Genomic DNA, 55667 nt, shown 5'->3' with positions numbered 1-55667 from the left:
CCGTCTCGACCGGCAGATTCGCGACAATGCCCTGAGCCGCTTGCATGAAGCACCCGCCGACTGGTTCCTGAGCCTGAACATCTCGCCGCGCTGGATCAACCGCCTGCGTCCGGGCCAAGCCCTGCCGAGCCTGAAACAGATTCACAGCCATGGTGTCGACCCGCGACGGATCGTGTTCGAGATCACCGAACTGGGTGGCGACATCCAGCGCCTGGCTGACGTGGTCGCGCGTTACCGCGAGGCCGGTGCGCGTATCGCCATCGATGACTTCGGCGCCGGCTATTCTCAGCTCGACCGGGTGCTGGCATTGCAACCAGACATTCTCAAGCTGGACATGCGCCTGTTCCAGGAAGCCGCCCGCGGCGGGCCGAGCAGCGAAGTGGTGCGGGCGCTGGCGCAGATGGCCGAGAAAACCGGCTGCTGGATCATTGCCGAAGGCGTGGAAACCGAAGCACAGTTGAGCTTCGCCCTGGAGTGCGGCTCGCGTTATGTGCAGGGCTATCTGTTTGCCCAGGCACAGTTGGACTGGTTTGCCGCCGACGCCTTCGTGCCGCGTTTTGCAGAGTTGCGCACCGTCTACGTTCAGCAAAAACTGGCGGAACGCGGGCGCATCATGCAATTGCGCCAGCAATTGGCCGAGCTGATGAAAATCCTGCAAACCTGGGCCCAGGCACAGGCGCCGCTGAGCCAATTACCCCAACTGCCGGCGTTCCCCTGGTTGCTGCGCTTCTACCAATGCGACCGACACGGCACTCAGCTGACGCCCAATTTCGAATGGCGCCAGGACGCCTGGCAGGCCGACAGCCTTTATCTGGGCCATAACTGGTCGTGGCGCCCGTATTTCTATCACCTGTTGGCCGAAGGGTGGGACGAGCGTCGTCTGACCCTCTCCTCGACCTACCGCGACGCGACCACCAACCAGTATTGCCTCACCGCCGGACAGTTCTTTGATAACGGTCAGCGTTTGCTGTTAATCGATATCGACGCGGCCGGGCTGTAGATTTTCGCTTGCCCAGCCCGCGCTGAACCGGGAAGCTGGGAGGGTCATTCACCGCACGGAGAGTACCCGCCTTGGATTGGCCCACCCTGCTGACTCGCGAACGTCTAGGCAAACCGCTGCACAGCCCGGAAGAACTGGGCCGTAGCCCGTTCCACAAAGACCATGACCGTATTATCTTCTCTGGCGCATTTCGCCGCCTGGGCCGCAAGACCCAAGTGCACCCGGTCTCCAGCAACGACCACATTCACACCCGCCTGACCCATTCCCTGGAGGTGAGCTGCGTAGGCCGCTCCCTCGGCATGCGCGTCGGCGAAACGTTGCGCAGCGCCCTGCCCGACTGGTGCGACCCGAGCGACCTGGGCATGGTGGTGCAATCGGCCTGCCTGGCCCATGACATCGGCAACCCCCCGTTCGGGCACTCCGGCGAAGACGCCATCCGCCATTGGTTCCAGCAGGCCGCAGGCCGCGGTTGGCTGGATGACATGAGCAGCGCCGAGCGTAATGACTTCCTCAATTTCGAAGGCAACGCCCAAGGCTTCCGCGTGCTCACCCAGCTTGAATATCACCAGTTCGACGGTGGCACGCGGTTGACCTACGCCACCCTGGGCACTTACCTGAAATACCCTTGGACCGCCCGCCACGCCGACTCCCTGGGCTACAAGAAACACAAGTTCGGTTGTTACCAGAGCGAACTGCCGATCCTCGAGCAGATCGCCCACAAGCTCGGCCTGCCGCAACTCGAAGAACAGCGCTGGGCCCGGCATCCGCTGGTGTATCTGATGGAGGCAGCAGATGACATCTGCTACGCCCTGATCGACCTGGAAGACGGCCTGGAAATGGAGTTGCTGGAGTACACCGAGGTCGAGTCGCTGCTGCTGGACCTGGTAGGCGATGACCTGCCGCAGACCTATCGCCAACTCGGCGCGCAGGACTCCCGGCGGCGCAAGCTGGCGATCCTGCGGGGCAAGGCTATCGAACACCTGACCAACGCGGCCGCGCGGGCCTTTGTCGAACAACAGGATGCCTTGCTCGCCGGTACCCTGCCCGGCGACCTGGTGGAGCACATGCACGGCCCGGCCAAGCGTTGCGTGCTGGACGCCAAGGACATGGCGCGCAAGAAGATCTTCCAGGACAAGCGCAAGACATTGCATGAAATCGGCGCCTACACCACCTTGGAAATTCTGCTGAACGCCTTTTGCGGCGCAGCCCTGGAGCAGCATGGCGGGCGTACGCCGTCGTTCAAGAATCGGCGCATTCTCGACCTGCTGGGTAACAACGCGCCAAATCCCCAATGGCCTTTGCACGCCTCGTTCCTGCGCATGATCGACTTCATCGCCGGCATGACCGACAGCTATGCCACCGAAATGGCCCGTGAAATGACCGGGCGCTCCAGCCCCCAATGACGAGTACGATCAAGCCGCCTGTTATCCGAGAGGAATCGACCTACGAAGGGAACAGAGCGGCCTGATCGAATTCGCACAGGCACCTGCTGAATAATCACGCACGCTCCGGGCGACCCAGGCGAACAGTTCCTACGCGCCCTCCATCGACGCTTGACTCACCGTGTGCCCCCAATGCCCAGTTATCCGCTTCGTATCCTGCTGGTGGAGGATCATCCCTTTCAACTCCTCGCCACCCAGTGCCTGCTCAGAAGCTTCGGCTTCGCACGAGTAACCCCGGCCGAGAACGCCGAACAGGCTATCTGTTTGATGTCGCGGGCCGAGATACCCTTCGACATCATCCTGTGCGATCAATGCCTGCCCGACCTGCCGGGACTCGAGCTGATTGAAATCGCCAGTCGCCGACGCTTTACCACAACTGCCATCCTCCTGAGCGGACTGCCCGCGACAGAACTCGCCGCCCTGATCGCCCAAGCGGTGGACCGTGGCCTGCCATTGCTCGGCTATTTGTCAAAGCCGCTGAACAAAGATGAGCTGGCACGTTTGATCTGCCCATTACTCAGATCGCACATGTAGGATTTTAAACGTCAGGTCCCGAAGAAAAAGCTCTGTACCGAGCCAGCTAATTCTATAGCGGCAACATTTAATTCATTCCCCTCACAAGCGCTGGCATATCACTTCGCACAGCCTGAGCAACGTGTAGGTATTTACCTTTTTTAATGTAGGAACTTTCCTGTTTTATATCTACTCCCCCCTGAGCTCATGCTCCTGCCTCCCCTTCTGAGCTAATGTGCCCGCTTTATTTGCACTTGCACGGAATGTGATCATGAACTCAGTTTTTATTATCGATGACCACCCGGTTATACGGCTTGCCATCCGAATGTTGTTGGAACACGAAGGTTACAAAGTGGTGGGAGAAACAGACAACGGATGCGATGCCATACAAATGGTCCGCGAATGCTTGCCTGACCTCATCATCCTCGATATCAGCATCCCCAAGCTCGACGGGCTCGAGGTGCTCTGCCGGTTCAATGCCATGAACACGCAGATGAAAACCCTGATCCTGACGGCCCAATCCCCCACCTTGTTCGCCACACGCTGCATGCGCTCGGGCGCCGACGGCTACGTGTGCAAGGAAGGCGACCTGAGCGAATTGCTGAGTGCCATCCGCGCGGTGTTGTCCGGCTACAACTACTTCCCCAGCCAGGCGCTGAACAGCAGCGGTGCAGACGGCGTCGAGTCCCAGGAACTTGAACTGTTCAAGAACGTCAACGACCGCGAACTTATGGTTTTGCAACTTTTTGCACAAGGCCGCACCAACAAGGAAATTGCAAAAGGTATGTTTCTGAGCAACAAAACAGTAAGCACTTACAAAAAGAGGCTGATGCAAAAACTTCAAGCCAAATCCTTGGTAGAACTTATCGAGATGGCAAAACGAAACGCGCTAGTGTGAGAAAGCGGATGCCCAGGCGTATAAAGGACTATCTGATTATATTGAGTGCCGGTTTGTGCTTCAGCACCGCCGTGCTCGCGAACCATCAAACGGGCCCGGAACACTTCACCTTGTTGAGCCGTGCAGGCTCCGTTCAACTGGAAACAAACCTTAACAAGACCCAGCGCCAATGGCTGCAAAACAAGCGCGAACTGGTGTTGGGCACTGCGGCCCCTGACTATCCTCCATTCGACCTCACGTCCAGCGGTCGCGACTACGAAGGACTTACCGCTGATTACGCCGGCCTGTTGGCCAAGGCGCTGGCCTTGCCAGTGAAGGTACTGCGCTACCCTTCCCGTGAAGCGGCCATCCGTGCGCTCGAAATCGGGGATATCGATTTACTGGGCTCCTCCAACGGCTTCGAGGCGGCGAACCCGAATCTCACGCTGTCCGAACCCTATGCCGTCGACCAACCGGTGCTGGTCACCCGCGAAGGTGAAACCCGCAGCCTGAACGATGGCCTGGCCGGCATGCGCCTGGCCCTGGTCTACCACTACCTGCCCTTGGCGGAAGTGGAAAAGCTGTACCCCAAGGCAATCATCCGTGCCTACCCCTCTTATCAAAATGCCCTGAATGCGGTGGCGTTCGACCAGGCAGACGTCTTCCTTGGCGATACCATTTCCACCCATTACATGATCAACAAGGGTTACCTGAAGAACATCCGCATGGCCAACTTCGGTAAACACGAAGCCTACGGGTTCAGCTTCGCCATGTCCCAACATCAACGCACCCTCTTGAGTATTGTCGACGCGGTTCTGACCACCGTGCCCATGAACGAACGGGAAATGATCGCCAAGCGCTGGAGTGCCGGCAGCGACATCTTGCTGTCCGACCAGAAGCTGCAACTGACCCAACGTGAAGAGCGCTGGTTGAAAGACCATCCGGTAGTCAAGGTGGTCGTGAATGAAACCTTCGCACCACTGACCTTTTTCGATGCCGATGGCAACTTCCGCGGCATCACCGCCGACCTGCTGGAATTGGTCCGCCTGCGCACCGGGCTGCGCTTCGAGATCCAGCGCGAACGCGACGTCAACGCAATGATCGAGCAGGTGGACACCGGCAAGGCCGACATCATCGGTGCCATCGTGCCCAGCGCCGAGCGGGAGGCGCAACTGAACTTCAGCCGCCCCTACCTGGAAAACTCCTATGTCCTGCTGACACGCAAAGAACCCAATGCACCCTCGAACCTGGAGCAGATGGCCGGCAAACGCCTGGCAATCACGCCAGGCAATCCTCTGGAGGCTATTCTTCGTCGCGATTTTCCCCAGGTCCAACTGGTCAAAGCCAGCGACACCTTCAAGGCTTCGGAACTGTTGGCCCAGGGACACGTGGAAGGCGCGGTGAACTCCCTGGTAGTCGCCAACTACTTCCTGTCGTCCCAGGTGTTCCAGGACAAGCTGCAGATGAGCACGAGCATCGGCACCTTCCCGGCCACGTTTGCCCTGGCCACATCCCGTAGCGCCACCGAACTCAGCTCGATTCTCGACAAGGCCTTGTTGAGCATCGCTCCGGATGAACTGGGGGTGATCAACAGCCGCTGGCGGGGCTACACCGCCGCCTCCGACAGTTATTGGCGCAACTACCACCAACTGATAGCCCGTATCATCATCGGCACCGGGCTGCTACTGCTGATCTCCCTGGCCTGGAACGCCTACATGCGCCGTCAGATCAAGCACCGCAAGATGGCCGAGCGTGCCCTCAACGATCAGTTCGAATTCATGCGCGCGCTGGTCAATGAAACCCCGCACCCCATCTATGTGCGCGATCGTAAAGGCCTGCTGCAGACATGCAATGACAGCTACCTGCAAGTGTTCGAAGTCAAACGGGAGGACGTGATCGGCAAAAGTGCCCTGCAGATGAGCGAAGCCCTCGAGACGGACGCGGAGCAGTACCATGCCGACTACCAGCGGGTAATGGCCGAAGGTAACCCGCTGATCCTGGACCGCACCCTGCATATTCGCGGGAAGAAACTGACGATCTATCATTGGATTCTGCCCTACCGCGACTCTACCGGGGAGGTGCAGGGAATCATCGGTGGCTGGATTGACATCAGCGAGCGCCGCCAATTGTTCGATGAGATCCGCGCGGCCAAAGAGCGCGCCGACGAAGCCAATCGGGCCAAGAGCACGTTCCTCGCTACCATGAGCCATGAAATACGCACGCCGATGAACGCGGTGATCGGCATGCTGGAGCTGACCCTCAAACGCGCCGACCATGGCCACCTGGATCGCCCGGCCATCGAAGTTGCCTACAACTCGGCCAAGGATCTGCTGGAGCTGATCGGCGATATCCTGGACATCGCACGTATCGAATCCGGCCGCCTGAGCCTGGCGCCGGAACGGGTCAACCTGCGCGAGGTGATCGAGTCGGTGGTGCGTGTCTTCGACGGCCTGGCGCGCCAGAAAACCCTCAGCCTGTCCCTAGAGTTCAAGCCCGACCAGGACGACACCGAAGTCCTGATCGACCCGCTGCGCTTCAAGCAGGTGCTGTCGAACCTGATCAGCAATGCCATCAAGTTCACCGAACGTGGCCAGGTAAAAATCCGCGTCGAAGTATTGCGCACCGAACTGGCGCAACAGGTCGAGATGAAGCTGGTGGTGGAGGATACCGGGATAGGTATCAGCCGCGACGATCAGAAACGCCTGTTCGAACCCTTTGCCCAGGCCGACAATTCCGGGCAGCTCGCCAGGAGCGGCGCGGGCCTGGGGCTAGTGATCTGCCGCAGCCTGTGCGCAATGATGGGGGGAGAACTGAGCCTGAGCAGCGTGCCCATGGTGGGCACCCAGGTGCATGTCAACCTGCGAATGCCGCGACTGCTGCCGGAACAGGCAGCCGATGAACAGAAACCCGAGAAGCCCGCAACCACGCCGGTGCTCAATGTGCTGGTGGTGGACGACCATCCCGCCAACCGCTTGCTGATGTGCCAGCAACTGGGCTACCTGGGCCACCAGTTCACGGCAGCCCAGAATGGCGCAGCCGGTTTCCAGGCCTGGCGCCAGGAACGCTTCGACCTGGTCATCGCCGACTGCAACATGCCTATCATGAATGGCTACGAGTTGAGTCGTTCGATCCGCGAATACGAACAGCGCGAGCAACTGCCACCGTGCGTGGTGCTTGGGTTTACCGCCAATGCACAGCCTGAAGAGAAACAACGCTGTGCTCAGGCCGGTATGAACGATTGCCTGTTCAAACCCATCAGCCTCACGACTCTGGAGCGACAACTGGCGCAGATCGCCCCTCAAACAGTGGAGTTGCACCTGGACCTTGGCAACTTCGAGGCCTTGACCGGCGGCGACCCACAGCTGAATAGGCGACTGCTGGAGGAGCTGTTGAGCAGCAGCCGGAACGATCGCCAGGCACTGACCGCACTGATAACCGCACACGCCCCGCTTCAGGAGATCATTGAGCAGGCCCACAAGATCAAGGGTGCCGCCCGTATTGTTCAGGCGGCCTCATTGGCCGGGCAGTGTGAAGCCCTCGAACAGGCGTGTGCCCGTGGCGATGACTGGACGTTAATCGAGGCGGGTGCGAAAACCCTGGAAAAGTTCATGTTGGAACTGGAAAGGTTGCTGCAAGTGCAGCTCCACAGCCTAGAGGGTCAGTAAGGGGCATTGCTGCCCCTTGCGTGATCAGCAGTCGGTCAGACGCAGGAAAATCGCCGCCAGCTGTTCAATGCCCGCCTGGTCCTGGAGCGTAAAGCGTGCAAGCGACGGGCTGTCGAGGTCAAGAACGCCAACCAGCTTGCCGTCCTTGACCAAAGGCACCACCAGCTCACTGTTCGATGCGCTGTCGCAGGCAATGTGCCCGGGAAACGCATGCACATCCTCCACCCGCTGGGTTTGCCGCGTTACGGCCGCCGCCCCGCAGACCCCGCGACCGAAGGGAATGCGCACACAGGCGATCTGGCCCTGGAACGGTCCGAGCACCAGTTCTTCGTTGCGGTTGAGATAGAAGCCGGCCCAGTTCAAGTCGCCCAGCTGATTGAACAGAAACGCAGAAAACTGCGCACTGTTGGCGATGAAGTCGCGCTCATCGGCCAGCAGCGACTCCAGTTGCGCGCAGAGCATCGGATAGCCATCCAGGTCGGTGCCAGCGCTGTGTAGATTGATCATGGTTGAAGCTCCAACAATTTAAGGCCTACCCAGTAACGGGCAAATTGGTACGCGCAACGGCCGTTGCGGTTACCGCGTCCGGTCGCCCAGCGCACGGCGAGGATGTCGAGGGCTTCATCGCGCTGCCATTGCAAACCAGCCTTGCTCGCCAGCTCGCCGATCCAGTGCTCCACCACATCCAGGAAATGCTCCTGGGTAAACGGATAGAACGACAGCCACAGGCCAAAACGGTCGGACAAGGCAATTTTGTCTTCCACCGCTTCGCTGGGGTGCAGCTCGCCATCCACGCGTTTCCAGTTGTCATTGTCGCTTTGGTTCTCCGGGACCAGGTGACGGCGGTTGGAAGTCGCGTACAGCAGTACGTTTTCCGGAGCCTGTTCGAGGGAGCCGTCCAGCACGCTTTTCAGCACGCGGTAATCGCCTTCGCCGGCCTCGAACGACAGGTCATCACAGAACAGGATAAAGCGCTGCGGCAACTTGATCAGTTGCTCGACCACACGCGGCAGATCAGCGAGATGATCACGCTCGATTTCGATCAGGCGCAGGCCCGCCTTGGCGTGCTGGGCCAGCAACGCGCGCACCATGGACGATTTACCCGTGCCGCGCGAACCCCACAGCAGTGCATGGTTGGCGGGCAGGCCATCGATAAATTGCTGGGTATTGCGCGCCAGTGTTTCACGTTGCTTGTCCACGCCAATCAGGTCGGACAGGCGCATGTCCAGGCTCACGTCCAGCGGCAACAGGAAACCACTGCGGCCTTCGCGCTGCCAGCGCGCCGCCAGGCACTGGTTCCAATCGATGGCCTGGCGCGGCGCGGGCAACAATGGCTCCAGGCGGGCGAGCACGGTTTCAGCCCGTTCAAGAAAGGCATTCAATCGAGAGTCCACGATTATTCCTCTGGCAAGTTCTTGCAAAAGATGGCGTATTGGCAACCCTGCGGCAGACCGCACGAGGCTGCGTAAAAAACGATTCATGCCGGGTAAGCCAGAGCTTGTGGATGTTCAGCTATGCTTGCCGGGCGAAGGGAAACGTGAAGTGGTTCAACACTCGATGGATATCAAGTTCGCCCACCGCTTGTCTTATAAACAAGCCAGATTGACTGTGCTGGTCGGTTTCGTCTTGGGAACCTTGCTCAGCCTGATCCAGATCGGTATTGATTATGCCAGCGAAGACGCATCCATCAACCGTGAAATTCGCTCGCTGATCGAAATCAGCCACAACCCCGCGTCACGCATCGCCTACAACATCGACGCCGAACTGGCCCAGGAACTGACCCTGGGCCTTTTGCACTCCCCCGCCATCGTTCACGCCCAGTTGATCGACAACAACGGCGTGGTGCTGGCCGATGTCGACCGACCGCGCAAAGAAAGCACCTACCGCCATATCAGCGACTTCCTGTTCGGTGCCAACCGTCAGTTTGAGGACCGCCTGTTCCTCAGCCACATGCCCAACGAATCCCTTGGCGTGCTGCGCCTGGATGTGGATACCTACGCCTTTGGCAGCCGCTTTCTGCGCCGTGCCGAGATCACGCTACTCAACGGCTTCGCCCGCAGCCTGTTGCTGACCGGCATCCTGCTGGGCTTGTTCTACGTGATGTTGACCCAGCCTCTGGTGCGCATTATCCGCGAGCTGAGCAATCGCCGGCAGGCCCGCCTGGACTGCCCACCGGGCCACGAGCACGACGAAATCGGCGTGCTCGTGAACGTCGCCAACCAGCAGTTCGAAAACATGGAGACAGAGATCCAGCAACGCCGTCACGCTGAAGATCGGCTGACCGAATACCTGGGGCAACTGGAAGATATCGTCTCTGCCCGCACCCTGGAGCTCAAGGCCAGCAACCAGCGACTGAGCCAGTCCAACGACGAACTGGAAGCCGCAAAGATGCATGCACTGGGCATGGCCCAGGCGCGGGCGGCCTTCCTGGCCAACATGAGCCATGAGATTCGCACCCCGCTCAATGGCCTGCTGGGGATGATCGCGCTGTCGCTGGACAGCCCACTCAACGCCGAGCAACGCCAGCAACTGTCCATTGCCCATGACTCTGGCAAAGTGCTGGTGGAGCTGCTCAACGATATCCTCGACCTCTCCAAGTTCGACGCCGGCCAGTTGGAGCTGGAGCGCATCCCGTTCGATTTGGGCTCACTGGTGGAAGACACCGCCAACCTGTTGTCGCAGAACGCGGCGCCGAGCGTCGAACTGACCTGCCTGATCGACCCGCAGTTTCCCGCCCAGGTCTTGGGCGACCCGACCCGCGTGCGGCAAATCGTTAGTAACCTGCTGTCCAACGCCTTGAAATTCACCCGCTTCGGCCGTGTGGATGTTCGCCTCAGCGCGCAGGAGGGCCGGGTACGCATCGAGGTGTGTGATACCGGCATCGGCATTGCGCAGGAAGCTCAGGTGAAGATCTTCCAACCCTTCACCCAGGCCGGCGCCGGCATCACCCGCCAGTTTGGCGGCACGGGCCTGGGCCTGGCGTTGACGCACAACCTGTGTGAAGCGATGCAGGGCCGCTTGAGCATCAGCTCGGAGGTGGGCTTCGGCAGCCAGTTCTGCGCCGACCTGCCATTGCCGACCCATTTGCCTGCGGTGCAACCGACACCGCTCAAGGGGGAAGTCATCGCCATTACCAGTGCCGGCAGTGGCCTCACAGAGCTGCTCACCACCCTGCTGCCCCACTGGGGGCTGACACCGCACTGCTACACGCAAGACGATGACTTGAGCGGACAAGCCCCGGACCTGCTGATCACCGACTGCCCCGAATGCCTGTTCCGCCTGCGCCCCGCCATTAGCGCGCCGATCCTGCTGGTGACCGCCTATGGCAATTTCATGCCCAGCGAAGAAGTCGCGGCACTGGCGCCGTTGCAGCAACAGGCGCGCCCATTGAGCCGCAACGCGCTGTATCAGATCCTGCAACGCAACCTGCGCAGCGAAGCGCAACTGATCCTCGACCCGATCCAGATGGACGCCGCGCCCCTGATGCACCGGGCGCGCATCCTGCTGGTGGAGGACAACCCGGTCAACCAACTGGTGGCCAAGGGCATGCTCAGCAAACTGGGGTGTGAGGTGATCGTGGCCGCCCACGGTGGCGAAGCACTCAGGTTTCTTGAGGAACAACCCTTCGACATGGTGCTGATGGACTGCAATATGCCAGTGATGGATGGTTACGAGGCCAGCCGACAGATCCGTCGCAGCGGGCGCTGGCCGGACCTGCCGATTGTCGCACTGACCGCCAACGCCCTGTCGGAAGAACGCGAGCGTTGCCGGGCTGCAGGCATGAATGACTACCTGGCCAAGCCATTTCGCCGCGAGGAGCTCAGCGGCTTGCTGGATCTATGGGTGCCGAAGGCGACAAGTCTTTGATCTGCCGGAGCAACTGGTCCAGGCCATCGCGCAACATGTCGGCCTGGTTCAGGTCGATGCCGCTGTCGCACAGCAGCCGGGTTTTCAGGCCATGGGCCTGGTCGCGCAATTGCACACCGCTTTCGCTCAGGCTCAGGTGCACTTCGCGTTCATCCCTGGCGCTGCGTTGACGCCTGACCCAGCCGAGCTGCTCGAGGCGCTTGAGCAGCGGCGTGAGCGTGCCAGAGTCGAGCATCAGGCGCTCCCCCAAGGCCTTGACCGTGGGTAGCGCCGGCGTCGTGGCATGCCACTCCCATAGCACCAGCATCACCAGGTACTGCGGGTAGGTCAGGCCCAGTTGATCGAGCATCGGCTTGTAGGCTCGGGTCACCGCCCGGGAAGCTGCGTAGAGCTTGAAACACAGTTGATGGTCGAGCGCCAGGGAGACAGTCATTTGAGCAGGGCTTCGATCTCTTGGGTGAGGTCCTGGGGCTTGGTGGTCGGGGCAAAACGCTTGACCACCTGGCCGTCACGACCGATCAGGAACTTGGTGAAGTTCCACTTGATCCCCTTGGAACCCAGCAGACCCGGTGCCTGCTTTTTCAGCTGTACGAACAAAGGGTGGGCGTCGCTGCCATTCACGTCGATCTTTTTGAACAGCGGGAAGCTGACACCAAAATTCAGCTCGCAGAATTCGGAAATCGCGCCTTCGTTACCGGGCTCTTGCTTGCCGAACTGGTTGCAAGGAAAACCCAATACCACCAAACCCTGGTCCTTGTACTGCTGCCAGAGTTGCTCCAGGCCTTTGTACTGCGGGGTGAAGCCGCACTTGCTGGCGGTGTTGACCACGAGGATGGCCTTGCCGGCGAAATCGGCCAAGGTCTTTTGCTCACCCTTGATGGTGGTGCAAGGAATACTCAGCAGGTTGTTGCTCATGGCAGTGCCTCGGATAGCGGGGAAAGAAGGAAAAAGATAGTCGCCAATTAAATTGCGTGCAATTTAATTGGCGAAATTGATACCTCGCTATTACCCCTCCCTTGCAGGAGCCCGTCTTGCCGGGCTCCTGCAGGGTGCAGCGCGGTTCAATTCAACGCGGAACGAGGTCCAGGCACACCGAGTTGATGCAGTAACGCAAGCCGGTCGGCGGCGGGCCGTCCGGGAACACATGCCCCAGGTGCGCATCGCATTTGGCGCAGGTAACTTCGGTGCGGATCATGCCGTGGCTGACGTCGCGGATCTCGATCATCGCGCTCTCGGCAATCGGCTCGTAGAAGCTAGGCCAGCCACAGCCCGCATCGAACTTGGTGCTGGAATCGAACAGCGGTTCGTTGCAGCAAATGCAGTGGTACACGCCATCCGTGGTGGTGGCGTTGTACTTGCCGGAGAACGGGCGCTCAGTGCCCTTCAGTCGACAGACCTGATATTGCGCGGGGTCGAGCATCTCCCGCCATTCCTCCAGCGTTTTATCCAACTTTTCCATCGGTACACCTCGGCAACTGAAAAAGCCTGATCTGTGTCTTTTCCATGGATCAGGCGGCACGTATGATTGCGCCTCTTCAAAACGCCAGTCTGGCACCCGCGCTACCGGCATTCAAACGTATTTATGGGTGCGGCCTTCGCAGGATTCACAGTACGGTAGTGCCCACACCGTCTGGATCGTTCATTTTCAGGATCACATCGCCATGCAGGTCAGCAAATCGAACAAGCTCGCCAACGTCTGCTACGACATTCGCGGCCCAGTGCTCAAGCACGCCAAACGCCTGGAAGAGGAAGGCCATCGCATCCTCAAGCTGAACATTGGCAACCCGGCGCCCTTTGGTTTCGAAGCGCCGGACGAAATCCTCCAGGACGTGATCCGCAACCTGCCCACCGCCCAGGGCTACAGCGACTCCAAAGGCCTGTTCAGTGCGCGCAAGGCCGTGATGCAGTACTACCAGCAGAAGCAGGTCGAAGGTGTCGGCATCGAAGACATCTACCTGGGCAATGGCGTGTCCGAGCTGATCGTGATGTCCATGCAGGCCCTGCTCAACAATGGCGACGAAGTACTGGTACCGGCGCCGGACTACCCATTGTGGACCGCCGCCGTGACCCTGGCCGGTGGCCACCCGGTGCACTACCTGTGTGACGAAGGCGCCGACTGGTTCCCGGACCTGGCCGACATCAAGGCCAAGATCACCCCGAATACCAAGGCCCTGGTGATCATCAACCCGAACAACCCGACCGGCGCCGTGTATTCCAAGGAAGTGCTGCTGGGCATGCTCGAACTGGCACGCCAGCACAACCTGGTGGTGTTCTCCGACGAGATCTACGACAAGATCCTCTACGATGACGCCGTACACGTGTGCACCGCCTCCCTGGCGCCAGACCTGCTGTGCCTGACCTTCAACGGCCTGTCCAAGTCTTACCGCGTGGCGGGTTTCCGTTCCGGCTGGATCGCCATCTCTGGTCCCAAGCACAACGCCCAGAGTTATATCGAAGGCATCGACATGCTGGCCAACATGCGCCTGTGTGCCAACGTGCCGAGCCAGCACGCCATCCAGACCGCCCTGGGCGGCTACCAGAGCATCAATGATCTGGTATTGCCCCAAGGCCGCCTGCTGGAGCAGCGCAACCGTACTTGGGAACTGCTCAATGCAATCCCGGGCGTCAGTTGCGTGAAACCCATGGGGGCGTTGTACGCGTTCCCGCGGATCGACCCAAAGGTATGCCCGATCCTCAACGACGAAAAGTTCGTGCTCGACCTGTTGCTGTCGGAAAAACTGCTGGTGGTGCAAGGCACCGCGTTCAACTGGCCGTGGCCGGATCACTTCCGTGTGGTGACGTTGCCGCGCGTGGATGACCTGGACATGGCCATCGGTCGTATCGGCAACTTCCTCAAGTCCTATCGCCAGTAAGAGAAACGGCGCCGTACGACCGACAATCGGTCGTACGGCGAGTATCTGGCAACACTTCTCTTCCTCTCCCCTGCCCTGCCACTTCACCGACGCCGCAAAAACCACTCGCCCCCTAAATCAAAGGGCTTCAAGGCAACGATGAACCAATCGAACGATCTTTTCCCCGTCGGAAATTCCCTTCAAGCCTCTACATTCCGGCTGTAGGACACAGTTTGAAATAGTCGCTCGGTTGAATCACCCTATGCGGCACCTTATATACCCCGCAGTACGCGACATATTAAGCATGAGGAGAACTCTACAACCATGATGCGCATCCTGCTGTTCTTGGCCACTAACCTTGCGGTCGTGCTGATTGCCAGCATCACCTTGAGCCTTTTCGGCTTCAACGGGTTCATGGCGGCCAACGGGGTTGACCTGAACCTCAATCAGCTGCTGGTTTTCTGTGCGGTCTTTGGTTTCGCCGGCTCGCTGTTCTCGCTGTTCATCTCCAAGTGGATGGCGAAGATGAGCACCAGCACCCAGGTCATCACCCAGCCACGTACCCGGCATGAGCAATGGTTGCTGCAGACCGTCGAGGAGTTGTCCCGCGAGGCCGGCATCAAGATGCCTGAAGTCGGGATCTTCCCGGCCTATGAAGCCAACGCCTTTGCCACCGGCTGGAACAAGAACGACGCACTCGTTGCAGTCAGCCAGGGCATGCTGGAACGCTTCTCCTACGACGAAGTGAAAGCCGTGCTGGCCCACGAAATCGGCCACGTAGCCAATGGCGACATGGTCACCCTGGCGCTGGTCCAGGGTGTGGTGAACACCTTCGTGATGTTCTTCGCGCGGATCATCGGCAACTTTGTCGACAAGGTGATCTTCAAGAACGAAGGCGGCCGCGGCATTGCCTACTTCGTGGCGACCATCTTTGCCGAGCTGGTGCTGGGTTTCCTGGCCAGCGCAATCACCATGTGGTTTTCGCGCAAACGGGAGTTCCGTGCAGACGAAGCCGGTGCACGCCTGGCCGGTACAGGGGCAATGATCGCAGCGCTGCAACACCTGCGTTCCGAACAAGGCCTGCCGGTGCATATGCCGGACAGCCTGACCGCCTTCGGCATCAACGGCGGTATCAAGCAAGGCATGGCTCGCCTGTTCATGAGCCACCCGCCGCTGGAAGAGCGGATCGACGCGTTGCGTCGTCGGGGCTGACAGGCAACACAAAAAAGGGCGATCTGATCGCCCTTTTTTGCAGGTCTGAAGGCCTCATCGGGGGCAAGCCCCCTCCCACACTTAAAGGTTTTCACAGATCAAAATGTGGGAGGGGGCTTGCCCCCGATAGCGATGGAAAATTCAGCGCCTGGTCAACTGATACACCCGTTCATCCAGCCGCGTGACGCCGTCCTGCACGAACTTCCAGCTCTCGCCCAGGATGTCTTGTTCTTCCAGCACCTCCAAGGCCCAGTGCGCACCCAGCAACACCTTCACCTCGTCATCCGTTACTGCAAACGGTGGTCCGGCTTTTTGCGTCTGGTCGTAATCGAGGGTGATCAACAGCCCCTCGCAACCTGGACGCAACAGACTGTTCAGATGCTCGGCATACCGCACACGCATCAGCGGCGGCAAGGCGATGAGGGCGGCGCGGTCATAAAGCGCAGCGCAATCGGCCAGCGCCTCAGCATCAAGGGTGAAGAAGTCGCCACACCACACCTCGATCAAGCCCGCCTGATACACCGCAAAGGTGCCCCGTTGCGTGATACGGGGCACAAGGTCCTGTTCGTCGAAAAACGCCTCGACCGCCTGCTCCGACAGCTCCACACCCAATACTCGCAGCCCCTGGCTGGCCAGCCACATCAAGTCCAGGCTTTTGCCACACAAGGGCACCAACACCTGCGCGCCCTCGGCCAGGCCCAGTTGCGGCCAATGTCGTTGTAGATACGGATTGACCTTGGGTTGGTGAAAGCCGATCTGGTTGCTTGCCCAGCGGTCCTGCCAAAATTTAGGCTCCATAGATCACCCCGAAAATTCGATCAAAAGGCACTAAAACTTATATTAGATTTAGATCAATGATCTGATTGAAGATGGGCCCATGTTAACGCTCAGGACCCTCCTTATGTTGCCCAGCCTGTTTATCTCCCACGGGTCGCCCATGCTCGCCCTGCAACCCGGCGCCAGCGGCCCGGCGCTGCAACAGCTAGCGGCCGAGCTGCCCCGACCGAAGGCCATCGTGGTGGTGTCGGCGCACTGGGAAAGCCCTGAACTTCTGGTCAGCGGCAGCGCAGCGCCCGAAACCTGGCACGACTTCGGCGGCTTCCCCCGCGAGCTGTTTGCCGTGCAGTACCCGGCACCGGGTGACCCGCAACTGGCCGGCAAGATTGTCGAGCTGCTGCACGCCGATGGCCTGAATGCGCGCATCGATGACCGTCGCCCCTTCGACCATGGCACCTGGGTCCCGCTGTCGCTGATGTACCCGGCGGCGGATATCCCGGTGGTGCAGGTGTCTTTGCCGAGCCGCATGGGCCCAGCCCTGCAGACCCGTGTCGGACATGCCCTTGCGGGCCTGCGTGAGCAAGGCGTGTTGTTGATCGGCTCCGGCAGCATCACCCACAACCTGGGCGAGTTGGACTGGCATGCAGGCCCGGAGAGCATCGAGCCATGGGCGCGGAATTTCCGGGACTGGGTGGTGGACAAGCTGGCAGCCAACGATGAAACCGCGCTGCACGACTATCGCCGCCAGGCACCGAATGCCGTGCGTAGCCACCCCAGTGATGAACACTTGCTGCCCCTGTACTTTGCCCGTGGCGCCGGTGGCGAATTCAGCGTGGCGCACCAGGGATTCACCATGGGCGCGCTGGGGATGGACATCTACCGCTTCGGCTAAAGTAAATTTCAGGCAAAAAAATCCCCGAACCAGTCGGGGATTTTTTTTGTGCGATCAATCAGCCCAAGGGCGGATCAATCTTCGCGGTAGCGACGCAGTTTGAGCTGCTTACCGGCAACGCGAGTGTCTTTGAGCTTGGTCAGCAGTTTTTCCAGACCGTCTTCCGGCAGTTCCACCAGGGAGAAGCTGTCACGGACCTGGATGCGACCGATGGCTTCACGTGCCAGACCACCCTCATTGAGGATAGCGCCCAGCAGGTTCTTGGCAGCGATGCCATCACGCGCGCCCAGCGCGGTACGGCAACGCGCACGGCCTTCAGCCAATGGAACCGGAGCGCGACGCTCACGATCACCACGGTCTGGACGGTCGCCGGAACGCTCCGGACGATCACCGCGCGGTGCGCTGTTCGGCACCAGTGGACGTTCTTTCTCGATGGCCGCCAGGGTCAGGGCTTGACCGTTGGTTGCCTTGCGCAGCAGGGCTGCAGCCAGGGCACGCGGGGTGCAACCGATGTCGGCGGTCAGGCGGTCCAGCAGGTCGCCGTGGGTCGATTCAGCGTCAGCCACCAGTGGTGCCAGGCTGTTGGTCAGTTTCTTGATGCGGGCATCGAGGACTGCCTGGGCATCCGGCAGGCGCACTTCAGCGACTTTCTGACCGGTCACACGCTCGATCACTTGCAGCATGCGGCGCTCACGCGGCGTCACCAGCAGCAGTGCACGACCTTCGCGACCGGCACGGCCGGTACGGCCGATACGGTGCACGTAGGACTCCGGGTCGTACGGCATGTCAACGTTGAACACGTGGGTGATACGTGGAACGTCGAGGCCACGGGCAGCAACGTCGGTCGCTACAACGATGTCCAGGCGGCCATCCTTGAGGGAGTCGATCACGCGCTCACGCTGGTTCTGGGCGATGTCACCGTTCAGCGCAGCGGCTTTGTAGCCTTTGGCTTCCAGGGCACTGGCCAGGTCCAGGGTCGCTTGCTTGGTGCGCACGAACATGATCAGGGCGTCGAAGTCTTCGACTTCCAGCAGGCTCAATACAGCCGAGGTCTTCTGGTCAGCGTGAACCAACAGGTGAGCCTGTTCGATCGCGGTAACGGTCTGGGTCTTGGTCTGGATCTTCACGTGTTGCGGATCGCGCAGGTGGCGTTCGGCAATGGCACGGATCGACTGTGGCAGGGTGGCCGAGAACAGTACGGTCTGACGGGTTGGTGGCAGTGCCTTGAAGATGACTTCCAGGTCATCCATGAAGCCCAGCTTCAACATTTCGTCAGCTTCGTCCAGAACCAGGTGGTTCACGGTCGACAGGACTTTCTCGTCACGACGCAGGTGGTCGCACAGGCGGCCCGGGGTGGCGACAACGATCTGTGCGCCATTGCGGATTGCCTTGAGTTGCGGGCCCATAGGCGCGCCGCCGTAAACGGCCACAACGGTTACGCCTGGCATTTGCTTGGCGTAGGTTTCAAAAGCGGTTGCTACTTGCAGCGCCAACTCACGAGTTGGCGCCAGGATCAGGGCTTGCGGTTCGCGCTTGGCAGGATCGATGCAGTGCAGGATAGGCAGGGCGAACGCGGCGGTTTTACCGGTACCGGTTTGCGCCTGGCCAATCATGTCCTGGCCGGCCATGATGATCGGGATCGATTGCTGCTGAATCGCCGAAGGCTCTTCGTAGCCGGTCGCTGCGACGGCTGCAAGAATATTCGGGTTGAGATTAAAAGCGGCGAAGCCGCCGGTTTCCTGGGTCATGGGTCTGCCTCTAAGTGCATCCGCAAAGACCCATGCTCCAAAGCTGCGCATGCCGTGTTGAGACTCAAGAGTCGCCCTGGCTGCTTTGTCGGCGGGGATTTGCGAAAACGAATGAATGAAAAAGATTCGTCAAGGGAGAGTCCGCTGTGCGGACGTGCAGCCGAAGCTGACTTCGGGGAATTGCGCTACCTAAACGCGGCCCGGTTAAAGGCCGGCGCGCACTATACCGGAAATAGCTGAAAAAGGGAGCTTTTTTTATCGCCATGTACCGATAAACCGCGCTATGTCACAGTCTTTGCAGATAACGCCGGCAGGGTCTATTTTCCAGAGGCCCGGCCCTGCTGGTCATAACGCTTAAACGGTTCACCTGAGCGTTGCGGCCCTTTGGTCCGAAACCTTTCCCCGCGCCCGAGGGCACACCCGATGAATCAAGCCAGCAGCAGCCGCGTCAGCCGTGAACTCCAGGGTCATGTCTTGCTTTTGGGTCTGGACCGGGTGGCCAAACGCAACGCGTTCGACCTCGACCTGCTCAATGAGCTGAGCCTGGCGTATGGCGAATTTGATCGAAATGATGACGCTCGGGTGGCGGTGGTGTTTGCCCATGGCGACCACTTTACCGCCGGGCTGGACCTGGCCAATGTCAGCGGCGTAATGGCCGGCGGCTGGCAGCCGCCTCTGGGCGGTTGTGATCCGTGGGGCGTATTTGCCGGCCCGCGCGTGAGCAAACCGGTGATCGTCGCAGCCCAGGGCTACTGTCTGACCATCGGTATCGAATTGATGCTGGCCGCCGATATCAACTTGTGCGCGAGCAACACGCGCTTTGCGCAGATGGAAGTGCAGCGTGGGATCTTTCCGTTCGGCGGCGCGACACTGCGCCTTCATCAGATCGCCGGCTGGGGCAACGCGATGCGCTGGCTGCTCACCGGCGACGAATTCGATGCCCATGAAGCCCTGCGCCTGGGCCTGGTGCAGGAAGTGATGGCCAGCGAGGACTTGCTGCCCCGCGCCGTCGAACTGGCCAACCGCATTGCGCGCCAGGCACCGCTGGGCGTGCAGGCCACGTTGATGTCGGCACGGCTGGCGCGCATGGAAGGCGAAGCCGTGGCGGCTGAGGCGTTGCCGCCGATGGTGGACAAATTGCTCAACAGTGAGGATGCCAACGAAGGGGTGCTGGCGATGGTGGAGAAGCGGCCAGGGGTGTTCAAAGGTATTTAGTCGTCGTCAGTGATGGCCTCTTCGCGGGCAAGCCCGCTCCCACAGGGGAATACATTTCAACAGGGGAATGCAGTCCAAATGTGGGAGCGGGCTTGCCCGCGAAAGGGCCAGTTCAGGCAATCAAGTAGCCGGCCGGATCGCCTTGATCAACGCCTGCAACGAATACCCCAGGCGTGGCACCAATGCCTCGGCACGCGCCGTCAACGCTTGCATATCCAGCTCCTGATCCAACTCCGAAGGCACCAGCAAGATCACGTTGCCCTCCTTCACCGGCAGCTCCCAGTAATGCCGGTGATACAACCCGCGCAACAATGCCGCGCCCAACGGCTTGCCGTCATCGGTGGCCCATTGGTTGATCACCAGCCAGCCGCCGGGATTGAGTTTCTTCTGGCAGTTTTCCAGAAAGGTCCAGGCCAGGTGCCCGACGCCGGGACCGACGTCCGTATAGAGGTCCACGAAGATCAAGTCTGCCGATTCGGCGGTTTCCAGCAATTGGAGGGCATCACCAATGCGGATATACAACCGCGGGTCGTCATCCAGCCCCAGGTATTCGATGGCCAGGCGCGGCACGTCGGGGCGCAACTCGATGGCTTCCACATCTTCCAGCGGCAGGAACCTGAGGCACGCCTGCGTCAACGTCCCGGCACCCAGGCCAAGGAACAGCGCGCTCTCAGGCTGTTCATGACACAACGCACCGATCAGCATCGCACGGGTGTAGTCATACTCCAGCCAGCTCGGGTCAGCGGTGAACACGCAGCTCTGCTCGATGGCATCGCCAAACTCGAGAAAACGGTAATCGGCCACTTCGAGCACACGGATCATGCCGAATTCATCATGGACTTCGGCGAGCAGGCGCTCGACACGCTCCTCGGTCATCACAACTCCTAACGGGTTTGCTGCACGGCAAAGGCGCGATTGTCGGCCAACCGGCGGCAACAGGTCACGCACTAATTGCTGATAACATTGGCGCCCCACCGTCAATCAGCCAATCGAGTTCATGATGAGCCAACCCTGGAGCCCCGACAGCTGGCGCGCCCTGCCGATCCAGCAACAACCCCGGTACCCGGACGCTGCACACTTGCTGCAAGTGGAGCAGAACCTGGCCAGCTACCCGCCACTGGTGTTTGCCGGAGAAGCTCGCGAACTGCGCCGCCAGTTTGCCGAGGTGACCCAGGGCCGTGCGTTCCTGCTGCAAGGCGGCGATTGCGCCGAGAGTTTTGCCGAGTTCTCCGCCGCGAAAATCCGCGACACGTTCAAAGTGCTGCTGCAAATGGCTATCGTGATGACCTTCGCCGCCGGCTGCCCGGTGGTCAAGGTCGGGCGCATGGCGGGCCAGTTCGCCAAGCCGCGTTCGGCCAATGATGAAACCATCGACGGTGTCACCCTGCCCGCCTACCGTGGCGACATCGTCAATGGCATCGGTTTCGACGAGAAAAGCCGCGTGCCGGACCCGGACCGCCTGCTGCAGTCCTACCACCAGTCCACCGCTACCCTGAACCTGCTGCGCGCCTTTGCCCAGGGCGGTTTTGCCGACCTGCACCAGGTGCACAAGTGGAACCTGGACTTTATCGCCAACTCTGCGCTGGCCGAAAAATACAGCCAACTGGCCGACCGTATCGACGAAACCCTGGCCTTCATGCGCGCCTGCGGCATGGACAGCTCGCCGCAACTGCGCGAGACCAGCTTCTTCACCGCCCACGAAGCGCTGCTGCTCAACTACGAACAAGCCTTCGTACGCCGTGACAGCCTGACCAACGACTACTACGACTGCTCGGCCCATATGCTGTGGATCGGCGATCGCACTCGCCAACTGGACGGCGCTCACGTCGAGTTCCTGCGCGGGGTGAACAACCCGATCGGGGTCAAGGTCGGGCCGAGCATGAACCCGGATGACCTGATCCGCCTGATCGATATCCTCAACCCGGACAACGACCCCGGCCGCCTCAACCTGATCGCGCGCATGGGCGCGGGCAAGGTCGGCGATCACCTGCCCCACCTGATTCGTGCCGTGCAGCGCGAGGGCAAGCAGGTGCTGTGGAGCTCGGACCCGATGCATGGCAACACCATCAAGGCCAGCAGCGGCTACAAAACCCGCGACTTTGCGCAGATCCTCGGCGAGGTGAAGGAGTTTTTCCAGGTGCACCAGGCCGAAGGCAGCTATGCCGGCGGGATTCACATCGAGATGACCGGGCAGAACGTCACCGAGTGCATCGGCGGCGCACGGCCGATCACCGAGGATGGCTTGTCGGACCGCTATCACACCCACTGCGACCCACGGATGAATGCCGATCAGTCGCTGGAACTGGCGTTTCTGATTGCCGAGACCTTGAAGCAGGTCAAACGCTGAGTTTTCAGTTGCCTTCAGGGCCTCATCGGGGGCAAGCCCCCCTCCCACACTTGAATGTATTCACAGATCAAAATGTGGGAGGGGGCTCGCCCCCGATGAGACCCTGAAGACCAACCCCCATGCTGATCATCGCCACCCGCAGCCGCTCGGCACTCGGCCTTTGGCAATTGAGTTGCACCTGCTCCAGCCCCAGCCAGTCGGCCATTTGCCGCAGGTTTTGCGCCAGCGCCAACATCCCTTGCTCATCCAGCCCCGGCTCTTCTTCGTGCACCGCATGCACCGCCAGGCGCCCATTGGCGCGTTCGGCGCGCAGGTCGACGCGCGCGGCGATCCGCTCGTTGTGCAGGAACGGCAGCACGTAGTAACCGTACACCCGCTTGTCCTGCGGGGTGTAGATCTCCAGCCGGTAACGGAAGTCGAACAGCCGCTCGGTGCGACTGCGCTCCCAGACCAGCGAATCAAACGGCGACAACAAGGCGCTGGCCGGCACTTTGCGCGGCACTTTGGGATCGGGCAGGCAGTACGCCGCCTGTTTCCAGCCTTGCACCTGGCACGTCACCAGTTGACCGTCCTCCACCAGTTCAGCAAGGCGATGGCGGCTGTCGGCCGGATCGAGACGGAAGTAATCGCGCAGGTCTTTTTCAGTACCGACACCCAACGCGGTGGCGCTGTGCAGCAACAAACCACGCTGGGCCTCGGCTTCGGTCACAGTGGTTTGAAGGATATCGCCGGGAATGACCCGCTCCGGCAAATCATAGAGCCGCTCAAACCCGCGCCGACCGGCGACTGTGACCAAACCAGCAGCAAACAGCCATTCCAACGCGTGCTTTTCGTCGCTCCAGTCCCACCATGGGCCGGCGCGTTCCTCGCGGGTCGACAAGCTGCCGGCACCCAGCGCGCCCTGCTGCTCAACAGTGTGCAGTACACGTTGAATCGTGGCCTGTTGCTCACGCCCAAAACGCGCCATCTGCGAATAAATGCCCTGCCCTTGCCTGGCCCGCTCCATACGCCAGCGCATCAACGGGAACAATGCCATCGGCAGGAGCGACGCCTCATGCCCCCAGTATTCGAACAGAGAACGCCGCCGCCCCTGGCTCCAGGCAGCCTGTTCGAGCAACAACGGGGAATAGTGACCCAGACGGGAAAACAGCGGCAGGTAATGGGAGCGCACCACCGCATTGACCGAATCGATCTGCAGCACGCCCAGGCGCTCGATCATACGGTTGAGGTGCGCAGCCTTGATCAGTGCAGGCGCCTGGCGCCCGGAAAAACCCTGGGCCGCCAGCGCCATGCGTCGAGCTTGCTTGAGTGAAAACGACTGGTCGGCGGGCATGGGTTTCTCCGTGGGGGCTCGCCGACTACCCTACTGCATCCGCGATCATTTTCGCAGCGGATCTTGCCAGAAATGCAGGTGGAGCTCCTGCTCCACGTCGCCGCGATTGAGGCCGATGTCCTTGAGCGCATCATCGCTCAAGGTCGCCAGCATCTGGCGCTCCTCATGCAGCGTCTGCCAACGGACAATCTTGTGAAGCAGCCCGGTAAACGGACGTTTCGCCAGTAATACAAAACCTCTTTGACCTTTCATCTTCTCGCCCTCCAGTGGGGATGGCGCAAGTGTGTGCGTGGGCTTAAGATCAATCCAACGAATGTTTCTTATGCAATACATCTCGGAGATTGATCAATTGTCCGGCTACCCAAGCATCGACACTGAGGTGCTGCGCACCTTCGTCGCCATCGCCGACCAGGGCGGCTTTACCCGCGCCGGCGAGCTGGTCAACCGCACTCAATCGGCGGTGAGCATGCAGATGAAGCGCCTGGAAGAGGACGTATTGCAGCGCAAGCTGTTCGAGCGCGATGGCCGGCAGGTGCGGCTGACGCCTGAGGGTCAGGTATTGCTGGGCTATGCGCGGCGTATCCTGAAACTGCACAGCGAGGTGTTCAACACCCTGCGCGAGCCGCACATGGTCGGGTTGGTGCGCATCGGCACGCCGGACGACTACGTGATGCGGTTCCTGCCGGGCATTCTCAAGCAGTTCTCCAAGGCGTACCCGCTGATCCAGATCGAGATGCACTGCGAGGCGTCGACGGTATTGATGCAGCGTCGGGATTTGGCACTGACCGTTGTCAGTCGTGAGCCGGGCAATGAGATCGGTGAACTGTTGCGCACGGAGCGCATGGTGTGGGCAGCGGCGCCGTGCTTCTGCGCCGACGAGCACGACGCCCTGCCGCTGGCGATGTCCGGCGCCGATTGCCTTTATACCCAGTGGGCACGCTCGGCACTGGACGCGGCCGGGCGCGATTATCGCCTGGCCTACCACAGCTCCAACGTGTCGGCGATCCAGGCGGTTGTCAATGCAGGCCTGGCGGTGATGGTCAGCATGGAGAGCCTGGTGACCGAAGACCTGCGCGTACTCGGCCGCGACGAGGGTTTCCCGCCGCTGCCGTCAATGAATCTGCATTTGCTGCGTAACCCGCAGATGAATTCGCCCATCACCGACTGCCTGGCGGAATACATCCTCGAAGGTTTCAGACTTTAAAGGTCAACATCACCGCGCACACCACCAGGAAGCCGCAGAACAGACCGCGCAGCACACGTTCCGGCAGTGCATGGGCCACCTTCACGCCCCAACTGATGCTGAGCAAACCGCCCACGGCCAACGGCACACCGATCATCCAGTCCACTTCCTGATGCCAGGCGTAGGTGACCAATGTCACCCCCGTGCTCGGCAAGGCCAAGGCCAGGGATAACCCTTGGGCAACCACCTGGCTCGTGCCGAACACACTGGTCAGCACCGGCGTAGCGACCACGGCGCCGCCGACGCCAAACAAACCGCCCATGGACCCGGAAGCGGCACCGAGCACTCCAAGCCACGGCCAGGAATAGCGCATCTGCGCCGTAGGCGGTGCGTTGCGGGTGAACATACGCAGCAGGTTGTAGGCAGACAGTGCCAGCAAAAAAGCGATAAAACCGATGCGCATTGCACCCGCGTCCAGCCCAACCGCCCAGATCGAACCCAGCCAGGCAAACGTGAACCCCATGACGCCGAGCGGCAGCGCATGGCGCAACTCGATACGGTTGCGCTGGTGATAGCGCCACAGCGCCAGCATCACGTTGGGCACCACCATCACCAAGGCGGTGCCTTGGGCCAATTGCTGGTCCAGGCCGAACAACACGCCCAGCACCGGGATGGCAATCAACCCACCGCCAATGCCAAACAGGCCGCCCACCGTGCCGAGGGCCGCGCCCAAGATCAGGTACATCACTAAATCCAACACCGCTTGTTACTCCGCAATCCCAGGCCTTGCATGCTACGCAGTCGGCTCTGGCGCGGAAACGCACAGCAACGCACAATGGCTGTGCCAATCTCGCATAAGCGACTTTACGATGAACCCCAATCCTCTGACCGATCAACTGAGCCTGTTTCTCGATGTACTGGAGACCGGCAGTTTCTCCGCCGCCGCACGCCGCCATCCGCTGACGCCGTCGGCGGTAGCACGGCGGATCGACAGCCTGGAAAGCTCGGTGGGCAGCCGCTTGTTCCAGCGCAGCACCCATGCCGTGGTGCCGACCCCGGCCGGCCTGGCCTTCGCCGAGCGGGCACGGCGGATCGTCAGCGAGCTGCAACTGGCGCGTGCCGAAGCGGTGTCCCTCAGCCACGCGCCGGAAGGCCTGATCCGGGTAGATGCGCCGGCAGCGTTTGGGCGACGGCATCTGGCGCCGGTGATTGCGGACTTTCTGAATGTCTACCCGGGGCTGGATGTGCACCTGCATTTGATCGACAGCTTTGTGGATATGCAGGGCGCACACCTGGGCAAAGTGGACCTGGTGCTGCGCGCCGGGCATCTCGTCGACACGCGGTTGATCGCCACGCCCTTGGCGAGCATCGTGCGCATCGCGTGCGCCAGCCCGGCTTATCTGAAAAGCCGCGGCACGCCGATCCACCCTCGGGAACTGAGCGAACACGATGGGTTGGACTGGGATGGCCTGGCGCCCACGTTCGCCTGGCGCTTCGAGCTGGATGGGCGCCGCGCCACCTATCGCCCGCAACGCATCCGCATGAGTGCCAATAACGCTGAAGCCTTGTTGTCTGGTGCTTTGGCAGGACTGGGTATCGCTCACCTGCCCACGTGGCTGGCCAGCGAATACCTGGTGCGCGGCGAACTGCTGCCCTTGTTCTGCGAAGACGGCCTGCCCAGCCCCGAGACCACCGGGATCTACGCGCTGCGCCTGGAACAGCAACCCAATGCCCGCAGCCGATTGCTGCTGGAGTATCTGAAGTCCCGGTTCAGCCCGGTGCCGCCTTGGGATCTGGCGCTGCAGAGTGGCCTGGTCTAACCATTCGGTCAGAATTATCTGGCGCATTAAAGATTTGCCCGCTAGATTCCAGCCCAGACATGCTTTTTCGAGGTACCGCCATGAGCAAGAACCCTGATCCGTGCGAATCCCTGATGCTGGACAACCAGCTGTGCTTCGCCTTGCACTCCACCTCGCTGCTGATGACCAAGGTCTACAAGCCATTGCTGCAAGCACTTGGCCTGACCTACCCGCAGTACCTGGCCATGATGGTGTTGTGGGAAGAGGATGGTTTGACCGTCGGCGAAATCAGCAGTCGCCTGCTGACCGATCCGGGCTCGCTTACCCCACTGCTCAAGCGCCTGGAAGCCGAAGGTGTGCTCAGCCGTACCCGCAGCCGCGAGGATGAACGCGTCGTGGTTGTAGAACTGACCGAGGCCGGGCGGGCACTGCAGGACAAGGCCCTGGGGATACCGCAGTGCATCCTGGGCGCCAGCGGCCTGGAATTGGACCAACTACGCAAGCTACAAGCTGATTTGATTGCACTGCGCAGCAACTTGCAGAACGCAATTTAGAACGCCCCTCCCACATCGGTTTTGGCTACACGACAATATTTTATAAATTTATCTTGCGCACTAAACGTTAGCGCTATACATTTGCCTCACCAACTACTTAGCGCGCAAACATTTAGCGCTAACGGCCAAGAGGAAAACACCATGCAAACGCTCTACACCGCAGTAGCTACCGCCACCGGCGGCCGTGATGGTCGTGCTGTTTCCAGCGACAACATCCTCGACGTCAAACTCTCCACCCCCAAAGAACTGGGCGGTGCCGGCGGCCAGGCCACCAACCCTGAACAACTGTTCGCTGCCGGCTACTCGGCCTGCTTCATCGGTGCCCTGAAATTCGTCGCCAGCCAGACCAAACGCAAAATCCCGGATGACGCCTCGATCACCGCCCACGTTGGCATCGGCCAGATCCCCGGCGGTTTCGGCCTGGACATCGACCTGCACATCAGCCTGCCCGGCCTGGCCCAGGACGACGCGCAAAGCCTGGTCGACGCCGCCCACCAAGTCTGCCCGTACTCCAACGCCACCCGTGGCAACGTCGATGTACGCCTGCACGTGATCGTCTAAATGAAACCGGCCGCCCCTGGAGAACGAAATGAACACAATTGGTAAAGCGCTCACCGGCACCCTGCTCGCCTTGTCCATCACCCACGCCTTTGCGGCGACCGGTGAAGTCGAGCACAACACCCAGGCCTTCCTGGATGTGTTGAACGCAGGCAACGGCAAACCGATGGAACAACTGACGCCCAAGGACGCCCGTGCCGTACTGACCGGCGCCCAGGCCGGTGTGAAGCTGACCTTGCCCAAGGCGGATGTGAGCCAGAAGACCATCCAGGTCGACGGCAAGCCGCTGGACCTGACCATCGTGCGGCCAGCCGGGGTCAAGGGCACATTGCCTGTGTTCATGTTCTTCCACGGTGGCGGCTGGGTGCTGGGGGATTACCCGACCCATGAGCGCCTGGTGCGGGATCTGGTGGTGGGTTCGGGGGCGGTGGCGGTATTCGTCAACTACACGCCTTCACCGGAAGCGCATTACCCGGTGGCGATCAACCAGGCCTACGGCGCCACAAAATGGGTGGCCGAGCACGGTAAAGAGATCAATGTCGATGGCAAGCGCCTGGCGGTCGCGGGCAACAGCGTCGGCGGCAACATGGCGGCAGTGGTCAGCCTGATGGCCAAGGATAAGGGCACGCCGGCGATCAAGTTCCAATTGTTGCTATGGCCGGTGACCGACGCCAATTTCGACACCGCGTCCTACAACCAGTACGCCGAAGGGCACTTCCTGACCCGCAACATGATGAAGTGGTTCTGGGACAACTACACCACCGACGCCAACCAGCGCGCCGAGGTCTATGCCTCGCCGCTGCGGGCCACCACCGACCAGCTCAAAGGCTTGCCGCCTGCGCTGATCCAGACCGCCAGCGCCGATGTGCTGCGGGATGAGGGTGAAGCCTACGCCCGCAAGCTGGACGCAGCCGGTGTACCGGTGACTGCCGTGCGCTACAACGGCATGATTCACGACTACGGTCTGCTCAACGTGGTCAGCCAAGTCCCGGCAGTCCGCTCCGCATTGCTCCAGGCCTCGGATGAGCTGAAGCAACACTTGAAGTAAAAAGCAGCGCCCACGAAAAAGCCCGACTCAAGGTCGGGCTTTTTTTCGTATCGGCGGGGCCAGAATTACTTCTTGGCGCGACCTTTGTACGAACCGCCTTCGCGGGTATCGATCTCGATCAGGTCGTCGATTTCGATGAAATCGGCCACTTGCAGTTCGGTACCATTGCTCAGCTTGGCAGGCTTCATCACCTTGCCCGACGTGTCGCCGCGAGCGGAACCTTCGGTGTAGGCCACTTTACGCACGATGGTGGTCGGCAGCTCTACGGAAACCAGGCGCTCTTCGAAGAAAATAGCTTCGCAGACGTCTTCCATACCTTCTTCGATGAACGGCAGAACAGCTTCGATATCTTCAGCGTTCAGCTCGTACATGGTGTAGTCGGTGGTGTCCATGAACGTGTAGGTGTCGCCGCTGATGAAGGACAGGGTCGCTTCTTTGCGGTCGAGGATTACGTCGTCCAGTTTGTCATCGGCGCTGTAGACGATCTCGGTCTTGTAACCGGTCAGCAGGTTCTTCAGCTTGGTCTTCATGATGGCGCTGTTACGACCAGACTTGGTGAACTCAGCTTTCTGAACCAGCCAAGGGTCGTTTTCGAGACGGATCACTGTACCGGGTTTCAGTTCTTTACCAGTTTTCATTGCATATATCCGAAATTTGGATGGGATTTACAAAATTCAAGGTGGCGTATCATATCCAACTTTCATGAAAGTTCACCAGCGCCGTCGCAAGATCGGCCCGCAAGCCCTGTTCCAGACACCACGTTTCGGCGTGCTGGCTGACCTCCGGCCAATGTTCCAGCAGCATTTTCCACGGCTGGGCCATATCGCCCTCCGTGTTCCAGGCTTGCCAGAGCCCGATCAGCGCCGCCCTTGCCGAGGGTGATAAGCCTGCGGTGTACAGCTCCAGGAAGGCATCGAGTTTGTCGAGGTGAATATCTTCGTCCTGTCGATAGATATGCCACAGCAGCGGTCGCCCGGCCCACTGGGCGCGCACGAACGAGTCTTCACCGCGTACGGCATTGAAGTCACAGCACCACAGCAGGCGGTCGTATTGCTCCTGGCGCACGAACGCAATCACCTGCACCGTCAGCGATCCCCGCTGCTGGATATCCCCCGCCACCAGCCGCTCCAAGCCCAACCAACGCTGCACATCGCCAAGAATGCGCCCCTCCGGCACCAATAGATGAGTGGCACGCCCGTCCGTCGATAACACGTCCAGCCAACTGGCGAGCCCGGCATTCTCATAGGCAAACAGTGAGATCAGCCGCGCACCGGCTGTGGGAAACACACCCAAGGTTTGCAGGAAGTCTTGTTGCACGTTCACATCCTGCTGAAAAGCCCGACGCTGTTCCAGCAACCCGGCCTCACGCAAAAGGCCGCCGGTGCCAGGCCGGAATCCGGGGAAGAAGAAGTACTTCTGCACGCCCTTGAACTTCACCGATGGCAGCCGGTGGCAACCGACGACCCATTCCTCGGCGCTGAGATAATCCAGGTTCATCCACACCGGCGTGCGTTCGCGCTCGGCCATGGCCTCCATATACTCAGGTGGCAACTGGCAGGCAAACGCGGCGATTACGACATCCGCTGCAGGCGCGCCCACCCACTCCGTCGGCCAATGACGCACTTCGACACCTTCCTGCCATTGCTGGTCGAGTTGCACATCAATCTCAGGGCACATGCGCTCGAATGCGCGCAGGTCGTCGACCCACAAGCGCACATCACAGGCATGTTCCGCCACCAATTGCCGGGCCAGGCGCCAGGTCACGCCGATGTCGCCGAAGTTGTCGACGACGCTGCAAAAAATATCCCAGCGGGCTTTCATTCCGGGCTCCAACGCTCAAAGGTTCGATTGTCCGCATAAATGCGCGGATGCAGAAGGCTTGATCGCGATTATTCTGCACTGTGGCTGTGCGACAATCGCAGCCACGCCATCAATGCCTGCCAGGAGGGCACCATGTCTGATCGTCCGTTGTCGCTGTTCAAGCTCAGTGCCGCTATTGCGTCTGGCGTATGGCTGGGGTTTATCGCCATCGTGCTGACCACCTGGCTGGCGTCGCGCTACCTGTTTCCCCAGAGCCTGGCGCCAGTGGCCCAGGCCGTACAGCAATTGGGCAAACCTGCTGTGGCGGAGCCTGAACCGCCGAATCGCATGTTCGAGCAATATCAGCAGAACCTGCAGAAGCAGGAACAGCAACAGAGCCTGGAGCAGGCGCGCAACAACGCGCGCAACCTGTCCAACCCCAAATGCCAGTTCTGGCTGCAACAGGACCAGAACGCCCCCAACGAAAAGACCCGGGCCAATGTCCTGCAATTCTGCGATTGATGACCATGAATAAACACGCCGTCCACCTGCTGATCCTGGAAAAGCTCGGCGTCGACCTCGACATCGCACAGCGCGCTGCGCAGACCGCCTACGAAACCGCGACCCACGAAGAAAACATCGCTGAAAACAAATACGACACCCTGGGGCTGGAGGCGTCCTATCTGGCGGCCGGGCAAGCCAAGCGCGTCGAGGAGATCAGGCAGGCGTTGGCGCTGTGCCAGAACATGCCATTACGTGCCTTCGATGATCAGCGCGGCATAGAAGTCGACGCCCTGCTGGGCCTGGAAGACGAGAACGGTCGCCAGCAATGGCTGTTCCTGGCACCGGATGCGGCCGGTTTAAAGGTGGACGTGGTTGGACAACCGGTGACCGTCATCACCCCGCGCTCACCACTGGGCAAAAGCCTGCTGGGCAAGTTCGAAGGCGATGAGGTGGAGATTCTGGTGGCAGGCGCCCGGCAACATTTTACGGTTACCGAGGCCAAATAAACCGCTGGCTTAATGGACGGGCAATTCAACGCCGTCGAACAGCTCTTCCAGCTCCTGCTTGTTGTGGCACTGGATCGCCTTGGCCATGACTTCGCGGGTCAGGTGCGGCGCAAACTTCTCGATGAAATCGCACATGAAGCCACGCAGGAAGGTGCCACGACGGAAGCCGATCTTGGTCACGCTGGACTCGAACAGCTCGCTGGCATCGAGCACCACCAGGTCTTTGTCGAGGGCCGTGTCGACCGCCATCTTGGCGACGATACCCACGCCCAGGCCCAGGCGTACATAAGTCTTGATCACGTCGGCGTCGGCGGCAGTGAACACCACTTTCGGCGTGAGGCCACGATGGCTGAAGGCTTCGTCGAGCTTGGAACGGCCGGTGAAACCGAACACGTAGGTCACGATCGGGTATTCGGCCAGGGCTTCCAGGGTCAGCTTCGGCAGCTTGGCCAATGGGTGACCTTGCGGCACGACCACGCAACGGTTCCAGCGGTAGCACGGCATCATCACCAGGTCGCCGAACAGCTCCAGGGCCTCGGTGGCAATGGCGAAATCGACGGTGCCGTCAGCGGCCATCTCGGCGATCTGCATCGGCGAACCCTGGTGCATGTGCAGGGCCACATCCGGGTACTGCTTGATGAAATCACGGATCACCGGCGGCAACGCGTAACGCGCCTGGGTGTGGGTGGTGGCGATGGACAGGGTGCCTTTCTTCTCGTTGGAGAATTCCTGGGCGATCTGCTTGATGCTTTCGACTTTGCGCAGGATCTCGCCGGCGGTGGTGATGATGCGCTCACCGGCGGGGGTGACACGGGTGAGGTGCTTGCCACTGCGCGCGAACACTTCGACGCCCAACTCGTCTTCGAGCAGGCGGATCTGCTTGCTGATACCGGGTTGCGAGGTGTAGAGGCTTTGAGCGGTAGCGGAAACGTTGAGGTCGTGGTGCGCCACTTCCCAGATGTAGCGCAGTTGTTGAAGCTTCATATGTGTCCCTCAAAGCAGATAGACGCCACGGGTATCAGCGACGGTATATAACTATATTAAAGGTTTGATGGATAAATCTAGAACTTTTTATCGTTTTCATCCATCACACGTCATCACTGCGTCGACGTTGCAACGAAGGCACCAGGTAGACCGGCACCGTAGACAGCTGCAGCACCCGTGCAGCGGTGCGACCCAACGGGGTGGCCGCCGCGGTTGCATGGCTATGACTTCCTACGATCAACAGATCCACGGAAAGTTTGCGCAGTTGGTCGAGAATCACCTCGCAGGGGTCCCCCTGGATCACCCGTACCGAGCGAATCAACTTCAGGTCTTGCTCCCCGTCCTCCAATTCCTCGCGAAAACTGTCCAGCACCCGCTGTTCGATCGTCGCCATGACCGTGGTCAGCCCCTGGCTTTGCCATTCACTCAGGGCCTTCTCATCAAGGTAGCTCTGCAACACCGATTCGGCGAACAGGCCGATGGGCTCGACCACATGAATCACATACAGGTCCGCCTTGAACGTTCGGGCCAGCGCCAGCGCATGTTGCATCACATAAGGCGCGTACAGACCGAGGTCCGTGGCGTACAGCATCGAACGGATCATAGAACCTCCTGGACTGCCAGGATGGCGGAGATGAAATCAGCTTAGCAGCGCCCTAGATCTTCACCTCATTACTGATTCCATGGGGCACGTGCCCGGTGGCGACAAATTCCATGGCTTTCTCGCAATGCCCGGCCTGGTCATCGAAAAACACGTCGGCGGCAAACGCTTCCAGGAATGCGGATTTCTCCAGGCCGCCAAGGAACAACGACTCGTCCAGGCGGATATCCCATTCACGCAAGGTGCGAATCACCCGCTCGTGTGACGGCGCCGAACGGGCAGTGACCAAGGCGGTGCGGATCGGGCAGGCCTCATCGGGAAACTCACGCTGCAACAGGTTGAGCGCCGCCAGAAATCCCTTGAAAGGACCGCCGTGCAACGGTTGGCGCGCCGCCTCCCGCTCATTGGCCTGGAATGCGGCCAGGCCACCGGCCTGGTACACACGCTCGGACTCATCGGAAAACAGCACCGCGTCGCCGTCGAAGGCAATGCGCAGTTCTTCGCTGGAAGCGCGGTTCGGGCCGCCTGACAGAATCGTCGCCGCCGCGAACCCCGCATCGAGGGCACTGCGTACATCCTCGGCATGGGTCGAAAGAAACAGATGGCAGCCAAACGCCGCCAGATAAGGATAAGGACTACGCCCGCCTACGAAAGCGGCGCGGGAAATATCCAGGCCGTAATGCTGGATCGAATTGAACACGCGCAAGCCGGTGTCAGCGCTGTTACGCGACACCAGCACCACCTCAACCCGCGCACGGCCCAGGCTGGCGTTCAGGCTCAGCAGTTTCTTGACCAGCGGAAATGCATCGCCGGGTTCGAGGATTTCTTCTTCGTGCTCGATCTGGTACTTGCGGTACGCCTCGACGCCTTGGGCGAGGTAGATCTTGTGGCTGTCACTCAGGTCGAACAGTGCCCGCGACGAAATCGCCAGCACCAGTTTGTCGCCCAATCCCTTTGCCATGGTATGCCCCCCTGCTCAGCGGTTACGCCGATCAATAAAACTCAAGGCCTGATACAGCGCCTGCATCCGTGGCAGCTCACAGCCGGCAGCCCTGGCCGCAGCAAGTGGGCGGGCGTAGATCGCCGCCAGTTCCAGCGGGCGTTTGTGCACGTGGTCGTGGTACATGCTCGGCAGGTAATCGTCCATGGTTTCAGTCAGGGTAAACATCTGTTCGGCGTAGCTTTTGGGAATCTCATGACCACAGGCGTGGGCGCCCTGCACCACTTCGGCCATCAGCGCCTGGATCAGTTCGCGGCTGGATTCGTCCGCCATCATCGCCGTGGTCCCCGCGCCCAATAACACGGACAGGCCGTTATAGGGCACGTTCCACACCAGCTTGTGCCAGCGCGCCAGATGCACATTGGCCATGGCCTGGGACTCGATACCCGCCTGGTGAAACAACGCGGCGCCCGCTTCGACAATCGCTTTCTGGAGGGCGTCATCGTTGGCCGCCGTACCACTGTGATACCCCAGGTTGACCCGCCCCAGCGCCTGGTGCTCGATAACGCCCGGACCCGAACGGTGCACGCCGATATAACACAGGCCACCCAGCAAGTGCAGCGATGCTGGCAAGTGTTCACGCAGGCAATCTTCCACATCGAGGCCGTTTTGCAGCAACACCACCTTGGCATCCGGCGCCGCCACCTGGGCGAGGGTCGGGGCCAATTCGACGTTACCGGTCGACTTGGTGCCCACCAGCAGCCAGTCGCACGGCGGCATATCGGCAGCGCGGGCATAAGCCTGCACGGGATGCAGATGCAATACGCCGTGCACGGTGCTGTTCAAGTGCAGGCCGTGCTCGCTGACCGCCGCGTATTCACTGCGCAACAGAAAGTGCACATCGAAACCGGCACGCGCCAGCATCAGTCCGTAGAAACCACCAATGGCACCGGTGCCGATAATGCCGATGCGGGGTGACTGGAGGTTAACTGCTGTCATGGCAAATCCTCAGGTGAACGGGTGAGTGCCTGTTTTACGGCATCGAAAACGTCATCACGCGTAAGACGTGTCTGTATTTGCCCGAGGAATTGACCCTCGCACACCACGAACAGCGCCGGCAAATGAAAGATCTGGTAGCGCTCGACCGCACCACCGTTGTGCCCGGCGTCCACCCAGCACAACCGGTCCACCGGTAACGACCAGCCCGGCATTTGCTGGCGTGCCCAGCGGCAACTGGAACACCCTGCGCTGGTAAAGATCACCAGAGAAATACCTGGCAATCCCAGCAATTGCTGGTCAATATCCAGGTCGGTCAATTCCAGTTCCTTCACTATACTGCTGCCACCGCCGTCAATTGGACGGTGCTCGGAGTCCGTGTACATGGGTCGTTTTTTACCTCACCCTGATGATGTCGCTGTCGAGTTAATCCAACGTCCCTCTCCCGCTATCCCCCGCCAACGCCTGCACACGATCGGCCTGGGCGGCATCGCCTGCCATTGGCCACGCGCCTGGCGCGAAGGCACGGCGGTTGATCTGCATATCCCGTCCCTGGGTGCCAGCGCGCGTTATCCAGGCTATGTGGCGTGGTGTCGCAAGGTGGAAAACGGCTACCGCGTCGCTGTCTCGTTCACCGATGAACATGCGTTGTTCGGTGCACGCATGGGTGAGCAAGCATGCCGGATAGAACGCTACTGCCGCCAGCACGAAGACGCCGAGCCGACACCCCAGCAACTTGAAGCCCTGGCCCGCGAGTGGGTATCGCGCCATGCCAGCGAGTTCTCCCATGAGGCATTTGTGGCGCCAGCACTGGATTAAAGCGGGCCTTGCCCATTGTCGCGGGCCGGTGTTACGCGCTAAGGTTCCTCCCCCCTGCATTCAAATCATGCTGTGCTCCGCCGCACGGGGATGGCTGGCGGCCGGCACCCGTGACCCTGACGAGTAACACGATGGCTGATTTACCGATCAATGACCTAAACGTTGAATCCAACGAGACCCTGATCACGCCCGATCAGCTCAAGCGCGAAATCCCTTTGAGCGACGCTGCCCTGCAGACCGTCACCAAAGGCCGCGAAGTCATCCGTGACATTCTCGATGGCACCGACCACCGCCTGTTCGTCGTCATCGGGCCTTGCTCGATCCACGATCTCAAGGCTGCCCACGAGTACGCCGAGCGCCTCAAGGTGCTGGCGGCGGAAGTGTCCGACACCCTGTACCTGGTGATGCGCGTCTATTTCGAAAAACCGCGCACCACGGTCGGCTGGAAAGGCTTGATCAACGACCCGTACCTGGACGACTCGTTCAAGATCCAGGACGGCCTGCACATTGGTCGCAAGTTACTGCTGGACTTGGCCGAGATGGGCCTGCCCACCGCCACCGAAGCCCTGGACCCGATCTCCCCGCAGTACCTGCAGGACCTGATCAGCTGGTCGGCCATCGGCGCACGCACCACTGAATCCCAGACGCACCGCGAAATGGCGTCTGGCCTGTCCTCGGCCGTGGGCTTCAAGAACGGCACCGACGGCGGCCTGACTGTGGCGATCAACGCGTTGCAATCGGTTTCCAGCCCGCACCGTTTCCTGGGTATCAACCAGGAAGGTGGCGTGTCCATCGTCACCACCAAGGGCAACGCCTACGGTCACGTAGTACTGCGCGGCGGCAACGGCAAGCCCAACTATGATTCGGTCAGTGTTGCCCTGTGCGAGCAAGCGCTGAACAAGGCCAAGATCAAGCCGAACATCATGGTCGACTGCAGCCACGCCAACTCCAACAAGGACCCGGCCCTGCAGCCGCTGGTGATGGAAAACGTCGCCAACCAGATCCTGGAAGGCAACCAGTCGATCATCGGCCTGATGGTCGAAAGCCACCTGAACTGGGGTTGCCAGGCGATTCCAAAAGACCTGGCCGACTTGCAGTACGGTGTGTCGATCACCGATGCCTGCATCGACTGGGCCGCCACCGAAAACACCCTGCGCAGCATGCACGCCAAGCTCAAGGACGTGTTGCCTAAGCGCAAGCGCACCTGAGTCTGTATCGAGCGCACACAAAAACGCCGGGCTGAGCCCGGCGTTTTTTTCATGCTGTTTATGCCTTACAACTTCGCGGCATGACGCTGGTGGCGCTCCATGTAGCGTTCGACATAGGAGCAGGACGGGATCACCGTGTAGCCCGCCTCCTCGGCAAACTTCAAAGCTTCCTCGGTCAGTGCCGCCGCAATACCACGGCCCCGCAGTGCGTTGGGCACGAAGGTCCGATAGATATCCAGGGTCTGTTTGCCGAGGTCCATATAGGTCAGATAGGCACGATGACCGTCCACATTGGTCTCGAACTGATGACCAGCCTGGTCATGGTGGATGGACAACGCCTCGCTCATCACTACTCCTCGCGGGTCTTGGTTTCTGACCCCTACCTTACCGATGTTTTTCCGGCGAAGGAACATCTACGCCACCCCGTGCCGGTTTCGACAACGAGAAAACCTTGAGCGCTCACACCTGCACGTAGGGAATAGTAGGCACCAATCCTGCAATTGCTCAAGGCGCACTCGTCATCCCCTGCCACGGGTGGATATAGAAAGGGCTTCGATCTACCGATGATCGAAAGCCTGAACATTGCCGGCAGTTGAACCTTGAGACGAACAGGCGCTCTTAAAGTCACCTCTACATGCGCAAAAGATACCGGGCAACGCGAAGCCATGCTGAACGTAAGTGTCAGCGTGGATATATAAAATTTCATCTGTTTACAGGGCTTAACACATGCGGGCCGGCCCTTTCAGCCTGGATCCGATTTGCGCCCGGTTAAAAAAATTGGACAGTTTTTATACAAACCTCAAAAAGATTAGCCAAAATAGATTCGGCACGAGAATTTTTTTTGCTTCTTGCGCTACGTCAGTTTACTTACTACAAGTAATGGGTAGTATGTACGCCGGCTATTGGCTCACTCTGAGATACTAGCCATCTAATAGAAAGTCCTTGAAGGGGAACACGATGAACAACGTTCTGAAATTCTCTGCTCTGGCTCTGGCCGCAGTTCTGGCTACCGGTTGCAGCAGCGTCTCCAAAGAAACCGAAGCTCGTCTGACTGCGACTGAAGACGCAGCAGCTCGCTCCCAGGCCCGTGCAGACGAAGCCTACCGTAAAGCTGATGAAGCGCTGGCTGCTGCTCAAAAGGCACAACAGACTGCTGACGAAGCTAACGAGCGCGCTCTGCGCATGCTTGAAAAAGCTAGCCGCAAGTAATAATCCCTCGGGGTTGTTATCAAGCCGATCCATTTATGGGTCGGCTTTTTTATTGCCTGGGATTTGTGCCTGGATCACGGGCAATAAAAAGCCCGCCGTGGCGCAAGGCCTTGGCGGGCGTTTGATGTCGTGCCTTATTGCTGCAGATCGATCGGCGCGCTGGCGGCGACCGCCGCTGCGCCGGGCACACCGATTTCCGTCGGCAAACCATCTTCCGCCGCGACCACGTCACGTACCTGATCCCAATTGACCCGCAAATTGTTGGCCAGGTCTTCACGCTTGAGCAAGGCGTTGATCACCGCAGTGTGCTTGTCGACCACCGACGGCGTACCGTCATCATTCAACGGCGTATGCGCTTCAAGGTACACCTTGCCGCCACTGCTGCCGAACTTGTAGGCATCGTTGATGATGCGCACCGATGTCCCCACCGGCACCATGCCGGCCATCTCCAGCACATTGTTGTTGAACATGCGGAAGCAGCCGTGGCTTGTACGCGTGCCGATACCAAATTTCATGTTGGAACCGTGGATCAGGTAACCCGGTGTGCCCAGGGTGAACTTGAACGGCCCCAGCGGGTTGTCCGGGCCGGCCGGCACCACGTTGGGCAGCGGGTCGCCGTTGGCGGCGTGCTCGGCCTTGATCGAGGCGGGCGGGGTCCAGGTCGGGTTTGGCGTCTTGGCGATGATGCTGGTATGGGCAATGGGTGAACCCCAGCCTTCACGACCAATTCCCAACGGGAACGTGTAGACCACGTTCTGACCCTTGGGGTAGTAATAGAGCCGGTATTCCGCCAGGTTGATCACGATGCCCTCGCGCGGCCCCGGCGGCAGGATGAAACGCGTCGGCAATACGATCTCGGTACCCGCACCCGGCAACCAGGCATCCACGCCTGGGTTGGCCGCGACCATCTCCGAATAGCCCAGGTCATAGGTGGTGCCCAGGTCGGCAAAGGTGTCTTCGTACTTGGCCTTGATCACCTGGACCTGGCCGACGATGTCTTCACCCGGTGGGGGCAAGGGCAACTGCAAAGCTGACGCAGAACCGGCCGCACATAGCGCAGCGAGAGACAGGCAGCAGGTGACGACGGAAAGGCGCGACAACATCCGGTAAATCCTTCGCAGACGACGGGTAGGTAAACATCGATTGTATACGTGAAGCGCGCTTCTAGCTGCCCCCTACAACTCGAAACGCAGCTCCGGCCAGATCGGCGGCGTGCCGCGCTTCTGGGACTCCAGGATGGCACGGCACAGCGGGCACAGGCGCTGGTCCTGGAAAATCGAACGATCGACTCGCGACCAACGCGGTTGCGCCGGCAACAGGGTGCCGCACAGCGTGCGATCGATAGAGCCCCCCAGTTCCAGTTGACGTGCCACCAGATGCACCCGCACTTCCTGGCAGGCGAACAGATCCAGCTGCTCGTCCGGCTCGATCAGTTGGTAGTTAAACAGGGACCAGGCAGGACGCGACATCAGGGGCTCCAAATCGGGGGGGCGCCACCTTAGCCGAAAGCCTGCCGGTAGAAAAGCGTCATAGCAGCGGTTTTAACGTCGGCCAGACATTTTCCAGCAACTTGCCCTGGGCGCCGACCGCCGGGTGAAGTTGATCGGCCTGCATCAGCTCCGGGTGACCGCCCACACCATCGAGGAAAAACGGCACCAGCGGGACATTCTTTTGCTTGGCCAGCTCGCCATAGACTTCGGCAAACGCGGTGGTGTATCGCGGGCCATAATTGGGGGGCAATTGCATCCCCAACAACAACACCTTGGCGCCACCTGCCCTGGACTGGTCAATCATCGATGCAAGATTTTGTTGCAATTGCGCAGGCGGTTGCCCGCGCAGGCCATCATTGCCCCCCAACTCAATAACCACCACATCCGGCTTGTGCTCTGCAAGCGCCGCCGGCAGCCGCGCCAGGCCTCCGGCACTGGTGTCGCCACTGATGGAGGCATTGACCACTTTATCGTCGAAACCTTCCTGCTTGAGCCGTTGCTGCAGCAGGGCTACCCACCCTTTGCTGGTATCCAGGCCGAAACCGGCACTGATACTATCGCCAACGATCAGGACTGTACCCGCCGCTGCGTTCTGGGCCATGCACATCAAGGCCAGGCCAGCACTCAAAAACCACATTCGCATCGGATTCTCCATGGGCGCAAGCATTCTCACCGCGCGGAACCTTAGCAAAGTGGTTCCCAGCGCGGAAGGTGAACTGACTATCCTGCACGAACTGAGCCTGGAACTGAACAAGGGCGATAGCCTGGCTATCGTCGGCAGCTCCGGCTCCGGCAAATCCACCCTCCTCGGCCTGCTGGCCGGCCTCGACCTGCCCAGCAGCGGCGAAGTCACCCTCGCCGGGCAAGCCCTCAGTGCCCTCGACGAAGACCAGCGCGCGCGCATCCGTGCCGAGCACGTAGGGTTCGTGTTCCAGTCCTTCCAATTGCTCGACAGCCTCAACGCCTTGGAAAACGTCATGCTGCCGCTGGAACTGGACGGCCGCAAAGACGCTCGCGAACGGGCCAGGCACCTGCTCGAGCGCGTAGGCCTGGGCCAACGCCTGACCCATTCGCCACGCCAACTCTCCGGTGGCGAACAGCAACGGGTGGCGATTGCCCGCGCCTTTGCCGCCGAACCGGACGTGCTGTTTGCCGATGAACCCACCGGTAACCTCGACAGCCACACCGGCGAGCGCATCAGCGACCTGCTGTTCGAACTCAATAAGGAGAGCGGCACGACCCTGGTGCTGGTCACCCACGATGAGCGCCTGGCCCACCGTTGCCGACGCCTGATCCGTCTTGAAGCCGGCCTGATGGTCGCGCCCCTGGAGCCTTGATGGCACGTTTGCCGCTGTTGCGCCTGTTCAGCCTGGCAATGCGCCAATTACTGCGCGATGCCCGCGCCGGTGAATTGCGCGTATTGTTCTTCGCCTTGTTGGTGGCCGTGGCCGCCAGCACTGCCATCGGTTACTTCGGCGCGCGCCTCAACGGTGCGATGTTGTTGCGCGCCACCGAATTCCTCGGCGCCGACCTGGTGCTTGAAGGCAGCTCGCCAGCCCGCCCCGAGCAGATTCGGTCCGGCACCGAACTGGGCCTGGACCACGCCCGCGTCGTGGAGTTTTCCAGCGTCATTGCCACCGATAACGGCATCCAGCTCTCCAGCATCAAGGCGGTCAACGAGCAGTACCCGCTGCGCGGTGAACTGAAAAGCGCAGCCGCGCCTTTTGGCGATCAAACCCCTGGAGGCGGCCCGAAGCCCGGTGAAGCCTGGGTGGAGGCGCGGCTGCTGACGGCGCTGGACCTCAAGGTCGGCGACAGCATCGATGTGGGCATGAAGACCTTGCGCCTGGCCCGCGTGCTCACCTATGAGCCGGACCGCGCCGGCAACTTCTACAGCCTCACGCCCAGGGTGATGATCAACCTGGCGGACCTGGACGCCACCGGTGTGCTGCAACCCGGCAGCCGCGTCAGCTACCGCGAACTGTGGCGCGGGCCACAGGGCAGCTCAGTGCTGCAAACCTATCGCGATCTGGTCAAGCCGGGGCTCGCCGCCAACCAGCGCCTGCAGGATTCACGGGACGGCAACCAGCAGATCGGCGGCGCCCTGGGCAAGGCAGAACGCTACCTGAACATGGCCAGCCTGGTCGCCGTATTGCTGGCGGGTGTGGCGGTGGCGCTGTCGGCCAATCGCTTTGCCACGCGACGTTTCGACGCCAGTGCATTACTGCGCTGCCTGGGCTTGTCACGACGTGAAGCCATGTTGCTGTTCAGCCTGCAACTGAGCGTCCTGGGGTTTTTCGCCAGCCTGGTCGGCGCCCTGCTTGGCTGGCTGGCGCAGTTTGGCCTGTTCTACTTTCTCCACGACCTGTTACCCGCGGACGTTCCACCCGGCGGGCTGCTACCGGCGGTTGCCGGGATCGGCACCGGGTTGGTCGCCCTCGCCGGCTTCGCCCTGCCCCCGCTGGCCGCATTGGGTCGAGTGCCACCGCTGCGGGTATTGCGCCGTGACCTGCTGCCGATCCCTTCCAGCACCTGGATGGTCTATGGCGCAGCGTTGTTCGCCTTGGGCCTGATCATGTGGCGCCTGAGCCTCGACCTGGTGCTGACCTTCGCCCTGCTCGGTGGCGGAGTGGTTGCGGCACTGGTACTCGGTGGCTTGCTCCTGCTCTTGCTGCAAAGCCTGCGGCGACTGCTGGCCCGCGCCTCCCTGCCGTGGCGCCTGGGTCTGGGCCAACTCCTGCGTCACCCACTGGCGGCGGCCGGTCAATCCCTGGCGTTTGGCTTGATCCTGCTGTCCATGGGTTTGATCGCACTGTTGCGCGGCGAGTTGCTCGACACCTGGCAAAACCAGCTGCCCAAGGACGCACCGAACTATTTCGCCTTGAACATCCTGCCGGCCGACAAGGATGCCTTTGGCGCCCGCCTGCTGGAACTGCAGGCGCAATCCGCACCGCTGTACCCGGTGGTGCCGGGGCGCCTGATCAGTATCAATGGCGAACCGGTACAGGAAATCGTCAGCAAGGACTCCAGCGGCGACCGTGCGGTGCAACGCGACCTGAGCCTGACCTGGGCCGCCGACCTGCCACCAGGCAACGCCCTGACGGCGGGCTCGTGGTGGTCGGCGCAACCTGCCGATGAAATCCCGGGTGTCTCCGTCGAAGCCAAGGTAGCGGAAAGCCTCAAACTCAAGCTCGACGACCACCTGGTCTTCACCGTGGGCGGAGAGAATCGAGAAGCGCGGGTCACCAGCCTGCGCACCATCAACTGGGATAACTTCCAGCCCAACTTCTTCATGATCTTCCAACCGGGTACCTTGAAGGACCTGCCGGCCACCTACCTGACCAGCTTCTATCTGGCGCCCGGGTATGACCAGCAGATCGTCGACCTGTCCCGAGCGTTCCCGGCGGTAACCATCCTGCAAGTCGAGGCGTTGCTGGAGCAATTGCGCAGCATCCTCGCCCAAGTGACCCTGGCGGTGGAGTACGTGTTGCTGTTTGTACTGGCGGCAGGGATGGCGGTGTTGTTCTCAGGCCTGCAAGCCACCCTGGATGAACGCATTCGCCAAGGCGCGCTGCTGCGTGCGTTAGGCGCCGAACGCAAGCTGCTGGTCAAGGCCAGGCGCATCGAGTTCGGTTTGCTGGGTGCCGTCAGTGGGTTGCTGGCGGCGCTGGGCACGGAGCTGGTGACGTTCGTGCTGTACCGCTACGCATTTGACCTGGCCTGGCACCCTCACCCGTGGCTGTTGCTGCTACCGGTGATCGGTGCCGTGCTGATCGGCGGTGCCGGTGTGTTTGGCACCCGCCGCGCGCTGAATGCCAGCCCGTTGACGGTGTTGCGCGAAGGTTGAAATGCGATGGGCCCGGATTCCTTACAGAATACGGGCCCATTTTGCTCACTTCACATATTCGATCCCGGTGATCCACCAGCACACCTCACCGCTTGGGGTCTGCACGATAGCCTCGTCATCCACCTCCTTGCGCAACAGCGCACGGGCCATGGGCGAATCGATGGAGATGTAGTCCATCCGGTCATAAATCTCGTCATAACCGACAATACGAAAACGCTTGGTTTCACCCTGCTCGTTTTCAATATCCACCCAGGCGCCGAAAAACACCTTGCCCTCCTGCTCAGGCATGTACTCCACCACGCGCATGTCTTCCAGGCGTTTGCGCAGGTAGCGCACACGCCGATCAATCTCACGCAACAGTTTCTTGTTGTACTGGTAGTCGGCGTTTTCGCTGCGATCCCCCAGCGAAGCCGCCCACGTCACTTTGCGCGTGGTGTCCGGGCGCTTTTCGCGCCACAGGTAATCCAGCTCCTTTTTCAGCGCTTCATGGCCTTCTTTGGTAATCAGCTTGGTACTCAAACGCTTGCATCCCCAGGCAATGTCCATAGGTGCCGATACGCCTGGGTTTCATGCCCTGGGTTCGGCCGGCTGGCGTTGATGATAAATGAACCGGTGAAAGTAGCCAGGCCGGTCTAGCTATCGAGCGTGCGATCCAGCTCCAGCAACATGCCCCGCAGGCTTTGCCGCAAGCCCGACACCTGTGACGTCATCACCTTCAAGGCTTCGGTCCTCTGGCTGACGGCAAGCGACTGATCATGCAGTTGAGTGGTGCGCTGTTCCAGCTCTCGAACCTTCTCATCCAGTTGGTTTTGTTCCTGTTGCAGCCGCGCCTGCCACTGCTCAAGTGCAGTCTCCCGCTCGATTGCAGCGAGTTTTTGCTGGGTCAACTCTTGAGCGACACGGGCAAGGTTGGTCAGCGTGCTATCGACTTCGAACAATGTACTGTTGTCGCCTGAAGACATGAACTTCGTTGGCACCGGCGCATCAGGCTCACGTGGAATGGCAGGTGCGGCCTGCGCCATGTCCACTGGCGTGCTCAAGGGTGCCTGCCGGGGCTCCTCAACCGGTTGTTCATGCAGCGGAGGGCGGACCGACTCGGGTGGGCTCGCGCTCTTGGGAGGAGAGATCATTTGTGACGAAAACCGAATGGACGGCACAATCACTGAAGCACTTTCGATCGCTGGCAACGTCGGCGCAGATATGCCCAGGGTGATCACTTTCATCACCAGCGCTTTCTTGATGATCACCGAATGATGATCCTCAGGCCTGGCCGGTGGCAACTTGCAACCTTTCAAATCGACAAAATGATAAGGCACTTGGGTTTCGGTAACACTACCGGGTTTAACGCCCGAAGCGGCTAATGTCAGTATTTGCTTGAAAACATGCAATGCCACCTGCAGGTCTTCCTTGGATTCAACGCTTCCCAGGAAATAACGATCAAGTTTCTTACGCAAGGCCGCGATATAGACCCTGGAACTTCCAGGCTCTATCTCTTCATCCAGGCTATACACAAGGAAGTTTGAGGCCGTCTGACCGACAGCAAACCCACAGAGCAGTGCACCGTTAACCGGAGCATCTTGACCATTGCGTTCAAGAACAAGGGTACGTAGCAGCATCATGCAATCAGGCCTCAATATTCGGAAAGAAAGCTTATATAAACAAAAAATAAACAATCAAAAATTAGACACTCCAAAACACGACACATTGTTTCAGTGGTCCGCCCGCCCTGCACGTAGGACTTGTCTTATTAATGCTGACCGACGTTCCCAAAACCGCGAGCAACCCGTACCCTTTTTTCAACCTCCCTACGTCATACCAAACTTATTCGGTAAAACAATGATCGAAATAAGCAATCTGACAAAACACATGGGTAACAATACTGTTGTCAGCGACTTTTCATTCAGTGCCGGTCAACAGGAATGCCTTGGGTTGTTCGGACAGGATCACACGGCCAAAACAGTCCTGCTCGATGTCATTGCCGGTTCGACACAGCCGTCCAGCGGTCATATAAATATTCAGGGCTTCAACACACAAACCCACCCGCTCGAAGCCAGGCAACTGGTCGGCTATCAACTGTCCAACGACCTCGGCCATCCAACGATGTCGGTCAAGGCGTTCCTGGATTTCATTGCTGCCATTCGTGGCTTTCGCGGTACCGAAAAACGTGACCGCCTGGAACAGTCCGTCGCACGACTGGAGTTGTTTCCGGTGCTCGATGCCCCCCTCGACCTCCTTTCTATCGCCTGGAAACGCAAAGTCGCGATTGCCCAGGCCATCCTGCATGGCCCTGCCCTGTTACTGCTGGACGAACCCACCGAAGGACTCGCGCAGGATCAGAAGCACGCATTCAAGGCACTTATCCAATCATTGACGCAAGAAATGACGGTCATCATTGCCTCGCGTCACTGCGAAGAGTTGTCCGAACTGTGTACACGCGCCCTGGTAATTGCCAACGGTCGCCTGGTGGCCGATACGCCACTGCCCGATCTACAGCGCGACTCGCGTCACTTCCAGGCAGTCACCCTTACCGCCGAGACGCCACTGGACCTGTTGGCACTGGCTGTCCTTCCAGGTGTGGCAGGCATCGAAGAGCATCGAAACGCGCCCGGCACAGTGACGGTTCTCGCCATGCCCGGACACACCATCTATCCCCATATCAACACGCTGATTGCCAGCCGGCGCTGGAAAATCACCTCACTGAACCTGGAGCCAGGTCGCCTGAATGATGTGGTCCACCACCTGACCAAAGAGGCGTCCCATTGAGACTATTGCCCGTCATTCTGAGGCGTCAACTCACCAGCTATGCGCGCTACCCCAGCACTTACCTCAACATTGCCATTTTCCTCATACTGTCAGTGACATTAGGGTTGTACGTAAGTCCGTGGCGGGAACAAAACGGCAGTGACTTACAGGTATTTTTCCGGTTCCACCCTTCGCTTTACTTATTGCTGATTCCCGCCCTGACCACTCAACTTTGGTCCGATGAAACCAACGCAGGTTTTTTCAGCCTGATGAAAACCCTGCCCATCACGACGTTGGAATGGGTTGTCGGAAAATTCCTGGCCGCCTGGCTGGTGGCCAGCACCGCCCTGTTTCTGATGTTCCCCCTGGTGATCATTGCGAACTATCTGGGCAACGCCGACAACGGTGTCATTGCCTCGCAATTTCTGGCGAGTTGGTTGCTGGCAGGCAGTTACTTATCCGCAGGCTGTTTTATTTGCGCACTGGTCCATCACCGCACTGTTATTTTCGTATTGACACTGGGCTTGTTACTGACAACCAGTGGCCTTTCTTATGTACTGGACTCACTTGAACACCACACCCCTATATGGCTGATCGACAGCCTGACATCCCTCAGCCCTAGCTGGCGATTCAGCAGTATCGATGATGGAAAACTCACACTGCGCAACATACTCTATTTTATTAGCATGATCCTCGCCTTTCTCACCGCGACGACAGTCACACTCAACTACAAACACAGATGAGAAGGGAACCCCTTAATGCGGTCCATTCTGCGCACCGGTATGACGCTTTGCGTCACCTTTTTGCTTTTCCTGGCTTTCAACCTGGTGTGGATAGGTAAACTTCCTGATATACGCTGGGATCTTTCTCAACAAAAAATCCACACTTTATCGCCCCCTGTATACCCACTGCTCGCAACGCTCGAAAGCCCGGTGGACATGTATTACTTCAATTCAAATAACGACCCGAAACGAAGCTACGCCGTGAAACGCTATGGCAAACGTATTGAGGACCTGCTCAAGGAGTACGAAAAGAAGGCTCGGGGCATGATCAACCTGCACGTGATTGAACCCGCTCCCTATTCGGAAGACGCCTATAAGGCACGGCTGTCAGGGCTCGACGAGAACACAGGGTTTCTCGGTCTCATCAGCACGAGCCCCGGTCATGGCGTGCGCCGTATCGGTTCTTTCAGCCTCGAGCGCGAGCCCTTGCTCGAATATGAAATAAGCCACCTGCTCTACAAGTTGCAGCACCCGGAGCGACCGGTTGTTGGGCTGCTGTCGGGGCTGCCGATGGACGAATCCGCAGGTCGGCTCCTGCAGGCGGTGCGGCGAGAATTCGAACTGGTCGCTCTGGAGCCGAATGTCGCTCTAATCCCCGAACACATCAAAACGCTGATGGTTGTACAGCCACGGATACTGCCGGAACGGACCTTGTATGGGATTGAGCAATTTGTCTTGAGGGGCGGTAGATTGATGATGTTCATCGACCCGTTGAGCGAACAACGCTCAACCCCATTCCCAGCCAATAGCCGACTGGACGAGGTGCTTGCCGCCTGGGGTATCCGGATGCCGACGGACAAGCTGGTGGTCGACTCTCTCTACACGCCCTGGGAGACGCCAGATATGCCCAATCGAGTCAGGCTGAACTTGCCACGACAGGCAATGAACCTGAACGACATCAGCACCTGGAACCTCAACAGGGTGACAGTATCGAGTAGTGGGGCGCTGGTGCAGTTGAACAAAAGCCGCACAACCTTCACCCCGATCCTGCAAAGTTCCGAGCAATCCGTGCTGTTGGAGGCCAACCAATCCCCTCGCGCAACAAAGTCCGATTCCGTGATTGAAGAGGCTTCGAGCCGAGAACGGCGCCATGTCATTGCTGCACGCATCGAAGGGCCGAGCTACTCAGTCTTTTCCGATGGTATCAAGGGCCTGCCGCCCGGGTTGCAAACAGCCGCGCAGATTCATGTTGTGGTCATCGCTGACACCGACATGCTTACCGATAAGGTCAGCGACGCGGCGCCCGATGGCAACGCGCTGTTTGTTCTGAATACACTGGATAACCTGTCCGCCCCCGACATGCTCGTCGCGATTCGCCCAAGGGCAACGCAGGACATGCCGACGGTGCTGGAGGGTATGCGCGAGGTCGCAAGACAGGCCTATCGTTCGAAAGCCAGCGAACTGGAGCGACGCTTGCAACGAACAGAGCAGGAATGGCAACGGCTGAGCCCATGGACAACCACCCTCGGCACCCAGGCAGTGGAGACCAATACCCAGCTGCAAGCACTCAACAAGGAACGACTGCGCCTACCCATGGAGCTGAATACCCTGCAGCGCGAAGCCTACGCCCAAGTGCGTCGTCTGGAGTTGGCGATAACGCTGGTGGCGATCTTTGCCATGCCGCTGACGTTATGCCTGATCGCCTGGATGGTCTTTCTTGGAGAGCGCCGACGCCGGTTGCAAGCCGGCGGCATGATTCACTGAATGTTCAGCGACGGGCTATCAGTCCCTGTCGTGCAATACGGGTCAACTGGCGGATGACTTCGGTGGCATTGTCGGCGCTTGGGGCCTGGATAACTGCAAGGTCAAAGCTGTTGCTGGCAAAACGCGCAAGTGAGTCGCCATCTTCGACAAACTGGATCAGGAACGCCGAAGGTCGGCCAGTGCGACGCGGCCAACCATCCAGGTAACGCAATAGCGTGGGCTGGTGCTTGCCGCCAAGAAGAATTTTCGGGTTGCGTTGAGTGAGGTCCGCAGTGATCGGGGCCAGGCGTATCAGGGGGCGTAATGCATTCATCGTGTCGTGTCTCTGCCTCAAAAGTCTGCGGGCAGGTGAGAGGCAACACCGAACCAGCGCTTTAGCGGAATTTCGAAGCATGGAACACGCTTCTGTCGGGACCGATGACGATCACCCATGGCGCCCCGCAATTAGCTGTTTAAATCGGCGCATGAGCGGCATCCTAGAGAAGCCGGTGGGGCGGTGTCAAGAATCCCGAGCAACGAAAAGGCCCGCACAGGGCGGGCCGATTCAAGGTGTTGCAGCCCAATCAGTGGGCGATGGCGCGGTCTGCGGACAGTTTGCCAGCACCCTCCAGCAGTACCGCCAGTGAGCCGCCGAGCAGGGCCAGGGCGAACTCATAACCGTTGTTGGCCATGAACAGGCCGTTATGGATGTGCACCGAGAAGATCGCCACCAGCGACAGGAAAGTCAGGCCCAATGCCGCAGGGCGAACCAGCAGGCCGATGATCAACGCCAGGCCGGCAAAGAACTCGGTACCGCCCGACAGCAGCGCCATCAGCGTACCCGGCGCCAGGCCGATGCTTTCCATCCACTGGGCAGTGCCCGCCAGACCGTAGCCGCCAAACCAGCCAAAGAGCTTTTGCGAACCGTGGGCGGCGAAGATGATGCCTACCACAATGCGCAGGATAGTCAGGCCGTAACCGGCGCGAGTGGAGAGAATACGGTTGATCAGTGGGCTCATGGTGCAGATCCTTTTCAAAGTAGGGTTGATTGGCCGCTATATTAATCAGTTAAAACAATGATAAAAGCCGAAAAAATGCCTGATTAATATCGATAAAATCGATTACTTTCGTGAAGCGATTTTCGGCGCTGGCGGTTCCAGGGACTCCCGCTCCCGATCGAACGCCAAGAAATACTTGTTGACGCTATTAACATAGCTGACGCCGCCCATCCCTACCTGCTCCATGGCAATGCGTTCAACCTGGAAAAACCACTGGTTGGGGTTGAGCCCCCGCCGCTTGGCTTCAGTACGCATGCCCTGCACCCGCTCCGGCCCCATGTTGTAAGCCGCCAGCACAAAGGCCATGCGCTCGCGCTCGTTGAGCTTGGGGCTGGCGAAGAACTTGCGACGGATCATTGCCAGGTACCGCGCGCCGGCCTGCACGTTGCTGTCGAGACTTTCGATGTTGTTGACCCCCACGCGTTGCGCCGCCGATGGCGTGATCTGCATCAAGCCGGTAGGGCCGCCGCTGTTGCGCGCGCCAGGGTCAAGCGCCGATTCCTTGAAGGCCAGTGCGGCGAGGTTCAACCAGTCCATGCCCTGCTCGCGGGCGTGTTTCTGCAAGACCGGGCGCAGTTTTTCCAGGCGCTGTCGGTCGACGCGGACCAATGGGTTGCGCACTTGGTAAAGGCGACGGTAGATACGCTGGAATGCCACATCCTGATCGGACGGGGTTCGATAGGTCTTGAGGAATCGATCAATGCTGGCCCGCAGCATCGAGGCATCCTGGCGCACGAACCAGTATTCGTCGCCCGGCTCGCTGATCGCCACCTGCTTATCGAAACGCAACTTGGGCAGGATCTTCGACCAGCGCTCGGCAATCGGCTTTTCGACAATAGTCAGGTGGAAAATACCGGCCTGCACCATCTCCAGCACATCCTCCACGGCCAGGGTCGGGTCCACCCACTCCACTTTCACCGGCGGCTGCTTGTGCAGCGCGAGCTTTTGATTGACCTGGTTGATGGCATCCGCCGCGGCGCTACCGGTGGTCAACGCCAGGGTGCGGCCGGACAATTGTTCCAACTTGGTAAACCGCCGCTCGCCCTTAACCCCCACCAGCCACAACGGCACATCGCTGGCAATCGGGTCGCTGGTGCTGATCTTGTGCGCCGCTTTTACATCGAGCAGTTCACCGGGCGCCACCAAATCACCTTCGCCACGGGCCAGTGCGCCAAGCAACTGGTCCTTGGCCTTGGGAATGATCTTGAGGTTGATCTCCTGGCCATCACGGGCATGGCCATTGAGGTACTGCTCGAAGGCGCGCAGGCGATGGTATTCAACACCGATGGCCTGGCCTTGCACCTCACCGGAGCTGTTACGGCTCTGGTTGACCAATACGCGCAACGTGCGGCTTGAACGAATCTCCGCCAAATCACGTACCTTGCCGGGCTTGGTCACTTCCAGCGGCCCGTCCAGACGCGCAACCGCCGCCATGGGCAGCAGCATCGTCAGGCACAACATAAGCAACGCCGAGGGTCGGATCATCCGCTCTCCGGAAAGAATACTGGCCAACGCCCTCGCGAAAAACGAGGCGGTGGGAGTCAGAAACAGAGCGCTTTATGCGCTGGCAAGGTACGCAACGGCGGCATGATGAAAGGCGGCGGGCCAACCACAATGTCGCTTGCGACGTTCAAAGACAGCTATAACTCGTTGTAGTTCTTCGTTTTTCTTATAAATCTACAGCTCTGATATGCTTTCCGGCCGCAGGCGGAGATAGCACCATGCAACTCATTGATATCGGCGTCAACCTGACCAACCCCAGTTTCGACGAGAAGCACCAGGCCGTGCTCGAGCGTGCCTATGCTGCCGGCGTGCAACAATTAGTACTCACCGGCACCAGCATCGAGGGCAGCGAACAGGCCCTGGCGCTGTGCGAAAAACTCGATGAAAGCGGCCAACGCCTGTTCAGCACGGCGGGTATCCACCCCCACTCCGCCAGTGACTGGAACGGCGATAGCGCATCACGTTTGCGCGGGTTGCTGAAAGAAAACCGCGTACGCGCAGTCGGAGAATGCGGGCTGGATTTCAACCGGGATTTTTCACCGCGTCCGCAGCAGGAAAAAGTCCTCGAAGAACACCTGGTGCTGGCCATCGAGCTGAAACTGCCGGTATTCCTCCACGAACGTGATGCCAACCAGCGCCTGTTGGATATCCTCAAGGACTACCGCGACCACCTCACCGCCGCCGTGGTGCACTGCTTCACGGGCGAACAACAGGCGCTGTTCAGCTACCTCGACCTCGACTTGCACATCGGCATCACCGGCTGGATTTGTGACGAACGCCGTGGGACACACCTGCACCCCCTGGTCAGGGAAATTCCCCGTGGCCGCCTGATGCTGGAAAGCGACGCGCCCTACCTGCTACCGCGCACCTTGCGTCCGAAGCCGAAAAACGGTCGCAACGAGCCCGCGTATCTACCCGAAGTGCTGCGCGAAGTCGCCCTGCACCGCAACGAGAGCGTGGAAGATCTGGCACGCCACAGCACGGCCTGCGCCCGTCGCTTTTTTGGGCTGCCTGCCGTGGATTGATGCGGCGCATTGACCCATGTCAAAACCGTTTTCCTGGATAGCGGCACAATAATGGCACCTTGCCAATGCTGTTTCCGCTATCAGAGAAAACCTTCCATGGGTGCCTGGCTTAGCAATATCTCGCTGAAGTACAAATTCTGGGCCGTCAATGCGGTCGCCTTCATTACCACCCTGCTGCTGGTGCTCTATGCCGTGCAGCTTGAGCAACAGTCCCGCAGCAATGCATCCCGGGCTTCGGCACAGGCGCAGGCACACTTGTTCAATGCGTGGCCGACTGGCGAAGCTTTGCCCAAGGGCGAGCACTGGCTGACGTTCAAGCGCGGCCAGGTCCCACAACTGGCGGAGCAGGATCTGTCAGCCCTTGGCAGCAACCTGGGCTGGGTCGAACTCAATCACATGCCGTGGTTCGGCGAAAACCCGCTGATGGGTGCCGAAGTCATCGCCCGCCCTGACGGTCAATACGTCGCCGTGCTTGCCTACGCGCCAAGCCTGAGCCAGGTGTTCGAAGAACGCTTCGCCAACTATGCAGTGGCGGTCTTGATCCTGATGCTGGCGATGCTCGGCGCCTCGCAACTGCTGATCCGCTTCCTGCTCAGCCAACTCAACACCCTGAAAGACGTGATGCTGCACGTAGAGAAAACCGGCGACCTGTCGGCCCGCGTGCCGTTGGCCTGCAAGGATGAAGTTGGCCAGATGGCCAGCGCCTTCAACGCCATGCAAGCGGGCTACCAGCGCGTCGTCAACACCGTGGCACGCACCGCCCAGCAACTCGACGATGGCGCCGCACGGTTGGCCAGCAGCATGAACGACGTGCAGCACGGCATGCTCGGCCAGCAAAGCGAAACCGACCAGGCCGCCACTGCCATCAACGAAATGACCGCCACCGTCTACCACATCGCCCAGCACGCCGGCGCCACCCGCGATCTGTCCCAGACCGCCGACACCCTGGCGGGCAGCGGCCAGGAAGTGGTCACCCGCGTACAACGCTCGATTGCCGGCCTCTCCACGGGCGTGCAGCAGACCGCCGAGATGATCCAGAAGCTCGCCGAGGACAGTCAGAAAATCAACGGAGTGGTCAGCGTGATCCATAGCATCGCCGAGCAAACCAACCTGCTCGCCCTCAACGCCGCCATCGAAGCCGCCCGCGCCGGGGAAATGGGCCGGGGTTTCGCCGTGGTTGCCGACGAAGTGCGCAACCTGGCCAAACGCGTACAAAGCTCCACCGACGAAATCACCCGCATGGTCTCGGCGCTGCAGGCCGGCACCCGCGACGCGGTGGACTTCATGCAGGAAAGCTCGTTCAAGGCTGACGACTGCGTGCAGCAAGCCCAGGAAGCCGGCGCGGCCCTCGCCGAAATCACCAGTGCCGTGGCGCAGATGCGTGAAAGCAACACCCAGATCGCCGTCGCTGCCGAGCAGCAAAGCCACGTCGCCGAAGAGATGAACCGTGCGGTGGTGAGCATTCGGGATGTGACCGAGAACACCGTGCAGCAAACCGTGGATTCGGCGACGACCAGTAATGAACTGGCAACCTTGGCCGGGGAGCTGAGCAAGGCGATTGGGCAGTTGAAACTGTAGGACTGCTCAACCCGTAATCCTCTGCCTACAACAAAGCCTCGGTTTGCCCGAGGTTTTGGCGAAACGTCCTAACCCTACCGACGAATAACGCCGACTTCTTTTCCCTGGCAACCTCTCCAAAGTCTCTCGCCTGATCAATCAGCGCGAGGGACCGCCGATGCACTTCTCCAGCCGTGCCCCACTCAATGGGGCAGCCTCATGACTCCAGTTATTGCCCGGTTCATCCTGGCGCCCATGGATGCCAAGGCGCCGGACGTTGAAGGCGTCCTGCGTGACTTACGTAAATGCCTCAACACGTTTGACGAGTGGGCCGAAAGCTTCTGGAGCGGTTCGGCACTGGAAGTGGAGCAGGTGTTCAAGGTCGGGGACGAGGTTTCCCTCGTCGCTCCGGCGTCCTCCAAGAAACCGAATCGCACGGTTGCCACCTGCAAGGCCCAGGGTTCGTTGACCCTGGTGCATATGTTCGAGAGCACGCAATTCGTGCCTATCGGCAATACGCCGGTGATGCTGCAGGCCATTGCTGCGGACGGCAGCCCGATGGGCCCGCCGATCCATCACACCATCGACCCCAGCGGCATCCTTGAAGTCAGCGACTGCACCCGCGATCAGCGCTACCAGATCACCTTTTATCCCGACGTTTCCAAGGATCACATCAAGGCGCTGTATGCGTCTTATCAGTCGGTGATCGCGGGGCTGGAAATGGGCCTGCGTGATGAGTGGGCGAAGACTTTCAAGCCACAATGGAGTGACTTTGCCAACGCCATATCCTTGGAACGCAGTGGGATGCAAGGCATGGCGTTTTCCAGCGGCATGGCCAAGGCGCTCTACAACCTGTGGGACAACCTCACACAACTGTACGACCTGCTGGCGGACCTCAAGAGCAATAGCCAGAAACTGCTGCAGTACGTCTCCCAGGCCGAACTGGATGAACTGTTGAAACTGGGCAAGGACGCCATTGCCCAGGGCCTGCTCGTGCTCAGCGATGAGCCGCTGTTGTTTATCTATCTGTCGGCCCTGGTTGCCTGGGTACGCATGCTGCCGCCGCCGCAGATGTACGAACTGCTGGGCGAGATGACCGGCGAGGTGCTGATCAATCTGTTTCTGATCTGGGCCACGCGGGGCATGGGGGTTCAGCTTCGTTTGGGTATGCAGGTGCTGGGGCACATCAAGTCCGAGCGCGTGCGTAAATGGCTGCAAATGCTGGCGGACCAGGTGGTCGGGCCTCGGTTGGAGGCGCATGTCGAGGCGGCCAGGCCGTTGCTGCTGGGTAGCTCCGCGACGCCGATCCGGGTGATTCCGAATGCGCCGTTGAAGGCTGGGGATCAGGTGGTTTCCAACGCGGTGCCGGTGGTGCGCAACAAGTCCCAGCGAACCGCGTTGGTGCGGCAGGAGACCGTGGATGACGTGCCGGTTTCTGCTCGCAACCCGAATGGGGATGCGGCGGCCTCTTCGGACAAGACCGCGACCAATGGGTGCCCGGTGTCGATGGTCACCGGCGAGGAACTCCTGA

Annotated in this window: 55 protein-coding genes and 1 pseudogene (1 of these 56 running past the window's edge); 29 read left to right on the top strand and 27 right to left on the bottom strand. The window is 60.1% G+C overall.

What is annotated here, in order from left to right; all coding sequences use genetic code 11:
- From BM026_RS22140 to BM026_RS22120, 5 genes are all read left to right on the top strand, one after another.
- Positions 1-1000 carry the 3' portion of an EAL domain-containing protein gene (locus BM026_RS22140; protein ID WP_093530086.1) on the top strand. It extends 164 nt beyond the left edge of the window, so the window shows 1000 of its 1164 coding nt (coding positions 165-1164); its start codon lies off the left edge, out of view; the stop codon is at positions 998-1000.
- A gap of 71 nt (positions 1001-1071) precedes the next feature.
- Positions 1072-2403: a deoxyguanosinetriphosphate triphosphohydrolase gene (locus tag BM026_RS22135; RefSeq protein WP_058427944.1), complete on the top strand. Its 1332-nt coding sequence runs from the start codon at positions 1072-1074 to the stop codon at positions 2401-2403.
- A gap of 171 nt (positions 2404-2574) precedes the next feature.
- Positions 2575-2976 (top strand): response regulator, encoded by a 402-nt coding sequence (locus tag BM026_RS22130; protein WP_093123269.1) that lies wholly within the window; start codon positions 2575-2577, stop codon positions 2974-2976.
- A gap of 250 nt (positions 2977-3226) precedes the next feature.
- On the top strand, positions 3227-3853 hold the full coding sequence (locus BM026_RS22125) for a response regulator transcription factor (RefSeq protein WP_092247732.1): 627 nt from the start codon (positions 3227-3229) through the stop codon (positions 3851-3853).
- Between the two features lie 8 nt (positions 3854-3861).
- Positions 3862-7497 carry a transporter substrate-binding domain-containing protein gene (locus BM026_RS22120; RefSeq protein ID WP_093123274.1) on the top strand — a complete coding sequence of 1212 codons (3636 nt, stop codon included), beginning with the start codon at positions 3862-3864 and terminating at the stop codon, positions 7495-7497.
- A gap of 24 nt (positions 7498-7521) precedes the next feature.
- On the opposite strand, the gene BM026_RS22115 is transcribed toward BM026_RS22120, so the two are convergent.
- Positions 7522-8004, bottom strand: a complete 483-nt coding sequence (locus BM026_RS22115) for a GAF domain-containing protein (protein ID WP_092247726.1) — start codon at positions 8002-8004, stop codon at positions 7522-7524.
- Complete coding sequence (locus tag BM026_RS22110; protein WP_071488507.1) at positions 8001-8891, bottom strand: ATP-binding protein; 891 nt, start codon at positions 8889-8891, stop codon at positions 8001-8003. The genes BM026_RS22115 and BM026_RS22110 overlap by 4 nt, the downstream gene beginning before the upstream one ends.
- A 163-nt stretch (positions 8892-9054) precedes the next feature.
- Between BM026_RS22110 and BM026_RS22105 the strand changes: the two genes are divergently transcribed.
- Positions 9055-11364: a hybrid sensor histidine kinase/response regulator gene (locus tag BM026_RS22105; protein ID WP_093530084.1), complete on the top strand. Its 2310-nt coding sequence runs from the start codon at positions 9055-9057 to the stop codon at positions 11362-11364.
- Here the strand turns inward: BM026_RS22105 and BM026_RS22100 are convergent.
- The 3 genes from BM026_RS22100 to msrB all read right to left on the bottom strand — a co-directional run bounded on the left by BM026_RS22100 (position 11318) and on the right by msrB (position 12823).
- Positions 11318-11797 (bottom strand): MarR family winged helix-turn-helix transcriptional regulator, encoded by a 480-nt coding sequence (locus tag BM026_RS22100; RefSeq protein ID WP_093123282.1) that lies wholly within the window; start codon positions 11795-11797, stop codon positions 11318-11320. The two genes, BM026_RS22105 and BM026_RS22100, sit on opposite strands and share 47 nt — an antisense overlap.
- Positions 11794-12279, bottom strand: a complete 486-nt coding sequence (locus tag BM026_RS22095; protein WP_058427952.1) for a glutathione peroxidase — start codon at positions 12277-12279, stop codon at positions 11794-11796. Before BM026_RS22095 ends, BM026_RS22100 begins: the two co-directional genes overlap by 4 nt.
- Before the next feature lie 151 nt (positions 12280-12430).
- Positions 12431-12823 (bottom strand): peptide-methionine (R)-S-oxide reductase MsrB, encoded by a 393-nt coding sequence (gene msrB, locus BM026_RS22090; RefSeq protein ID WP_071488511.1) that lies wholly within the window; start codon positions 12821-12823, stop codon positions 12431-12433.
- A 202-nt stretch (positions 12824-13025) separates the two neighbouring features.
- On the opposite strand from msrB, the gene BM026_RS22085 reads away from it, so the two are divergent.
- Positions 13026-14237, top strand: a complete 1212-nt coding sequence (locus BM026_RS22085; protein WP_016978462.1) for a pyridoxal phosphate-dependent aminotransferase — start codon at positions 13026-13028, stop codon at positions 14235-14237.
- Between the two features lie 303 nt (positions 14238-14540).
- Entirely contained in the window at positions 14541-15428 is an 888-nt protein-coding gene (htpX, locus tag BM026_RS22080; protein WP_058427954.1) for a protease HtpX, read from the top strand.
- Between the two features lie 141 nt (positions 15429-15569).
- Here the strand turns inward: htpX and BM026_RS22075 are convergent, their stop codons facing one another.
- Complete coding sequence (locus BM026_RS22075; protein WP_093530082.1) at positions 15570-16226, bottom strand: thiopurine S-methyltransferase; 657 nt, start codon at positions 16224-16226, stop codon at positions 15570-15572.
- Positions 16227-16329: 103 nt separating this feature from the next.
- Between BM026_RS22075 and BM026_RS22070 the strand changes: the two genes are divergently transcribed.
- On the top strand, positions 16330-17097 hold the full coding sequence (locus BM026_RS22070) for a DODA-type extradiol aromatic ring-opening family dioxygenase (RefSeq protein WP_092247717.1): 768 nt from the start codon (positions 16330-16332) through the stop codon (positions 17095-17097).
- A 74-nt stretch (positions 17098-17171) separates the two neighbouring features.
- Here BM026_RS22070 and BM026_RS22065 read toward each other — a convergent pair whose 3' ends face one another.
- On the bottom strand, positions 17172-18845 hold the full coding sequence (locus BM026_RS22065) for a DEAD/DEAH box helicase (RefSeq protein ID WP_058427958.1): 1674 nt from the start codon (positions 18843-18845) through the stop codon (positions 17172-17174).
- A 423-nt stretch (positions 18846-19268) separates the two neighbouring features.
- Between BM026_RS22065 and BM026_RS22060 the strand changes: the two genes are divergently transcribed.
- Entirely contained in the window at positions 19269-20060 is a 792-nt protein-coding gene (locus tag BM026_RS22060) for a crotonase/enoyl-CoA hydratase family protein (RefSeq protein ID WP_092247714.1), read from the top strand.
- Between the two features lie 120 nt (positions 20061-20180).
- Here BM026_RS22060 and BM026_RS22055 read toward each other — a convergent pair whose 3' ends face one another.
- Entirely contained in the window at positions 20181-20936 is a 756-nt protein-coding gene (locus tag BM026_RS22055) for a spermidine synthase (protein ID WP_092247711.1), read from the bottom strand.
- A 124-nt stretch (positions 20937-21060) separates the two neighbouring features.
- On the opposite strand from BM026_RS22055, the gene BM026_RS22050 reads away from it, so the two are divergent.
- Positions 21061-22407 carry a class II 3-deoxy-7-phosphoheptulonate synthase gene (locus tag BM026_RS22050; protein WP_071488516.1) on the top strand — a complete coding sequence of 449 codons (1347 nt, stop codon included), beginning with the start codon at positions 21061-21063 and terminating at the stop codon, positions 22405-22407.
- A 67-nt stretch (positions 22408-22474) separates the two neighbouring features.
- Here BM026_RS22050 and BM026_RS22045 read toward each other — a convergent pair whose 3' ends face one another.
- Positions 22475-23740, bottom strand: coding sequence for a winged helix-turn-helix domain-containing protein (locus BM026_RS22045; RefSeq protein ID WP_093514410.1), 1266 nt, complete (start codon positions 23738-23740; stop codon positions 22475-22477).
- 45 nt (positions 23741-23785) lie between these two features.
- A complete protein-coding gene (locus BM026_RS22040; protein ID WP_256572969.1) occupies positions 23786-23992 on the bottom strand; it encodes a DUF1127 domain-containing protein in 207 nt (68 codons plus the stop codon).
- A gap of 70 nt (positions 23993-24062) precedes the next feature.
- Here BM026_RS22040 and BM026_RS22035 point away from each other — a divergent pair, with 70 nt between their 5' ends.
- On the top strand, positions 24063-24944 hold the full coding sequence (locus BM026_RS22035; RefSeq protein ID WP_071488519.1) for a LysR substrate-binding domain-containing protein: 882 nt from the start codon (positions 24063-24065) through the stop codon (positions 24942-24944).
- Here BM026_RS22035 and BM026_RS22030 read toward each other — a convergent pair.
- Complete coding sequence (locus BM026_RS22030; RefSeq protein WP_071488520.1) at positions 24934-25683, bottom strand: sulfite exporter TauE/SafE family protein; 750 nt, start codon at positions 25681-25683, stop codon at positions 24934-24936. The two genes, BM026_RS22035 and BM026_RS22030, sit on opposite strands and share 11 nt — an antisense overlap.
- Positions 25684-25792: 109 nt before the next feature.
- On the opposite strand from BM026_RS22030, the gene BM026_RS22025 reads away from it, so the two are divergent.
- From BM026_RS22025 to BM026_RS22010, 4 genes are all read left to right on the top strand, one after another.
- The gene (locus tag BM026_RS22025) at positions 25793-26743 is read left to right on the top strand and encodes a LysR family transcriptional regulator (protein ID WP_071488521.1); all 951 of its coding nucleotides are present in this window, start codon (positions 25793-25795) and stop codon (positions 26741-26743) included.
- Positions 26744-26823: 80 nt separating this feature from the next.
- Positions 26824-27276 carry a MarR family winged helix-turn-helix transcriptional regulator gene (locus tag BM026_RS22020; RefSeq protein ID WP_071488522.1) on the top strand — a complete coding sequence of 151 codons (453 nt, stop codon included), beginning with the start codon at positions 26824-26826 and terminating at the stop codon, positions 27274-27276.
- Positions 27277-27417: 141 nt separating this feature from the next.
- Positions 27418-27837 (top strand): organic hydroperoxide resistance protein, encoded by a 420-nt coding sequence (locus BM026_RS22015; protein WP_071488523.1) that lies wholly within the window; start codon positions 27418-27420, stop codon positions 27835-27837.
- A gap of 28 nt (positions 27838-27865) precedes the next feature.
- Positions 27866-28882, top strand: coding sequence for an alpha/beta hydrolase (locus BM026_RS22010; RefSeq protein WP_092247699.1), 1017 nt, complete (start codon positions 27866-27868; stop codon positions 28880-28882).
- 65 nt (positions 28883-28947) lie between these two features.
- Here the strand turns inward: BM026_RS22010 and BM026_RS22005 are convergent, their stop codons facing one another.
- Both BM026_RS22005 and earP read right to left on the bottom strand, forming a co-directional pair.
- Complete coding sequence (locus BM026_RS22005; RefSeq protein WP_003172723.1) at positions 28948-29520, bottom strand: elongation factor P; 573 nt, start codon at positions 29518-29520, stop codon at positions 28948-28950.
- Between the two features lie 49 nt (positions 29521-29569).
- Entirely contained in the window at positions 29570-30703 is a 1134-nt protein-coding gene (gene earP, locus BM026_RS22000; protein ID WP_093514409.1) for an elongation factor P maturation arginine rhamnosyltransferase EarP, read from the bottom strand.
- A 132-nt stretch (positions 30704-30835) separates the two neighbouring features.
- Between earP and BM026_RS21995 the strand changes: the two genes are divergently transcribed.
- The gene (locus BM026_RS21995) at positions 30836-31204 is read left to right on the top strand and encodes a hypothetical protein (RefSeq protein ID WP_092247693.1); all 369 of its coding nucleotides are present in this window, start codon (positions 30836-30838) and stop codon (positions 31202-31204) included.
- Between the two features lie 5 nt (positions 31205-31209).
- Complete coding sequence (locus BM026_RS21990) at positions 31210-31692, top strand: GreA/GreB family elongation factor (protein ID WP_093530184.1); 483 nt, start codon at positions 31210-31212, stop codon at positions 31690-31692.
- A 9-nt stretch (positions 31693-31701) separates the two neighbouring features.
- Here the strand turns inward: BM026_RS21990 and cysB are convergent, their stop codons facing one another.
- The 5 genes from cysB to BM026_RS21965 all read right to left on the bottom strand — a co-directional run bounded on the left by cysB (position 31702) and on the right by BM026_RS21965 (position 35599).
- Positions 31702-32676 (bottom strand): HTH-type transcriptional regulator CysB, encoded by a 975-nt coding sequence (gene cysB / locus BM026_RS21985; RefSeq protein WP_012722988.1) that lies wholly within the window; start codon positions 32674-32676, stop codon positions 31702-31704.
- Between the two features lie 103 nt (positions 32677-32779).
- Positions 32780-33280 carry a universal stress protein gene (locus BM026_RS21980; protein ID WP_071488527.1) on the bottom strand — a complete coding sequence of 167 codons (501 nt, stop codon included), beginning with the start codon at positions 33278-33280 and terminating at the stop codon, positions 32780-32782.
- A gap of 52 nt (positions 33281-33332) precedes the next feature.
- Positions 33333-34238: a 5'-nucleotidase gene (locus BM026_RS21975; RefSeq protein ID WP_071488528.1), complete on the bottom strand. Its 906-nt coding sequence runs from the start codon at positions 34236-34238 to the stop codon at positions 33333-33335.
- Between the two features lie 15 nt (positions 34239-34253).
- A complete protein-coding gene (locus BM026_RS21970; protein ID WP_092247690.1) occupies positions 34254-35216 on the bottom strand; it encodes a putative 2-dehydropantoate 2-reductase in 963 nt (320 codons plus the stop codon).
- Positions 35213-35599, bottom strand: a complete 387-nt coding sequence (locus BM026_RS21965) for a YbbN family protein (RefSeq protein WP_092247687.1) — start codon at positions 35597-35599, stop codon at positions 35213-35215. The genes BM026_RS21970 and BM026_RS21965 overlap by 4 nt, the downstream gene beginning before the upstream one ends.
- On the opposite strand from BM026_RS21965, the gene BM026_RS21960 reads away from it, so the two are divergent.
- Both BM026_RS21960 and BM026_RS21955 read left to right on the top strand, forming a co-directional pair.
- Complete coding sequence (locus tag BM026_RS21960; RefSeq protein WP_092247684.1) at positions 35598-36032, top strand: PilZ domain-containing protein; 435 nt, start codon at positions 35598-35600, stop codon at positions 36030-36032. The genes BM026_RS21965 and BM026_RS21960 overlap by 2 nt on opposite strands.
- A gap of 131 nt (positions 36033-36163) precedes the next feature.
- Positions 36164-37240 (top strand): 3-deoxy-7-phosphoheptulonate synthase, encoded by a 1077-nt coding sequence (locus tag BM026_RS21955; RefSeq protein ID WP_058427976.1) that lies wholly within the window; start codon positions 36164-36166, stop codon positions 37238-37240.
- Between the two features lie 65 nt (positions 37241-37305).
- Here the strand turns inward: BM026_RS21955 and BM026_RS21950 are convergent, their stop codons facing one another.
- Positions 37306-37587 carry a GNAT family N-acetyltransferase gene (locus BM026_RS21950; RefSeq protein WP_003189869.1) on the bottom strand — a complete coding sequence of 94 codons (282 nt, stop codon included), beginning with the start codon at positions 37585-37587 and terminating at the stop codon, positions 37306-37308.
- A 610-nt stretch (positions 37588-38197) separates the two neighbouring features.
- On the opposite strand from BM026_RS21950, the gene oprI reads away from it, so the two are divergent.
- Positions 38198-38449, top strand: coding sequence for an outer membrane lipoprotei OprI (gene oprI / locus BM026_RS21945; protein ID WP_003172710.1), 252 nt, complete (start codon positions 38198-38200; stop codon positions 38447-38449).
- Positions 38450-38583: 134 nt separating this feature from the next.
- On the opposite strand, the gene BM026_RS21940 is transcribed toward oprI, so the two are convergent.
- From BM026_RS21940 to BM026_RS21930, 3 genes are all read right to left on the bottom strand, one after another.
- Positions 38584-39552, bottom strand: a complete 969-nt coding sequence (locus BM026_RS21940) for a L,D-transpeptidase family protein (RefSeq protein ID WP_092247681.1) — start codon at positions 39550-39552, stop codon at positions 38584-38586.
- A gap of 72 nt (positions 39553-39624) precedes the next feature.
- The gene (locus tag BM026_RS21935) at positions 39625-39918 is read right to left on the bottom strand and encodes a hypothetical protein (protein WP_010211879.1); all 294 of its coding nucleotides are present in this window, start codon (positions 39916-39918) and stop codon (positions 39625-39627) included.
- A 58-nt stretch (positions 39919-39976) separates the two neighbouring features.
- Entirely contained in the window at positions 39977-40582 is a 606-nt protein-coding gene (locus tag BM026_RS21930) for an arylesterase (RefSeq protein WP_092247678.1), read from the bottom strand.
- Positions 40583-40592: 10 nt separating this feature from the next.
- Between BM026_RS21930 and BM026_RS21925 the strand changes: the two genes are divergently transcribed.
- Both BM026_RS21925 and BM026_RS21920 read left to right on the top strand, forming a co-directional pair.
- Positions 40593-41276, top strand: a complete 684-nt coding sequence (locus tag BM026_RS21925) for an ABC transporter ATP-binding protein (protein ID WP_059397119.1) — start codon at positions 40593-40595, stop codon at positions 41274-41276.
- Positions 41276-43786, top strand: a complete 2511-nt coding sequence (locus BM026_RS21920) for an ABC transporter permease (protein ID WP_093530080.1) — start codon at positions 41276-41278, stop codon at positions 43784-43786. The genes BM026_RS21925 and BM026_RS21920 overlap by 1 nt, the downstream gene beginning before the upstream one ends.
- A gap of 45 nt (positions 43787-43831) precedes the next feature.
- On the opposite strand, the gene greB is transcribed toward BM026_RS21920, so the two are convergent.
- Positions 43832-44305 (bottom strand): transcription elongation factor GreB, encoded by a 474-nt coding sequence (gene greB / locus BM026_RS21915; RefSeq protein ID WP_092248076.1) that lies wholly within the window; start codon positions 44303-44305, stop codon positions 43832-43834.
- Between the two features lie 113 nt (positions 44306-44418).
- Positions 44419-45405 carry a hypothetical protein gene (locus BM026_RS21910; RefSeq protein ID WP_093530078.1) on the bottom strand — a complete coding sequence of 329 codons (987 nt, stop codon included), beginning with the start codon at positions 45403-45405 and terminating at the stop codon, positions 44419-44421.
- A gap of 217 nt (positions 45406-45622) precedes the next feature.
- Between BM026_RS21910 and BM026_RS21905 the strand changes: the two genes are divergently transcribed.
- From BM026_RS21905 to BM026_RS21895, 3 genes are read left to right on the top strand one after another with little or no spacing between them, the layout of a single operon-like run.
- Complete coding sequence (locus BM026_RS21905; RefSeq protein ID WP_093123345.1) at positions 45623-46549, top strand: ATP-binding cassette domain-containing protein; 927 nt, start codon at positions 45623-45625, stop codon at positions 46547-46549.
- The gene (locus tag BM026_RS21900) at positions 46546-47271 is read left to right on the top strand and encodes an ABC transporter permease (protein ID WP_093530076.1); all 726 of its coding nucleotides are present in this window, start codon (positions 46546-46548) and stop codon (positions 47269-47271) included. Before BM026_RS21905 ends, BM026_RS21900 begins: the two co-directional genes overlap by 4 nt.
- A gap of 15 nt (positions 47272-47286) precedes the next feature.
- Positions 47287-49014, top strand: a complete 1728-nt coding sequence (locus BM026_RS21895) for a Gldg family protein (RefSeq protein WP_093530074.1) — start codon at positions 47287-47289, stop codon at positions 49012-49014.
- 4 nt (positions 49015-49018) lie between these two features.
- Here BM026_RS21895 and BM026_RS21890 read toward each other — a convergent pair whose 3' ends face one another.
- The 3 genes from BM026_RS21890 to BM026_RS21880 all read right to left on the bottom strand — a co-directional run bounded on the left by BM026_RS21890 (position 49019) and on the right by BM026_RS21880 (position 51536).
- The gene (locus tag BM026_RS21890) at positions 49019-49327 is read right to left on the bottom strand and encodes a hypothetical protein (protein ID WP_092247660.1); all 309 of its coding nucleotides are present in this window, start codon (positions 49325-49327) and stop codon (positions 49019-49021) included.
- A gap of 250 nt (positions 49328-49577) precedes the next feature.
- Positions 49578-50012, bottom strand: a complete 435-nt coding sequence (locus BM026_RS21885) for a DoxX family protein (RefSeq protein WP_071488540.1) — start codon at positions 50010-50012, stop codon at positions 49578-49580.
- A gap of 102 nt (positions 50013-50114) precedes the next feature.
- Complete coding sequence (locus BM026_RS21880; protein WP_093530072.1) at positions 50115-51536, bottom strand: MltF family protein; 1422 nt, start codon at positions 51534-51536, stop codon at positions 50115-50117.
- Positions 51537-51772: 236 nt separating this feature from the next.
- On the opposite strand from BM026_RS21880, the gene BM026_RS21875 reads away from it, so the two are divergent.
- The 3 genes and pseudogenes from BM026_RS21875 to BM026_RS21865 form a co-directional block, all read left to right on the top strand.
- Positions 51773-52579: a TatD family hydrolase gene (locus tag BM026_RS21875; protein ID WP_093530070.1), complete on the top strand. Its 807-nt coding sequence runs from the start codon at positions 51773-51775 to the stop codon at positions 52577-52579.
- 96 nt (positions 52580-52675) lie between these two features.
- Entirely contained in the window at positions 52676-54157 is a 1482-nt protein-coding gene (locus tag BM026_RS21870; protein ID WP_093530068.1) for a methyl-accepting chemotaxis protein, read from the top strand.
- A gap of 198 nt (positions 54158-54355) precedes the next feature.
- Positions 54356-55667, top strand: a pseudogene (locus tag BM026_RS21865) (type IV secretion protein Rhs); the annotation flags it as partial.

This window comes from Pseudomonas sp. NFPP24, assembly GCF_900112095.1.
GTDB classification, from domain to species: Bacteria; Pseudomonadota; Gammaproteobacteria; order Pseudomonadales; family Pseudomonadaceae; genus Aquipseudomonas; species Aquipseudomonas extremorientalis.
This window is presented reverse-complemented; position numbering and strand designations above follow the sequence as displayed.

What these genes read in the sequence shown, in the direction of transcription:
- BM026_RS22130 (WP_093123269.1), top strand. Translation starts at nt 2,575, where the DNA reads ATGCCCAGTTATCCGCTTCGTATCCTGCTGGTGGAGGATCATCCCTTT.
- BM026_RS22125 (WP_092247732.1), top strand. Translation starts at nt 3,227, where the DNA reads ATGAACTCAGTTTTTATTATCGATGACCACCCGGTTATACGGCTTGCC.
- BM026_RS22120 (WP_093123274.1), top strand. Translation starts at nt 3,862, where the DNA reads ATGCCCAGGCGTATAAAGGACTATCTGATTATATTGAGTGCCGGTTTG.
- BM026_RS22115 (WP_092247726.1), bottom strand. Translation starts at nt 8,004, where the DNA reads ATGATCAATCTACACAGCGCTGGCACCGACCTGGATGGCTATCCGATG.
- BM026_RS22105 (WP_093530084.1), top strand. Translation starts at nt 9,055, where the DNA reads ATGGATATCAAGTTCGCCCACCGCTTGTCTTATAAACAAGCCAGATTG.
- BM026_RS22100 (WP_093123282.1), bottom strand. Translation starts at nt 11,797, where the DNA reads ATGACTGTCTCCCTGGCGCTCGACCATCAACTGTGTTTCAAGCTCTAC.
- BM026_RS22095 (WP_058427952.1), bottom strand. Translation starts at nt 12,279, where the DNA reads ATGAGCAACAACCTGCTGAGTATTCCTTGCACCACCATCAAGGGTGAG.
- msrB (WP_071488511.1), bottom strand. Translation starts at nt 12,823, where the DNA reads ATGGAAAAGTTGGATAAAACGCTGGAGGAATGGCGGGAGATGCTCGAC.
- BM026_RS22085 (WP_016978462.1), top strand. Translation starts at nt 13,026, where the DNA reads ATGCAGGTCAGCAAATCGAACAAGCTCGCCAACGTCTGCTACGACATT.
- htpX (WP_058427954.1), top strand. Translation starts at nt 14,541, where the DNA reads ATGATGCGCATCCTGCTGTTCTTGGCCACTAACCTTGCGGTCGTGCTG.
- BM026_RS22075 (WP_093530082.1), bottom strand. Translation starts at nt 16,226, where the DNA reads ATGGAGCCTAAATTTTGGCAGGACCGCTGGGCAAGCAACCAGATCGGC.
- BM026_RS22070 (WP_092247717.1), top strand. Translation starts at nt 16,330, where the DNA reads ATGTTGCCCAGCCTGTTTATCTCCCACGGGTCGCCCATGCTCGCCCTG.
- BM026_RS22065 (WP_058427958.1), bottom strand. Translation starts at nt 18,845, where the DNA reads ATGACCCAGGAAACCGGCGGCTTCGCCGCTTTTAATCTCAACCCGAAT.
- BM026_RS22060 (WP_092247714.1), top strand. Translation starts at nt 19,269, where the DNA reads ATGAATCAAGCCAGCAGCAGCCGCGTCAGCCGTGAACTCCAGGGTCAT.
- BM026_RS22055 (WP_092247711.1), bottom strand. Translation starts at nt 20,936, where the DNA reads ATGACCGAGGAGCGTGTCGAGCGCCTGCTCGCCGAAGTCCATGATGAA.
- BM026_RS22050 (WP_071488516.1), top strand. Translation starts at nt 21,061, where the DNA reads ATGAGCCAACCCTGGAGCCCCGACAGCTGGCGCGCCCTGCCGATCCAG.
- BM026_RS22045 (WP_093514410.1), bottom strand. Translation starts at nt 23,740, where the DNA reads ATGCCCGCCGACCAGTCGTTTTCACTCAAGCAAGCTCGACGCATGGCG.
- BM026_RS22040 (WP_256572969.1), bottom strand. Translation starts at nt 23,992, where the DNA reads ATGAAAGGTCAAAGAGGTTTTGTATTACTGGCGAAACGTCCGTTTACC.
- BM026_RS22035 (WP_071488519.1), top strand. Translation starts at nt 24,063, where the DNA reads ATGCAATACATCTCGGAGATTGATCAATTGTCCGGCTACCCAAGCATC.
- BM026_RS22025 (WP_071488521.1), top strand. Translation starts at nt 25,793, where the DNA reads ATGAACCCCAATCCTCTGACCGATCAACTGAGCCTGTTTCTCGATGTA.
- BM026_RS22020 (WP_071488522.1), top strand. Translation starts at nt 26,824, where the DNA reads ATGAGCAAGAACCCTGATCCGTGCGAATCCCTGATGCTGGACAACCAG.
- BM026_RS22015 (WP_071488523.1), top strand. Translation starts at nt 27,418, where the DNA reads ATGCAAACGCTCTACACCGCAGTAGCTACCGCCACCGGCGGCCGTGAT.
- BM026_RS22010 (WP_092247699.1), top strand. Translation starts at nt 27,866, where the DNA reads ATGAACACAATTGGTAAAGCGCTCACCGGCACCCTGCTCGCCTTGTCC.
- BM026_RS22005 (WP_003172723.1), bottom strand. Translation starts at nt 29,520, where the DNA reads ATGAAAACTGGTAAAGAACTGAAACCCGGTACAGTGATCCGTCTCGAA.
- earP (WP_093514409.1), bottom strand. Translation starts at nt 30,703, where the DNA reads ATGAAAGCCCGCTGGGATATTTTTTGCAGCGTCGTCGACAACTTCGGC.
- BM026_RS21995 (WP_092247693.1), top strand. Translation starts at nt 30,836, where the DNA reads ATGTCTGATCGTCCGTTGTCGCTGTTCAAGCTCAGTGCCGCTATTGCG.
- BM026_RS21990 (WP_093530184.1), top strand. Translation starts at nt 31,210, where the DNA reads ATGAATAAACACGCCGTCCACCTGCTGATCCTGGAAAAGCTCGGCGTC.
- cysB (WP_012722988.1), bottom strand. Translation starts at nt 32,676, where the DNA reads ATGAAGCTTCAACAACTGCGCTACATCTGGGAAGTGGCGCACCACGAC.
- BM026_RS21980 (WP_071488527.1), bottom strand. Translation starts at nt 33,280, where the DNA reads ATGATCCGTTCGATGCTGTACGCCACGGACCTCGGTCTGTACGCGCCT.
- BM026_RS21975 (WP_071488528.1), bottom strand. Translation starts at nt 34,238, where the DNA reads ATGGCAAAGGGATTGGGCGACAAACTGGTGCTGGCGATTTCGTCGCGG.
- BM026_RS21970 (WP_092247690.1), bottom strand. Translation starts at nt 35,216, where the DNA reads ATGACAGCAGTTAACCTCCAGTCACCCCGCATCGGCATTATCGGCACC.
- BM026_RS21960 (WP_092247684.1), top strand. Translation starts at nt 35,598, where the DNA reads ATGGGTCGTTTTTTACCTCACCCTGATGATGTCGCTGTCGAGTTAATC.
- BM026_RS21965 (WP_092247687.1), bottom strand. Translation starts at nt 35,599, where the DNA reads ATGTACACGGACTCCGAGCACCGTCCAATTGACGGCGGTGGCAGCAGT.
- BM026_RS21955 (WP_058427976.1), top strand. Translation starts at nt 36,164, where the DNA reads ATGGCTGATTTACCGATCAATGACCTAAACGTTGAATCCAACGAGACC.
- BM026_RS21950 (WP_003189869.1), bottom strand. Translation starts at nt 37,587, where the DNA reads ATGAGCGAGGCGTTGTCCATCCACCATGACCAGGCTGGTCATCAGTTC.
- oprI (WP_003172710.1), top strand. Translation starts at nt 38,198, where the DNA reads ATGAACAACGTTCTGAAATTCTCTGCTCTGGCTCTGGCCGCAGTTCTG.
- BM026_RS21940 (WP_092247681.1), bottom strand. Translation starts at nt 39,552, where the DNA reads ATGTTGTCGCGCCTTTCCGTCGTCACCTGCTGCCTGTCTCTCGCTGCG.
- BM026_RS21935 (WP_010211879.1), bottom strand. Translation starts at nt 39,918, where the DNA reads ATGTCGCGTCCTGCCTGGTCCCTGTTTAACTACCAACTGATCGAGCCG.
- BM026_RS21930 (WP_092247678.1), bottom strand. Translation starts at nt 40,582, where the DNA reads ATGCGAATGTGGTTTTTGAGTGCTGGCCTGGCCTTGATGTGCATGGCC.
- BM026_RS21925 (WP_059397119.1), top strand. Translation starts at nt 40,593, where the DNA reads ATGGGCGCAAGCATTCTCACCGCGCGGAACCTTAGCAAAGTGGTTCCC.
- BM026_RS21920 (WP_093530080.1), top strand. Translation starts at nt 41,276, where the DNA reads ATGGCACGTTTGCCGCTGTTGCGCCTGTTCAGCCTGGCAATGCGCCAA.
- BM026_RS21910 (WP_093530078.1), bottom strand. Translation starts at nt 45,405, where the DNA reads ATGATGCTGCTACGTACCCTTGTTCTTGAACGCAATGGTCAAGATGCT.
- BM026_RS21905 (WP_093123345.1), top strand. Translation starts at nt 45,623, where the DNA reads ATGATCGAAATAAGCAATCTGACAAAACACATGGGTAACAATACTGTT.
- BM026_RS21895 (WP_093530074.1), top strand. Translation starts at nt 47,287, where the DNA reads ATGCGGTCCATTCTGCGCACCGGTATGACGCTTTGCGTCACCTTTTTG.
- BM026_RS21890 (WP_092247660.1), bottom strand. Translation starts at nt 49,327, where the DNA reads ATGAATGCATTACGCCCCCTGATACGCCTGGCCCCGATCACTGCGGAC.
- BM026_RS21885 (WP_071488540.1), bottom strand. Translation starts at nt 50,012, where the DNA reads ATGAGCCCACTGATCAACCGTATTCTCTCCACTCGCGCCGGTTACGGC.
- BM026_RS21880 (WP_093530072.1), bottom strand. Translation starts at nt 51,536, where the DNA reads ATGATCCGACCCTCGGCGTTGCTTATGTTGTGCCTGACGATGCTGCTG.
- BM026_RS21875 (WP_093530070.1), top strand. Translation starts at nt 51,773, where the DNA reads ATGCAACTCATTGATATCGGCGTCAACCTGACCAACCCCAGTTTCGAC.
- BM026_RS21870 (WP_093530068.1), top strand. Translation starts at nt 52,676, where the DNA reads ATGGGTGCCTGGCTTAGCAATATCTCGCTGAAGTACAAATTCTGGGCC.